We start from the raw sequence: 57,104 nt of genomic DNA on the forward strand, positions 1-57,104 counted from the left end.
CGGGGCACTGGTGATGGTGGACAGGACCGATCGAACGGGTAGCGGGCCGCCTACGTGAGCCTCACCCCTGTCCCGCCGTGTCAGGATGAATTGGCGCGTCACTTCATCCTGGCTGAGCAGCGGCTCGATGACCTCACCGTCTGCCGAGATCGCCGACACGGACTCGCCCCTGAGCACCAACGAACGCCCGCCGCTATGGCTGTCCACGATTCCAACGACCAGTTCGTACCGCAGGCGGGTCCGCAGCACGGGGGCATCGGCATCCAGCTCGTCCTTGACGGTCTCCGGAACGGAGAGTTCAACGGCGAAGCTGGCCGTATCCATGGTCGTGCCGTCGGCGTAACGGTGGAAGAACTGGTCCAGACCGCCGCGCACCTGCTTCGCCGCGTCGGACAAATTCCCCTCCGAGGCCCCCCGCAGGAATTGGAGGGCCTCGAAGAGGTTCGACTTACCGCTTGCATTACGGCCGAGCAGGACCAAGAACGGCGGCACGTCCAGCGAAAAATCCCGGAACGTCTTGAACCCGTCGATCTCAATCCGCGTCAGCACAGCGACAACCTACAGCGCGGGCGGCGTCAGGACCCCGATGACGGACTCGACCGCTGCGGCGATCCGGTACATCCGGTCGTCGGCGAGCGTCGGTGCCATCACCTGGAATCCGACCGGCAGCCCGTCCGAGAGTCCACAGGGGACCGAGATCGCCGGACCGCCGTAGAGGTTGGTCGGGATCGTGTAGAGGTCCGCCAGGTACATCTGGTAGGGATCGGCCGTCCGCGCACCCAGCTCGAACGCCGTGAACGGCGTCGTCGGCGACACCAGCACGTCCACCTGCTCGAACGCCGAGGTGAAGTCCCGCGTGATCAGCGTGCGGACCTTCTGCGCCTGGCCGTAGTAGGCGTCGTAGTAGCCCGACGACAGCGCGAACGTGCCGAGGATGATGCGGCGCTTCACCTCGGGGCCGAAACCGGCCTCGCGGGTCAGAGACATGACCTCCTCCAGCGAGCGGTTGCCGTCGTCACCCACACGCAGGCCGAACCGGACGCCGTCGAAGCGGGCCAGGTTGGACGAGCACTCGCTCGGCGCGATCAGGTAATAGGCGGGCAGCGCGTACTGGAAGTGCGGGCAGGAGACCTCGACGACCTCGGCACCGAGCTTCGTCAGCGCCTCCACCGTCTCGGTGAACGCCGACATGACGCCGGACTCGGCGCCTTCGCCGGAGAACTCGCGGACCAGGCCGATCTTCACACCGGTCAGGTCGCCGGAGGCGCCGAGACGAGCGGCGGCGACCACGTCCGGCACCGGGGCCGGGATCGAGGTCGAGTCGCGCGGGTCGTGCCCGGCGATCGCCGCGTGCAGCAGCGCCGCGTCGAGCACGTTGCGCGCGCACGGGCCCGGCGTGTCGAGCGAGGAGGAGAAGGCGACCAGCCCGTAGCGGGACGTGCCGCCATAGGTCGGCTTCGCACCGACGGTCCCCGTGACGGCGCCCGGCTGCCGGATCGAGCCGCCGGTGTCCGTACCGATGGAGATGGGCGCTTCATAGGCGGCGAGAGCCGCAGCGGACCCACCGCCGGAACCACCGGGGATCCGGGTGAGGTCCCACGGGTTGAAGGTGGGGCCGTAAGCCGAATACTCCGTGGAGGAGCCCATCGCGAACTCGTCCATGTTGGTCTTGCCGAGCATCACGGTCCCGGCCGCGCGCAAGCGCTCGACCAGCGTCGCGTTGTAGGGCGGGCGCCACCCCTCCAGGATCTTGGACCCGGCCGTCGTCGGCACGCCCTTGGTCGCGATCACATCTTTGACCGCGATGGGTACGCCCGCCAGCGGGCCCAGCTCAGCACCGGCCGCCCGGCGCGAGTCGACCTCGCGGGCCGCTGCGAGTGCGCCATCCGTGTCGACGTGCAGGAACGCGTGCACCCGGCCGTCGACCTCGGCGATCCGGTCGAGGTGGGCCTGGGTGACCTCCACCGCCGACGCCTCGCCGGACGCGATCAGTGCCGCCAGCTCGACGGCCGTCTTCGTGGTGAGCGACATCTCAGGCCTCCTCGGTCAGGATCTGCGGGACGCGGAAGCGGTTCTCAGCCTGGTCGGGTGCTCCGGAGAGCGCCTCCTCGCGGGTGAGCCCCGGCACGACGACGTCCTCGCGGAGCACGTTGGTCAGCGGCACCGAGTGCGACGTGGGCGGGATGTCCCCGGCTGCGACGTCACCGATGCGAGCCACCGACTGGAGGATGACATCGAGCTGACCGGCGAAAACGTCCAGCTCCTGCTCGGTGACGGCGAGCCGCGATAGGCGCGCGAGGTGCGCTACCTCTTCGCGGGAGATGGCGGCCATGATGCCCCCTTGAGACAGGTGCGGATGGAAGACCTGCCGAGTCTATTTGTCTGACTCGACAGGCTCACCAGCGGCCCGGGCCAACTGCGGCCCGGGTGACACGTCGGTGTCGGCGGGCCACTCGGGTTCGGGCTCGGGCCGGCGCGGTGCGGTGGGCGTCGCGGGGCGGGTGAGCTGCCGCGCGCCGGGGACGGTGGTCCGGGACATCCAGTCGACCAGCTGGGCCGCGGCCATCGGCCGGGCGTAGAACCAGCCCTGGGCGACCTCGCAACCGGCCTCGTGCAGCAGCCGCCAGATCTTCTCGTCCTCGACGCCCTCGGCGACGACCCGCAGTCCGAGCGCACCGGCGAGCTCGATGATCGAGCGGACGATCGCGGCGTCGTCGGGATCGTCGGTCATGCCCAGCACGAAGGACCTGTCGATCTTCACTTCGGCGAGCGGCAGGCGGCGAAGGTGCTGCAGCGAGGAGTAGCCGGTGCCGAAGTCGTCGAGCGCGATCGCGACGCCGAGCCGGTCGAGGCGCCCCAGCGTGATGAGTACGCGATGCGGATCGGCCATCAGGGCCTCTTCGGTGATCTCCAGCTGGATCTGGTCGGCGGTGACCCCGCGGGTGCGCAGCAGCTCGGTGATGTGCTCGACGATGTCGTCGCTGTGCAGGTCACGGACGCTGACGTTGACCGCGCAGCGCAGCTTGAGCGCCATCGGCCGCCACGTCGCGAGCTGGGTGATCGTCTGGTCCAGCACCCAGCGGGTGAGCTGCCGCATCACCGCGCTCGGCTCTGCTGCCTTGATCAGCTCCTCCGGGTCGACCTGGCCGAAGACCGGGTGCTGCCAGCGCAGCAGGGCCTCCACGCCGACGATCTCGCCGGAGTCGATCGCGATCTGGGGCTGGTAGTGGATGCAGAGGCCGCCGCCGTCGGGCGACTCCAGGGCTCGGCGCAGGTCGCCGACGAGCGCGAGCCGCCGGGGCGTGTTGTGGTCGGACTCGGGGGCGTAGACGGCGACTCCGTCGCCCCGGTGCTTCGCGTCGTACATCGCGACATCGGCGTGGCGCATCAGCGTGGCGAAATCCCGCCCGTGCTCGGGGTAGAGCGCGATGCCGACGGACCCGCTGACATCGAGCGGCAGCCCGTCGAGGGTGACCGGGGTGGCGAGCGCCCTGGTCACGTTGGCCGCGACCGCGCGGGCCTGCTCCGCGCCCGACAGCCGGGGAGCCACGATCGCGAACTCGTCGCCGCCGAGGCGGGCCACCAGGTCGCCGGGGCGGGCCGCCCGGGCCAGCCGATCGGCGACGGCGACGAGCAGCCGGTCGCCGACGGCGTGCCCGAGGGCGTCGTTGACGTTCTTGAAGCGGTCCAGATCGAGCAGGAGCAGGGCGAAGACCCGGCTCTCACCGTCGGCGGACCGGGCGTGGTCGATCGCGGCGGCGGCCACCTCGGCGAGCAGGACCTTGCGGTTGACCAGGCCGGTCAGGGAATCGACGCGGGCGAGCCGGCTCTGCTCGCTGGAGAGCACGGAGAGCCGCTGCACCGCGACGAGCGGCACGATCGCGAGTGGCACCAGCAGCGGGTTCATCTCCGACGCAGCGGCCAGGATCGTGCCGAGCAGCAGCAGCGCACCGGTGGTGAGCGCCTCGGGGACGAGCGGTCCCGCGAAGATCTGCCAGAACCGGCCGCCGAAGCGCAGCCAGACGGCGGCGGCGGTGGAGGCGTACGCGGTGAGGAACCACAGCGCCGCACCCACGAGGGCGCCGATCATCCCGTCGTTGAAGCGCAGCACCACAGCGGCGAGGGAGAGGGCCATCGAGTATTGCGCGATGTTGAAGATGGCCCGCCAGGCCTTGTGCCGCATCCGCCAGGACGAGACGACCACGGCCGCCGCCTGCACCGCCACCGCCGGGCCCAGCCCGACGGTGAGCAGGATGGCGAAGGCGAAGCAGGTCGACGGGAAGACCGCCGAGCTCATCCGGCGCATCGTCGGCGGGCTGAAGGGCCAGGCGTCGCCGGCGAGGGCGAGCCCGGCCATCAGCCAGAAGGCGAGCGTCACCTCGCGCGTGTCGGGGGTGATCCGGACCCATGGGATGGCGAGCAGCGTGGCGGCGAGAACCACCACGATCACGACATAACCAATGAACCGTCCAGAACCCCTGGTCGGGGCGCTGTTCCGGAGTGCCTCCCCAGCACCCGGGCGCAGCGTCGTGGTCCCCATTGCCCACCTCCTGCGCGCCGGTGTCATCGGCACCTCGGTAGCGTGACTCCACCCTATGACCGACCAACCATTGTTGCCCGACCCAGGACACGCCGTGACCTATTCGCAATAGATCATCGTGACCGTAATTCTTCTGGTGTGGATCAAATCAGCCACGACACGCCAGAACAAATTCCGGCTTTGTGGACTCTTCCACTCAGCCTTGCGCAATTTCGTCGGAATCTTGCGTAGAAGCGGCCTCTAGCTGCGGAATCTCCGGCCCCTCGATCAGCAGCCGCTCGAATCCGGCCTCGTCCAGAATCGTCAATCCCAGCGATTGCGCCTTCTCGAACTTGCTGCCCGGGGAATCACCCACGACGACGTAGCTGGTCTTCTTGGAGACGGATCCGGTGACCTTGCCACCCCGCGACGTCACGGCCTCGCCGGCGGCATCACGAGTGAAGCGATCCAGCGTGCCGGTGATCACAAAGGTCAATCCGGTGAAGGGCTTGGGCGAGTCGTCATGGATCCGCTCCTCCTCCAGCTGCACCCCGGCCGCGCGCCACTTCTCCACGATCTCGCGGTGCCAGTCGACCGTGAACCACTCGATCACGGACTCGGCCATGATGCCGCCGACCCCCTCGGCCGCCGACAGCTCCTCCACGCTCGCCGACGCGATCGCGTCGATCGAACCGAACTGCGCCGCGAGCGCCTGTGCCCCGGTCGGGCCGACGTGCCGGATCGAGAGCGCCACGAGCACCCGCCACAGTGGACGCCGCTTCGCCTCCTCCAGGTTGAGCAGGAGCTTGTTGGCGTTGGTCGAGAGTGAACCGTTCTGGTTGACGAAGAAGGGGCAGGCCGCGAGGTCGTCGATGGTGAGCCCGAAGAGGTCGCCCTCATCGGTGATCACCTTGCTCTCCAGCAGCGCCACCCCGGACTTCATGCCCAGCACCTCGATGTCGAGACCGCTGCGCCCGGCCAGGTGGAAGATCCGCTCCCGCAGCTGCGCCGGGCAGAGCCGGGTGTTGGGGCAGCGGATGTCGATGTCGGACTCTTTGCTGGGCGCGAGCGCCGAACCGCACTCGGGGCAGACCGTCGGCATGACGAAGGGCCGCTCGGTGCCGTCGCGCAGGTCGACGACCGGGCCGAGCACCTCGGGGATCACGTCACCCGCGCGGCGGATCGTCACCGTGTCGCCGATGAGCACGCCCTTGCGCGCCACCTCGCTCTGGTTGTGCAGCGTCGCGCTGGTGACCGTGACGCCACCGACGTGCACCGCCTCCAGCACGGCGTAAGGCGTGACGCGGCCCGTGCGGCCGACGTTGACCGCCACGTCGAGCAGCTTGGTCGTCGCCTCCTCGGGCGGGTATTTGAAGGCGATCGCCCACCGGGGCGCCCGGCTCGTCGAACCCAGCCGGCCCTGGATCGGCACCTCGTCGACCTTGACGACCACGCCGTCGATGTCGTGGGTCAGGTCGTGCCGGTGCTCGCCGTAGTAGGCGATGAACTCGCGGACCTCGTCGAGGCTGTCGAGCACCCGCCACTGCTCGCTCGTGGGCAGGCCCCACTCTTTGAGCTGCTCATAGGCCTGCGACTGGCGCTCGGGGGCGAAACCCTCGCGGGCACCGATGCCGTGCACGGTCAGGTGCAGCGGGCGCGAACCCGTGATCGAGGCGTCTTTCTGCCGGAGGGAGCCGGCCGCAGCGTTGCGCGGGTTGGCAAAGGGGCGCTCCCCCGCCGCGACGAGGCTCGCGTTGAGATCGGCGAACCCGGCGGTCGGGAAGAAGATCTCCCCCCGCACCTCCACGAGGTCGGGGATGTCGTCGCCCTTGAGCGTCTTGGGCACGTCGGCGAGGGTGCGCACGTTGGCGGTGACATCCTCGCCGACCCGGCCGTCACCACGGGTCGCCGCGAGCACCAGCCGCCCCTTGCGGTAGGTCAGGTTGATCGCCAACCCGTCGATCTTGAGCTCGCACAGGTAGGTCACCTTGCTCACGGCATCGCGCTCGACCCGCTCGAACCAGCCCGCCAGCTCCTCATCGGAGAAGGCGTTGTCGAGGCTCAGCATCCGCTCGGCGTGCTGCACCGACGCGAAGGTGGTCGAGGCGGCGCCGCCGACCTGCTGCGTCGGCGAGTCGAGCGAGACGAGCTCGGGGTGGTCGGCCTCCAGCTGCTGCAACTCGCGCATGAGCAGGTCGTAATCCGCGTCGGAGACGACGGGCGCGTCCAGCTCGAAATAGCGCCGCCGGTGCTCCTCGATCTGCAAGGTCAGCTCAAGGACGCGCCGCCGGGCCCGATCGAACTCGTCCCCGGACGCCGTATCCACAATCACCGTCTCAGCCCCAGTCACCCGAGAAATCTAACCCGCCGGTACGACATTTCTCCGCCCGCCTGGCCAGCCCATAATTCGCGTTGATCAAGGGAAGACTCACCATCTCGGGTGTCCGATATGCGGCGAGTCTTCCCTTGATCAACGCGAATTATGGGGCGGGGTCGTTAGTCGTCGGAGAGGCGTTGGGCCGCCTCGCGGCAGGAGATCGTTATCGCCTTCGCCGCCGACGGGGTGGCACCGGCCAGGCCGCAGGTGGGGGCGACCGCCACCCGTTCGGGGAGCATCGCCTTGGGGAAGCCCAGGTGGCGCCAGACCTGCTCCACCTCCTCGGCCAGCTTCGCGGCGGGCTTCGGCGGACCCGTCGTGGGAGCCACTCCGGCTATCACGTCCAGGCCGGCCTCGATCGCCTCGCCGAGGGGGTCCAGGTCCTTGACGAGGGACAGGTCGACCGCGATGGCGGCGGCACCGGAGCGGACGGCGATCTCGATCGGCGGGTCGGCGGCGCAGCAGTGCAGGATCACCGGGGCACCGACCGCCTCGATCAGGGTCCGCAGCGTCTCGCTGGCCCGGTCGGCGGTGACGACGCGCAGCGTACCCAGACCGCTCTCGGTTTTGATCTGGCCCGCCATCGCCGCGGGCAGTGACGGTTCGTCGACCTGGAGCAGGATCTCCGCGCCCGGAACGCGGCGGCGGACATCGGCGACGTGCAGCCGCATGCCCTCGGCGAGCGAGACGGCGAGGTCGCGCACCGCACCGTGGTCGCGCAGGAGCGCGCCACCGATCGGCAGCTGGAGCGAGGCGGCCAGGGTCCACGGACCGGCGATCTGGAGCTTCAGCGGGCCGGCATAGCCCGCGAACTGCTCGGTCAGCGCGTCGAGGTCGCGGTCCCAGAGGTCCAGCGCCCGGCGCAGGTCCTTGCCGGGGCGGGAGGCGATCTGCCAGCGCGAGACGTAGAGCTCGACCGGCATGTCGATGAGAACCGCGGCGCTCCGGCCGATCATGTCGGCGCCGATGCCCCGATTAGGCAGCTCCGGCAGGTAGGGCAGATCGGGCAGCTCGTCGGCGACGAGCTTGACCGCGTCGACGATGTCGAGGCCGGGCAGCGAGCCGATGCCGGTGGCGGAGGCGCGCGGCCAGCGGGCCATCAGCGGGCGCCGGTGATCGTCGCGGAACCGAGAACGACGTCGCCGTCAGACTCGGGCCGATAGACGACCACGGACTGACCTGCGGAGATGCCGCGCACCGGACGGTGCAACGTGGCGGTGAGCGTGGCGCCGTCGGCATGGACGGTGGCGGGCACCGGCTCGCCGTGCGCGCGCAACTGCACCTGCGCCTCGATCGTCTCGGCGACCGGGACGGTCCACACCGGACGGTCGGCCGTGACCGTGCCGACGTCCAGCGCCTCCACCGGGCCCACGGTGACGGTCCTGGTCACCGGCGTGATCGAGAGCACGTAGCGCGGGCGCCCATCCGCCGCCGGACGGGTGAGGGCGAGGCCCTTGCGCTGGCCGACGGTGAAGCCGTAGGCGCCGTCGTGGCCACCGAGCACATTGCCGTCGGTGTCGACGATCTCGCCCGGCTCGTCGCCGAGGTGCTTGCGCAGGAAGCCCTGGGTGTCGCCGTCGGCGATGAAGCAGATGTCGTGGCTGTCGGGCTTGGCGGCGACGGCCAGGCCTCGGCGAGCCGCCTCGGCCCGCACCTCGGTCTTGGTGGAGTCGCCGAGCGGGAAGATCGAGTGGTCGAGCTGCTGCCTGGTCAAGACACCTAGCACGTAGGACTGGTCCTTATCGGGGTCGACTGCCCGGCGCAGCAGCCCGTCGGGGCCGAGCCGGGCATAGTGGCCGGTCGCCACGGCGTCGAAGCCGAGCGCCATGGCGCGGTCCAGGACCGCGGCAAACTTGATCTTCTCGTTGCAGCGGAGGCAGGGATTGGGGGTACGCCCCGCCTTGTACTCCGCGATGAAGTCGTCGACCACGTCCTCCTGGAACTCCGCCGACATGTCCCAGACGTAGAACGGGATCCCGAGGACATCCGCCGCGCGCCGGGCGTCGTGGGAGTCCTCCAGGGAGCAGCAGCCGCGAGCGCCGGTGCGGTAGGACTGCGGATTACGCGAGAGCGCCAGGTGCACTCCCGTCACGTCATGCCCGGCGTCGACCGCCCGGGCAGCCGCCACCGCCGAGTCCACTCCCCCAGACATGGCCGCCAGCACTCGCACCGCCCCAGCCTACCCGCCCACCCTCGCCCGCCTCCGCACGGCCGATATTCGCGTTGATCAAGGGAAGACTCACCATCTCAGGTGTCCGATATGCGGCGAGTCTTCCCTTGATCAACGCGAATTATGGGGTGGGTCAGCGGTGGCGGAGAGCGTTGGCCCGGCGGGCCCGTTCCACCGCGGGCGGGAGCGCGGCCAGGAGGGCGTCTATCTCCTCGGCGGTGGAGGTGTGGCCGAGGGTGAAGCGCAGGGACGAGCGGGCCAGCGCGGGGTCGTCGCCCATCGCCAGAAGGACGTGGGAGGGCTGCGCCACACCCGCTGAGCAGGCCGAACCCGTCGAGCAGGCGATGCCCTGCGCGTCCAGGAGCATCAGCAGGGCGTCGCCCTCGCAGCCGGGGAAGGCGAAGTGCGCGTTGCCGGGCAGGCGGTCGACGGCGTCACCGTTGAGGATCGCCTCCGGTACGGCGGCCCGCACCCGGGCGATCAGCTCGTCGCGGAGCCCGGCGAGTCGGGTGGCGTGCTCGGCCTGCGCCTTCACGGCGGACTCGACGGCGACGGAGAATGCGACGACACCGGCCACGTCGAGGGTGCCGGAGCGCACGTCGCGCTCCTGGCCGCCGCCGTGCTGCAGCGGGGTGCAGGCGATGTCGCGGCCGAGCAGCAGGGCACCGACACCGGTGGGGCCACCGAGCTTGTGCCCGGTGACGGTGAGCGCTGCGACACCGCTGGCGGCGAAGTCGACGGGGATCTGGCCGACCGCCTGGATCGCGTCGGTGTGCATCGGGATGCCCGCGTGCGCGGCGACCCGGGCCAGCTCGGCGATGGGCTGGACCGTGCCGACCTCGTTGTTGGCCCACATGGCGGTGATCACGGCGATCTCGTCACCATGCTCCTCGATCGCCTCGGCGAGCGCCTCAGGCGCGATCCGGCCGGTCGGCGTCACGGGGAGCCAGGTCACCGAGGCGCCCTCGTGCTTCTCCAGCCAGCAGATGGCGTCGAGGACGGCGTGGTGCTCGATCGAGCTCGCCACGACTCGCTGGTGGGCGCCGGACTCGGCGCGCCGGGCCCAGAAGATGCCCTTCACGGCGAGGTTGTCACTCTCCGTGCCACCACCAGTGAAGATCACTTCGGACGGGCGGGCACCGAGGTGTGCCGCGACCCGCTCCCTCGCCTCCTCGACCATGCGCCGGGCACAGCGGCCCGGACCGTGCAGCGAGGAGGCGTTGCCGGTGTGTCGAGCTGCTTCGACGTACGCATCCAACGCCTCGGGAAGCATGGGCGTTGTCGCGGCGTGATCCAAGTAGGCCATCGCAATCCAGCGTAACGGGTGCTGGAGATCGCGCAGGGCCGCCCGGCACTCCGGACGGCCCTGTGACACACGCGCGAGGTTATTTGCGCTTGCGGATCTCCTCGGCTGCCTGCGGCGCCACCGCGAAAAGGTCGCCGACGACGCCGAAGTCGGCGAGCTCGAAGATCGGCGCCTCCGTGTCCTTGTTGACGGCGACGATCGTCTTGCTGGTCTGCATACCGGCCCGGTGCTGGATGGCACCGGAGATGCCGAGCGCGATGTAGAGCTGCGGCGAGACCGTCTTACCGGTCTGGCCGACCTGGAACGAGTGCGGGTAGAAGCCCGAGTCGACGGCGGCCCGCGAGGCACCGACGGCCGCACCGAGCAGGTCGGCGAGCTCCTCGACGACCTTAAAATTCTCCGCGGAGCCGACACCGCGACCGCCGGAGACGACGATCGAGGCCTCGGAGAGCTCCGGCCGGGCACCCTTCGTCTCGGCGACCCGCTGCACGACCGTGGCGAGCTTCGCCTCGGCGGGCACCGTCACCTCGACGGTCTCGACCGCGCCTGCGGCCGGGGCCGGGCTCGGCGTGAGCGAGTTGCCCCGCAGGGTCACCAGCGGGATGCCCCGGGTCACCTTCGAGTGCACGATCGTCGAACCGGCGAAGGCGACCTGGGTCCCCACGCCGTCGGCGGAGAGCTCGACGACATCGGTGAGGATGCCGTTGTCGAGCTTGACCGCGAGGCGACCCGCGATCTCCTTGCCCTCCTGGGTGCTGCCGAGCAGCACGGCGGCGGGCGACGTCGCGCGGACGATGTCGGCGAGCACGGCGGCCTTGGGCGCGACGAGGAAGCCGGCCAGGTCTTCGTGCTCGGCGACGAGCACCTTCGCCGCGCCGTATTCGGCGAGCTTCTCGGTCAGCGGCGCGGCGGTGCCGGGGGCACCGAGCACGACGGCGACCGGGGTGCCCAGGTCGCGAGCGAGGGTGAGCAGTTCCAGCGTCACCTTCTTGAGCACGCCGTTGGCGGACTCGACCACCACAAGAACGTCAGACATGGTTACCTCACACGAACTTCTCGGTGGCGAGGAACGCGACGAGCTGAGTGCCGCCGTCCCCGGAGTCGGTCACCTTCACGCCGCCGGAGCGCGGCGGGCGCTTGCTGTGGTCGACGACGGCGCTGGTGGCACCGGCGACGCCCACGGTCGAGGCGTCGATCGACAGGTCCGCGAGCGCGAGCGTGGAGACCGGCTTCTTCTTCGCCGCCATGATCCCCTTGAAGGAGGGGTAGCGCGGGTCGTTGATCGTGTCCCAGACGCTGACCACGGCGGGCGTGGCGGCCGTGACGACCTCGTAGCCCTCCTCGGTCTGCCGCTCGATGGTGAGCTGCGAACCCTCGATGGTCAGCTTGCGCGCACCGGTCAGCGCCGCGACGCCGAGGCGCTCGGCGAGCATGTGCGGCAGCACCTGGCCGCGCGCGTCGGTCGACTCCGCACCGCAGATCACCAGGTCGGGCTCCAGCGTGCGGAGCGCGGCGGCGATCACGGCCGAGGTGGCGACGGCACACGATCCGCGCAGCGCCTCATCGCTGACGTGGACGGCGTTGTCCGGTCCCATGGACAGAGCCTTGCGAATCGATTCGGTGGCGCGTTCGGGACCCATGGTCAGGAGGGTGACCTCGCCGCCATGCGCTTCCTGGATCCGCAGTGCCTCCTCGATGGCGTACTCGTCCATCTCGTTGATCACGTTATTTGCCGACCCGCGGTCGACGGTGTTGTCGTCATTGCGCAGGTTGCGCTCCGCGCCGGAGTCCGGCACCTGCTTGACGAGTACGACGATCTTCATCGTGCTTCGACGACCCTCCTGTGGATGGTGCAACCGCTGGCGAGCCTACCGCCGCGAGGACGGAAGCTAAACGCTCGTTCATGTGTTCTTACCCAATGGGATGTGCCCGTATGCCCAGAGCCTGAGCCTTGAGTTACCCAGGCCACCTAGATTACCAGCCGGTAACATAGGTGATTCACCCGATGTGTTGTGACACAACTCACGACGTCATTCCTGACGGGCAGTAGAGTCCAATATGCAGGAGGTGGCATGAAATGTCCGCTCAGTTGACATCCGCCCTGCCGACCGATGCGCCCACCGGCACCGATGACGATGCCGCAGCGGCCCCGGACGGGCAACATCACCCACTGGCCGAGCCCGACGAGCACCAGTGCTCGTGCGGTCGGCTCCGCGAGGAGTGCGTCCGCGACACGGTCCGCTCGCTATGGAGCAGCTGACGACCCGGACGCCAGGGTCAGCGGCACGCAGAGATAGTCCTCGTCGGCGAAGTCGACGGCCGCCACCAGCGAGCCGGTGGCCGTCGGCGCAGCACCCACGAGATAGGTCACGCCCAGGCAGAAGCTCCAGCCCGCCGCGGGCGACGATCGGGGTCGCTCGAACATCGGCGGCCGATCCACCGGCGGATCCGCCACTGCGACGGTGACCTCGACCACCGCGCCGGGAGCCAGCACCCGCATCGACGTCGGCGGCTCGGGCACGGTGGGGTGGCCGTCCGGCGGGAGCGGGACCCGGCCCACGAAGATCTCCACCGCGTCGCCGGGTCCGGTCACGACATAGGGCTCGCGCTGCTCGTGAAACACGACGGGGCGGGTGTCGTCGTTGCGCAGGCGATAGGTCACCCACACTCGACCGGTCTCCGACCGGGTCCCCGCCCTCAGCTCCACGAGAGGGCGGGGGTCCGCCGGAGCGGGCCGGGGAGCCCCGCACCCCGCCAGCAGCACCGCGACCAGCCACGACAGGCGTCTCATACCGCGTACTTCCGGCGCTGGTTCAGGCCCATCTCGGCGCGCAGACCGTTTTCCGTCAGGTCGAACGGGTGGTCGGGGTCGAGCCGCATCGGAGTCCGCGGGTCGTTGTCGTCGTCGATCGGCAGGCCGACGGCGACCCGCTCCAGGTTGGTCGTCTCGTGCCACTGCCCGTCAGGCCCCACGAACCGGTCGGGATCGGCCGGGTTGTGGTAAGTGCCCAGATCTGCCGTGCCGTGGGTGAAGTCCCACTGGTGGGCCAGCTCGTGATAGAGCACCCCGACCGGCGGGGTGCCGCCGAGCAGCGTGTTGAAGGCGGGGTTGTAGGCCACGACGCCGTCGCTCGTCGCCCTGCCGTTGTCGGTGGCGAACTCGATGATGGTGAGGTGGTCGACCGGCCCGTTGGCGACCCCCGCGTCGAGTCCCGCGAGCATCTGCTGCCCGACCGGAGAGGTGCGCAGGAGGTCGAGGTCGGCCTGCACCCGCTCGACGAACTCCGGCGAGCCCTCGACCCGCACCTCGGTGCCGACGTTGCGCAGCTCGACCGTGACCTGCTGCTCCACACCCGTGACCGGACCGGCCGAGGTCAGGTGGGCGATGTCGCGACCGGCACCGCCGTCCACGGTGTCGCTCCCCGCACCGGAGTAGAGCACGTCGGCGCCGCCCCGCCCGGTGATCCGGTCGTCATCGGTGCCGCCGGAGACGATGTCGTTGCCCGCACCGCCGTCGACGGCGTCGCGACCGGTGCCGCCCTCCACGAAGTCCCGGCCGTCGCCACCGGCGAGATGATCACCGCCCGCGAGCCCGTAGAGCGTGTCGTCGCCCCAGCCGCCGTCGACGATGTCGTCGGCGGCGCCCGCGTCCACATAGTCGTTGCCCGCGCCGCCGCTGACCACGTCGGCGCCGCCACCGGCGAGGATCCGGTCGTCGCCGCCGAGGCCGAGCAGCCGCTCGGTGCCGTCGCCGCCGACGAGCAGGTCGCGCCCGTCGCCGCCGAGGACGGTCAGCCGGACAGCACTGCCAGGGGCGACGACGACGGAATCGTCGCCGTCGCCCGTGCGGATGGTCACCTCGGCATCGGCGGCGAGGAGCCACCGGCCCCCGTTGACGTCGACCACCCGTTGACCCGCCTCGTCGATGAAGACTCGGACGTCGTCGTTGCCCGCGCCGGTGGCGATCACCACCCGGTGACCGTCGCGCAGCACGAGCGTCTGCGAGCTCTCCCCGGGCAGCAGGAACGGATCGCCGCCCTCGGCCACCCCCCGCCACGCGTCGCCGATCTGCTGCCAGCGCGGCAGCGTGCGGCGGACGGTCTCGGCATGGCCGGTGAGGCGCTCGCTCAGCTCCTTGCGGGTGCGCCCGGCCGCCGCGACGGCGGCTCGGACCAGCGCGGCCTGCGCCGCGTCGGCGGGGAGGAAGACCACCCGGCCCGGCTCCCGCCGCTCGTCGAGGGCGACGGTGACGCAGAGTTTGCGCAGCTGGCCGGCGAGCTCGGTGTCGGCGGCCCGCATCGACTCGGCGGTGGCCCGCACAGCGGCACCGACGTGATCGGCGAGCTGCTGCGCGGCGGCGAGATCGGCGGCGACCCGCTTGCGGTGAGCCGCGTAGGCCGAGGCCGCCGAGCCGCTCCAGGAGCCCGGCACGGTCGCCCTGGCCTGCGCGTCCCAGGAGCGCAGGCGCTCGTCGGCGCGGCGGAGGATCGTCTGCCACAGCGTGCCGGCCCGGCCGAGCTCGGACCAGTCGTGCTCCAGCCGCCACACGTCGGCCACGATCAGCTCGCGGGTCATATCTCCCGCCCCCGAGCCCGCTGCAGCAGCTGTCCGGCGCGCCGGTCGGCCTCCGCGTAGGCGAAGGCGACGCGCCAGACCCGCTCCGCGTCACCCTCCACGACGGCGAGCAGCCGCCGGACGGCGATGTCCGCCGCATCGATCACGTTTTCCTGCGCCCGGCGCAGGGCGTCGACGCCCGGCACCGCCGGATAGGCGCCGGAGGCCGGGGTCAGCATGCCCATCTCGGGCCGCCAGGCTGCGCCGATCTGCTCGGCGACCTCCAGCGTGCTCTGCGCGAGCCTGTCGAGCTCGTCTGCCTGTGTCCGCATGCGACGGACGTTAGCGACGATCGGCAGCGCGCAGGACCGGCTGTGGACAACTACTCGATGATCGAAGTCCCATCGAAGATGTACGGCGTCGTCGTGGTGACCGGGATCAGTCCGAGACGTTGCAGGATCGGCCGGCTGTCGGGCGACGCGTCGACCTGGAGGTAGGAGTAGCCGCGCTCGGCGGCGAGCCGGGCCCGCCACTCCGCCACCGCCTTGTAGATCCCCTTGCCCCGCCACTCCGCCAGCGTCGACCCGCCCCACAGGCCGGCGAAGCCGGTGCCGGGGACATATCGGATCCAGCCGGCCGAGACGACCACGTCATCGGCCTCGGCGACGACGACGGTCAGCGCCGTCGGGTCGGCGGCGAGTTCGCGCTCCAGGGCGTCGGCGAGCCACCCGCGGGAGCCGTCGCCCCAGACCGCCTCCTCCATTCCGGCGATGCGGTCCAGGTCGGCGCGGCTGGTGACCTCACGCAGGCGTACCCCCGGGATGTCGCGAAGCGGCGCGGCCGCGAGCGGGGCGACCGGGCCGATCACGACGGTCTCCTCCTCCTCGGGCACGAAACCCGCGGCGAGCAGGCGGGCCGGGAGGTCGGCGGGCAGGTCGTGGGAGTGGTATTTCCACTCGACGGACTCGCGGCGCTCAGTGAAGATCCGGACCTGCCGGGCGATCAGCTCGTCGATCCCGGCGCCGTCGAGCCCGCGCAGGTCGCGATAGGTGACGAACCCGCCCCGGCCGATGCCCGTGACCCGCACCAGCGGACCGTCGCGCTCGACGACCGTCCCGGCCGGAGCGGGGTCGGGAAAGTCGGGGCGCAACTGCTCGTCATAGAGTGCTAGCAGGGCATTTGGGTCTGTCAGTGTGGTCACCAAGGGATACTAGGCAGGTGCTGGCAGCGCTCCGCAAATGGTTTGATCCCCGCGAGATACGCGAAACCGGGACCACTCCCGACTATCGATTCTCCCTCGCCAACGAGCGGACCTTCCTCGCCTGGATCCGGACCGGCCTGTCGCTCGTCGCGGGCGGACTCGCGATCGCCCAGTTCGTGCCGCCGCTCGCCATCCCCCACCTGCGCGAAGTGCTCGCCGTCGGCCTGCTCTTCCTCGGTGGGGCGTGCGCACTGCGGGCGGTGGACCACTGGATCCGCTGCGAGATCGCGATGCGCGAGGGGCGTCCGCTGCCCGCGTCGCGCTTCCCGGCGGTCCTCGCGCTCATGGTCGGGGTCGGCGTGCTGCTGCTCTTCCTCTCCGTGCTGATCCAGACCGGCAGGTCGTGACCACCGGCGCGGCGGTGGAGCGGACCCGGCTCGCGTGGCGCCGGACGATGCTGGTGACCTCGGTGGTCGCGATCGTCATGGTGGTCGCGGCCGTGCACGGCGGGATCAGCCCGACCGAGGCCGGTGCGCTCACCCTGGGCATGCTGGTCTGGCTGGGCTTTCTCATTCTCAGCCAGCGCCGGATCCGAGCGTTGAACGCCTCGACGGCCGGTGACCCGCCGGAGATCGCCCGCACGGTCACCTTGGCCGGACTCGCCATCGCTCTGCTCGCCACCCTGGGCCTGGTTCTCCTCTAACGCCGCGCCGCGCCGCGCCACGCCGTGCCGCGCTACAAGCTCGCGCTCACCCTGGTCACGTTTTGCAGCAAAGCGTGGCTTCGCGAAGCGAAATGGCCACGCTTTGCTGCAAAACGTGACCGAGGCGCGGCAGTCACGGCCCGGCGGCACGCGGTGGCGCGCGCACAGGGGTGAATGTCTGGCGTAAACGCGAAGAATTCTCTAGGCTCCGCGGCCATGGGCATGACGAGGATCACATCGGCGCTCGGCCTCGCGGCCCTGAGCGCCGCGCTGATGGTGGGCCTGACCCCGGCCGCCGCATCGGCGCACGACGAGCGCACCACCCGTACGCTCGACGGCACCGGCAGCGTGCCGACCTATCGGACCGAGGGACCCACCCTGCTCGTCTGCAAGGCGGACCGCGCCGACTTCGAGAGCCGGATCGCCGCCTTCCCCGCCGAGCTCAAGGCGGCGAACCTCGCCCTGTGGACCGCGTGCCAGGCCGGCGGGTTCCGGCACCTCCAGGCCGCGGTCGACGCGATCACGCTCCCCGGCACGATCGTCAAGGTCCTGCCCGGCCTCTACCTGGAAGAGCCCAGCCTGGTTGCGCCCACCGCCGACTGCGCCGACGAGAGGTTCGCCGGGCGCAAGTCGGTCATGTACGGGTACGCCATCCTCGAGTACGCCGACCAGGAACGTTGCCCGCACCTGCAGAACCTCGTCGCGATCATGGGCAAGAAGGGCGTCCAGATCGAGGGCACCGGGGCCGACCCGAAGGACGTCGTCTTCGACGCGCAGTTCAAGAAGCTGAACACGATCCGGGCCGACCGCGCCGACGGTGTCTATTTCCGCAATCTGACGGCGCAGAAGAGCCAGTTCAACGCGATCTACATCATCGAGACCGACGGTTTCGTCATCGACAAGTCGGTCGGCCGGTGGAACGACGAGTACGGCTTCCTCACCTTCGCCACCGACCACGGCCTCTACACCGACTGCGAGGGCTACGGCAACGGCGACAGCGGGGTCTACCCCGGCGCCGCCTCCGACATCAACAAGCAGCGCGGCTATGTCGTCCCGCGTTACGCCATCGAGATCCGCAACTGCTACAGCCACCACAACGCGCTCGGCTACTCCGGTACGGCAGGCGATTCGGTCTGGGTGCACGACAACCGGTTCGAGGAGAACTCGACGGGAATCTCCACCGACAGCGCATTCCCCGATCACCCGGGCATGCCGCAGAACCACTCGAAGTTCGAGCACAACATCATCGCCGACAACAACGTCGACTACTACGGATACACCCGCGACGGGACCTGTAAGAAGCCGTTCGAGCAGCGCGGATACGAGAGCGGCGTGGTCTGCAACACGGTCGGCGTACCGGTCGGCGGCGGCGTGATCAACCCGGGCGGCAATTACAACATCTGGCGCGACAATTACGTCTACGGCAACAATTACGCGGGCTTCATCACAAGCTGGGTGCCGGGCTTCGTGCGCAACGACACCGGCTTCGCCCAGCAATTCGACACGTCGCACCACAACCGCTACTACGGCAACTCGATGGGTGTGACGCCCGAGGGCAGGGCCGCCCCCAACGGCCTGGACTTCTGGTGGGACGGGCAGGGCGTCCACAACTGCTGGCGCAACCCGACCTCGACATCCGGCTCCTACCCCGAGGCGCTACCGGTCTGCGGCGACGACGACCTCGCCGGGATCGGCACGACGCGCTGGATCGGCGAGCCCGCCGGGACGCTGAAGATGTACACCTGCGCCAACTACTCCATCAGCGAGCAGCGCATCCCGGTCGACTGCGACTGGTTCGGGGCGAGCGGGCTGCAGCGCATCGAGGTCAAGTGGGCGCTCGGCGAGGCGATCGTGCTGGTGCTGCTCCTGATCGGCCTGGTGCTGCGCCGCCTGCGCGGCTCCCTGCTCGCCACGGCCGGCCTCGCGGTCACGGCCGTCGGCCTCGGCCTCGGCGTCGTGGGCGCGCAGGAGATGGGTTCGCCGCTCAACGCCGTCGGCCTCGCGCTCGTCGGCGCCGGCTTCGTCGGGGTCGCGCTGGGGCTCCGCCATCGGGGTACGCGAGCCCTCGGCTCCTTGACGCTGCTCATCGCACTCTTCGCGCTGCTGGGCGCCGTCGACCGAGGGCTCGTCATGATCCCCTACATTCCGGTGTCGCCCGCACTCGTCCGGGTGCTGCTGGAGGCCGTGTGGATCCCATGGGCCATGATCGCAGTCCTGGTCGTACGGCGGCCGACCGTCGGCGTACCCGCCGAAGGAGAGCCGGACCCGCTGCCGGCGTGAGCAACGCCAGATCTCGTGTGGTTCCGTCGTTCTGGCGACGGAAACCACACGAGATCTGAAGATTCTGACGGGGAGAGAAATGGCAAGCACGTTATTGCGGTGGTGCGGGGTCGTCGCCCTGCTGGTCGTCATCGGCGCAGGTGTCGACGTCATCCAGCACAACGAGCGCGTCCCGCCCGCAGTGCACTGCGACACCGGGAGAGCCTGCCCCGACGCGATCACCATGCCCCGGCAGGAGAGCTTCGCGGCCAACACGCTCGCTCCGCTCGGCATTGCGACCGGGCTGATCACCATCGGATTCCTCGCCGGCATGGCGGTTCAGCGCCGCCGCAGCCGGCCCGCCGCCTGACGATCGCCGGATCTAGCGGCCGATGTCACGGCCCGGCCGGTCGACGGTCGGGCCGTTGGCGAGCTCCTCGGCGGTCTTCATCGTGCAAGCCGATCCGCGCTCGAACGCCGCCGCGTAACGGTCGTCGCCGATCGCGGCCCTGGCCTGCGCCTCGATCCTGGCCCAGTCCATGCTGGAGAGGTCGATCATGCCCATGACCCCGGTGGACGCGCCCAGCATCACCGCCGCCTGCTCGGGATCGCCGCAGCGCACGGCGAGGTCGGCGTAACCGATCAGGACCAGCCCCACGATCGGTGCGTCGCCGGACTCGATCGCCAGCTCCAGTGCCCGCTCGTGGTGGCGCCGCGATTCGCCGAACTCACCCGCCGCACCGGCGACCATGGCGAGTCCATCGGCGAGCATCGCGAAATACTGCGGCGCCGCCGTCACCCCGTGCACCAGCTCGGCCGCGCGCTCCAGGTGCCGCTTCGACGCCGCGAGGTCGCCCTGGAGCCGGCAGAGCGTCGCCTTCGCGTGCTCGACACTCGATGTCGCCACCGGCATGCCGAGCCGATCGGCGACCCGGGACGCGGTCTCGATCTCCGCCGCCGCCTGGTCGTATGCGCCCTCCTGCCAGCGGGCCCAGGCCAGCCGCAGCCGCAGCTGCACCTGGTCCTCCTTGGTGCCGAGCGGCTCGATCAGCGCGATCGCCTCCCGGGCGTGCCGGGCCGCACCGGCCGCGTCGCCGCGTTGGGCGTCGAGGGTCGCCAGCGCGTCCAGGACCAGGCCCATCCCCCAGCGGTCGCCGAGCTCCCGGAACCCGGCGAGGGCGATCTCGAAGTCGATCACGGCACCCGCCGCGTCCAGGCCGAGGTTGAGCATCGCGTGCCCGTGAAACGCCCTGGTCACCGAGGCGACCCAGCGGTCCTCGTCGTCGAAGAACGGCTCGAACTCCGCCAGCGCCTCCGGCATACCCTCCACACCGGCGGTCATCAGCGCCCGCATCGGCGTGATCAGGCGCAGCATCGGGTGCACCACCGTGACGCCGCGGATCAGCTCCGATGCCTCGGTCAGCCACAGCTTCGCCTGATCGAAGTCGCCGAATGCGTCGACGGAGGCGACCGAGCCGTAGAGCGCGGTCTGCGCCCGCAGCCTCGGGTCCACCTCACCCGGCAGCGCCAGCACCGACCGCACCAGCTCGGCGGCCTCGCCGCGATAGCCGCGCAGCCACCAGTACCAGCCGATGTTGGCGATGAGCCGCATCGCGATGACGGTCTCCTCATGCGCGATCGCCCAGCGCAGCACCGCGTGCATGTTGTCGTGCTCGGTCTCGAAGACGGCGAGCCAGTCCAGCTGCTGCGGCGAGCGGAGCATCGGCTCGGCCCGCTCGGCCAGCTCCACGAAGTACGTCGCCCAGGCCAGCCGGGCCAGCCGCTCCGCGTCGTCAGGTGCCTCGGCGAGGCGCTCCAGGCCGTACTCCCGGATCGTCTCCAGCATCAGGTAGCGGTCGCCCTCCGAGCGGCACAGGCTCTTGTCCGCGAGCGCCGTGAGCAGGTCCAGGACATCGCGCCCGCAGACCGCCTCGGCCGCCTCGGCCGTGGCGCCGCCGGCGAAGAGCGCGAGCCGCTGCCAGACCGCGCGCTCGTCCACGCTGAGCAGGTCCCAGCTCCAGTCGATGACGGCGCGCAGGGTCTGGTGCCTCGGCAGCGCCGTCCGCACGCCGCCGCGCAGCAGCCGGAACCGGTCGTCGATGCGGGCCGCGAGCTGCGCCGGGGTCATCGTCCGCAGCCGGGCGGCGGCGAGTTCGATCGCGAGCGGCATGCCGTCGAGGGCCCGGCAGATCGCCACCACCTGCGGCCGGTTCGCGTCATCCACGACGAATCCCGGCAGCACCGCGCGGGCCCGCTCCGCCAGCAGGCGGACCGCCTCGGCGAGGTGCAGCGGCTCCACCGGCCACAGCATCTCGCCGTCGATGCCGAGCGGCTCCCGGCTGGTGGCGAGGATGCGCAGCTCCGGGCAGTCGCCGAGGAGCTGGTCGGCGAGGACCGCCACCGCCGCGATGAGGTGCTCGCAGTTGTCGAGCACGAGCAGCACGCGCTTGTGCCGCAGCGTCGCGACGAGGCGGTCCATCGGTTCGCGCAGCTCGTTGAGGAGCGGATCGGAACGCAGCTTCTGCTCGCGGGCGCCCATCACGCCGAGCACTGCCTGGGCCAGCTCCGCGCCCTCGGTCACGGGTGCCAGCTCGACCATCCAGACCCCGTCCGGGAACAGGTCCAGCGCCGCCCCCGCCGATTCGATCGCGAGCCGCGTCTTGCCCGAGCCTCCCGGGCCGATCAGCGTGGTGAGGCGCGCTCCGCCGATCAGCTCCCCCACCTTGAGCAGGTCGTCCTCGCGGCCGAGGAAGCTGGTGCGGGTCGCACGGAGGTTGGTGCGGACCGGTCCGGGTGCCGGGGCGAGCTCCTGCCGCAGGATCGCCAGGTGCAGCTCGGCGAGGCCCGGCGACGGATCGCCGCCGAGCTGATCGGCGACGAGCTCGCGGTAGCGGTCGAACGCGGCGAGTGCCTCCGCGTGCCGCCCCTGCCCGGCGAGCGCCCGCATCAGCAGGTGCACGGGCCGCTCCCGCAGCGGCTGCGCGACGACGAGTTCGTCGATCTCCGCCACGTCCACCCGACCGGCGGTGATCCGCTCGTCGAGCCGGTCCTCCACCGCGCCGAGGTGCAGCTCCGTCAGGCGCGCGACGGGCGCCCGGGCGAACTCGGCCTCCGCGACATCCGCGAGCGCCGGGCCGCGCCACAGCGCGAGCGCCCGGTCCAGGTCGCCTGCGGCGATCAGCCGCTCGAAGCGGTGGGCATCGACCGCGTCGGCCGGCACGGCGAGTCGATAGCCGGCCGACAACCCCTCGATGGGTACGCCACCCCGCCGCAACCGCGACACCAGCGCCTGCAACGCGTTGACCGCGTTGGCCGGTGGATCGTCCGCCCACACGGCGTCGACGAGGGCCGACTGCGTGACGACCCGTCCCGCGTCGAGGGCGAGCCGGATCAGCAGTGCCCGCAGCCGCGCCCCGCCGACGTCCACGACGCTGCCGTCATCGAGTCGGACCTGCAACGGCCCCAGCAGCGAGATCTCCACCCGCCCATTCTGCCCCGCCCCACCTAACCCATTCCCGCCCCGCCGCCGTCCCAGGCCGACAAGCCCCACGCTCAGCGTCACGTTGTGCAGCAAAGCGTGGCTATTTCGTTCCGCGAAGCCACGCTTTGCTGCACAACGTGACCGGGGTCAGGCGAGGTTGGCGGAGCGGGGGTACGCGTCAGCCGGGTCCGTCACCACGTTGACCAGGTAGGGAACGCCGGAGTCGAACGCCCGCTTCAGGGCGCCGCCGAGCTGGTCGGCCTGGCGTACCGTCTCGCCGGCACCGCCCATCGCGATCACGACATCGTCGTAGCGCAGTTCGGGCTGGAGGTCGGCGGCGACGTCGTAGCCGTACATCGCCTGCATCGGGTGCTTCTCCAGACCCCAGATGCCGTTGTTGCCGACGACGATGACGACGGGCAGCTGCTGGCGTACCAGTGACTCGACATCCATCAGCGAGAAACCGGCCGCGCCGTCGCCCATGAGTACGCAGATCTGCCGGTCGGGATAGGTCACCCTGGCCCCCATCGCGTAGCCCATGCCGGTGCCGAGGCAGCCGTAGGGGCCCGGGTCCAGCCACGTGCCGGGCTGCGCCGGCTCCAGATAGCGCCCGGCGTAGGAGACGAAGTCGCCGCCGTCGCCGATCGTCACCGCGTCGGGTGCGAGCACCTTGCGCAGCTCGCCGTAGACCCGGGCCGGCTTGATCAGGTCGGACTCGACGGTCATCTCGGCAGCGTGCTTCACGGCCGCAGCGTTCTCGGCATCGCGCAGGGTGGCCACCCAGTCGGTGTGGTCGACTCGATCTCCCGCGTGCTCGGCGAGCCCGGTCAGGATGAGCCGCAGGTCACCGGCGCAGCCGACCGCATCCTCCACGTGGGCGGCGAGCTGGCTCGGCGCGTCGACGAGGTGCACGACCTTGGCGGAGCCGAAGTCGCCGAAGCCGAGGCGGAAGTCGAGCGGGGTGCCGATGACGACGACGACATCGGCACCGTTGAGGGCGATCCGCCGCGATTTGCTGAAGGCGAGCGGATGGGTCGGCGGCAGGGCGCCCCGGCCCATGCCGTTGGTGAAGACGGGGCAGGTCAGCGCCTCGGCGGCAGCACGGAGTTCGGTGACGGCGCCGCCCGCGTACACATCCGATCCGGCGATGATGACCGGGTGCTGGGCGCCGGCGATGAGCGCGGCCACCCGCGCGACCTGGTCGGGGTCTGGTGTGAGGACCGGAACGTCGGGGGCGATGATCTCCGCCTCGCCGAAGCCGAAGATGACCTCCAGCGGCAGGTCCACGAAGGACGGGCCCCGGTGGGTGGCGAGCGACGCGGCCAGCGCGGCACGGATGACCTGCGGGATCTCGTCAGTGGCGGTGACGGTGGCGGCGTGCTTGGTGATGGACCGCACGATCGGCAGGTGGTCGATCTCCTGCAGGCTGCCGGAGCCCCAGCGGAACTGCGGCGCCCGGCCGCCGAGGACGAGCACGGGCGCGGCGTTGAAGAACGCGCTGGTCAGGCCGGAGATGCCGTTGGTGACGCCGGGTCCGGCGGTGAGGGCGGCGACGCCCGGTCGGCGCTGGAGCTTGGCGACGGCCTCGGCGGCGAAGACCGCGGTCTGCTCGTGCCGCACGTCGTAGAGCGGGAATCCGGCCTCGTGCGCCGCGTCATAGAGCGGGAAGATATGGCCTCCGGAGAGGGTGAACAGCTCCTCGACACCGGCCGCTCGCAGCGCGGCCAGCGCCAAGGCGCCTCCGTGACCTTCGATCTTCTGACTCATGCGTCACTCCCATATCGCCCACAGTGTTGATGGGACATTACCGCGCCCCCCAGAAAACATGAAGAGCTTTCGCCTTGTGTCGACCGTGATGAGCCCACAGAAAAGCCGCAACTCTTCAAGAGTTGGTCTTAAGGCCTGGCGGCCTGAAGCACCAACTCTTGAAGAGTTGCGGCTTTGACGGTCAGCGGCCGGTGAACTTGGCGGGGCGCTTCTCGACGAAGGCGGCCATGCCCTCGGCCCTGTCGTCAGTGGCGAAGAGCGCTGCGAAGAGCTGGGACTCCCAGGCGAGCCCGCCCGCGAGGTCCCGGTCGAGCCCGCCGTCGATCGCCTGCTTGGCGAGCGCGATCGCGTGGGCCGGACCGTCGACGAAGCCAGCGACGAGCTCGACGGCGGTGGCGTAGACATCGGCGGCCGGGACCACCCGGTCCGCGAGCCCGATCCGCAGCGCCTCGGCCGCGTCGACCATGCGACCGGTCAGGATGATGTCCTTCGCCCGCGCCGGGCCGACCAGGCGGGCGAGCCGCTGGGTGCCGCCCGCGCCGGGGATGACGCCGAGCTTGATCTCCGGCTGGCCGAGCTTGGCGTCGTCGGCGACGACCCGCCAGTCGCAGGCGAGGGCGAGCTCGCAGCCGCCGCCGAGCGCATAGCCGGTGATCGCCGCGACCACGGGCTTCGGAATTCGGGCGATCGCGTCGAACGCGCTGCTCAGCGCACCGGCCCGGCGAGCCATGTCGACATAGGACATGCCGGCCATCTCCTTGATGTCCGCACCCGCCGCGAAGACCTTCTCGCCACCGAAGACGACGACGGCGCGGACGGAGTCGTCGGCGCAGATCTCGGCGGCCGCTGCGCGCAGGCCCTCCTGGATCTCGATGTTGAGCGCGTTCATCGGCGGCCGCTCCAGCCTGATCGTGCCGATGCCACCATCCACCGTGAGCTTGACCAGGTCAGTCATCGCGTCTCCGTCTCCTATCGACTTAATCATCGTTCAGGTGTCAGACTAGCGCCGCATGGGCGGATCCCCTACCGTGGGCCTCATGGAGGCCGGCCATGATCGTCTATTATCGCGATAGGCATGTGGAGATCACCTCCGAGACGCTGCGCCTCGGAGACGCCGCCTTCCGCCTGCCGGACCTCGACTACGTCTGGCACGCCGAGGGCGAGCGCGACAAGGCGATCCGTCGGCGTCCGCTCCGGCGCGTCGCCGTCGCCATCGCCCTCGCGATGGGCGGCCTGCTGATCGCGATCGGGCTCATCTACCTGCTCGCCCTGGTGATCGGCGAGGGCGCGACGGTCGGGCGGGTGCTGCTCCCCCTCGCCGTGGTCGTCGTCCTGATCGGCTTCGCCGGTCCGCTCGTCGACAAAGGCATGAACGTCATCGACGAGAGTCACGACCGGGGCAGCCGGGTGCACGAGATCTGGGCGACGATCGGCGGCGCCGAGCAACTGCTGCTGCGGGTCACCGACGCGCAACGGTTCGGCCAGATCTACCGGGCGCTGCAGCGCGCCATCGAAAACCACAGTAGTCGCACCCGGTAGCGCATCCGCCGATCGGCGGCCGGCAAGCGCACGGCGCCGCCGTGCGCGCTCTTTGCACACACGGTGACGGGCAACGCCGCCAGCGGCCGATCGGTGGACGCTCTTAGGTAGGATCACCCTCCCGACCGACCGACAGTGGAGTGACCCAGGTGGCCGAGAACCGCGACTTCGCGGAGTTCTACGCGGCCACCTTCCATCGACTCACCAGCCAGCTCTTCGTCCACACCGGCGATCTCGCCGAGGCGCAGGACGTCGTGCAGGAGGCGATGGTGCGGGCGCTGTCGCGGTGGTCCGCGGTGAGCACCTTCGAGGATCCCGCCGCCTGGTGCCGCCGGGTCGCCTGGAACCTCGCCACGAGCCGGTGGCGGCGCCTGCGCCGGGGAGTGGAGCTCGCCACGACCGGGCGGCACGAGGAGACGACCCCCGGCCCGGAGCCCGACCGCCTCGCCGTCGTCGGGCTGCTCGCCCACCTGCCGACCCGCCAGCGCCAGGCGATCATCCTGCACTACCTGGAGGATCTGCCGGTCACGGAGATCGCCGAGCTGACGGGCGCCGCCGAGGGCACGGTCAAGTCCTGGCTGCACCGCGGCCGAGCTACGCTCGCGGCACGCCTTGCAGATCAGGACAGGCGACGGGAGGTGGATCATGTCTGAGCCGGACCCGATCCGCTCCGCCCTCGACGAAGCCCGGGCGGCGGTCGCCCCGCTGATCCAGGCCCCCGGGGTCGCCGCGGCGAGATCGACCCTCCGCCGCCGCCACGCTCGCCGCGCCGCCGTGCTCGCCACCTTCGTCGTGGTCGGGCTGGGGCTCGCCGCCTTCGCCTTCTCGGCGCCACCGTCGCCCACGGTGCCGGGCACCGAGTGGAGCGCCGGGCCGACCCCGACCCCGACCGCGTCGCTCGTCGTGGATGCCACGCCCACGCCCACACCACCGGCGACCAGTGCTGCGCCGCCGGGTGCGCCGGACGGCGGCGGCGCCTCGCCGACCTGCTACAACAAGATCATGCCGAAGGTCGAGAACGCCTCCCTCGCCAACGGCAACCGGGTGCGCTTCTATCTCACCAAACCGGCGGGGATGTCGTTCTGTCCCGGCCTGCGCATCGTCGTCTCCTGGGCCAGCTTCCGCTATGTCAACGACGGCGAGCAGTTCCACGACGGCGGATCGGGGATGGAGCTGACCTCGGCGAGGCCGAGCATCACCTCCACGGTGAGCTGGTTCGCCCCCGCCTGCCACGGCGACGTCTATTACTGGGGCGGCCAGAGCGGCGTCAAGTTCACCATCCCGGCCGGTCAGCACCTGTCCATGTCGGCGTGGAACGCGAGCAGGCGCTCCGGCCTGCTCGCGAAGAAGCTCACGACCAACGTCTGCCCGACTCCGATCGGCTGAGACCTAGTCGATGTCGACGATCTCCTGGCCCAGCGGCCAGAGCGAGACCGGCACCAGCTTGAAGTTGGCGATGCCGAACGGGATGCCGATGATCGTGATGCACTGCGCGACCCCGGTGACGATGTGCCCGAGGGCGAGCCACCAGCCGGCCACGATCACCCAGATCACGTTGCCGACGGTCGACCCCGCGCCGGAGCTCGGCTTGCGGACGATCTGCCGCCCGAACGGCCACAGCGAGTAGGCGGCGATCCGGAACGACGCGATCCCGAACGGGATGGTGACGATCAGGATGCAGCAGATGATCCCGGCGATGCCATAGCCGATGGCGAGCAGGAAACCGCTGCCGAAGATGAACCACAGGATGTTGAGGATCGTTCGCATACCTCGATCATCCCCTATCGAGGCAAGCCAGGGACTGAGTGGCGATCTCCAGCTCCTCCTCGGTCGGGATCACGCAGACCGCGACCTCGGCTCCCGGCGGCGAGATGATCCGCTCGCCGCGCTCGGCCGCGTCGTTGGCGGCGGGGTCGACGGTGATGCCGAGCCGGCCGAGACCGGCGAGCGCCGCCGCCCGCACCGGTGCCGAATTCTCCCCCACCCCGGCGGTGAAGGTGATCGCGTCGACCCGGCCGAGCTGGGCGTAGTAGGCGCCCACGGTCGACTTGATCCGCTGGCAGTAGACCTCGAAGGCGAGCATCGCCGCCGGGTCACCCGCCTCGCATCGGGCGATCACCTCGCGCATGTCGTTGGCGCCGCTGAGCCCGAGCAGGCCGCTGCGCTTGTTGAGCAGGTCGTCGACCTCGTCCAGCGTCATCCCGGCCACCCGGACCAGGTGGAACACGATCGAGGGGTCGATGTCGCCGCTGCGGGTGCCCATCACGAGCCCGGGAAGCGGCGAGAGCCCCATCGAGGTGGCGACGCTGCGACCGCCGGTCACGGCACAGGCCGAGGCGCCGTTGCCGAGATGCAGGGTGATCACGTTCAGGTCCGCGGCCGGTCGCCCCACCACCTCGCCGGTACGCCGGGCGACGTAAGCATGCGATGTCCCGTGAAACCCGTAGCGGTGGATGCCGAACTCCTCGGCGACCGCCGCATCGATGGCGTAGGTGGCGGCGAAGTCCGGCAGGGTCCGGTGGAAGGCCGTGTCGAAGATCGCCACCTGCGGCACCCCCGGCAGCAGCTCCCGGGCGACCTCGATGCCGGCGAGGTTGGCCGGATTGTGCAGCGGTGCCAGCGGGGTCAGCGCGCGCACCGCCGCGATCACGTCGTCGTCGATCAACGTGGGCTCGCTGAACCGCTTCCCCCCGTGGACCACCCGGTGACCGACTGCCGTGAGCTGCCCGAGGTCGAGGGTGGACATCACGTGGCGAAGGGCCGCGGCATGGTCGGTGACCTCGGACCCGGCCTCGCCGATCTTCTCCACCAGCCCCGACGCGACCGTCCGCTCGCCGCTGAAGAGGCGGTACTTCACGGAGGAGGAGCCGCAGTTGAGGACGAGTACGCGGGCGGTCACGACGCGGCCGCCTGGATCGCGGTGATCGCGACGGTGGAGACGATGTCGCGCACGGTGGCTCCCCGGGAGAGGTCGTTGACGGGTTTGCGCAGGCCCTGCATGACGGGGCCGATCGCGACCGCCCCCGCCGACCGCTGCACCGCCTTGTAGGTGTTGTTGCCCGTGTTGAGATCCGGGAAGATCAGCACCGTCGCGTGCCCGGCGACCACGCTGCCCGGCAGCTTCGTCGCGGCGACATCGGGGTCGACCGCCGCGTCGTACTGGATCGGTCCCTCGACCGGCAGGTCAGGCCGCCGCTCCCGGACCAGCTTCGTCGCGGCGGCGACCTTGTCGACATCGGCTCCGGCCCCGGACCCGCCGGTGGAGTAGGAGAGCATCGCGACCCGCGGCTCCACGCCGAAGCGGGCCGCCGTCTCGGCCGACGAGATGGCGATGTCGGCGAGCTGCTCCGGGTCGGGGTCCGGGTTGATCGCGCAGTCGCCGTAGACGAGCACCCGGTCGGCGAGGCACATGAAGAAGACGCTGGAGGCGATCGAGACGCCCGGCGCGGTCTTGATGATCTCGAAGGCGGGCCGGATCGTGTCGGCGGTCGGGTGCACGCAGCCGGAGACCATCGCGTCGGCCCGGCCACTGTGGACCATCAGCGTGCCGAAGTAGTTGACGTCGCCGACCGTGTCGAAGGCCGCGTCGAGCGTGACGCCCCGGTGCGAGCGCAGCTTGGCATAGGTCGCCGCGAACTCGCGCCGCCACGACGACGAGGTCGGGTCGACGAGCTTCGCGTCGGCGAGGTCGAGTCCCAGGTCACGGATGCGTTCGGCGATCACCTCGACCGGGCCGAGCAGGGTCAGCTCGCAGACGCCGCGCCGCAGGAGCTGGTCGGCGGCGCGCAGCACCCGCTCCTCGGTCCCCTCCGGCAGCACGATGTGGCGCAGCTCGCCCCGGGCCCGCTCGATCAGTTCGTATTCGAACATCAGCGGCGTGATCCGGTCCGAGCGCGTCACGTCGAGGCGTGCGGTCAGCTCAGGAACGTCCACGTTGGACTCGAAGGCGTTGAGGGCCGCGTCGACCTTGCGCGGGCTGTCGGCCGTCAGCTGGCCCTCCAGGCCGGTCAGCGCGGCCACCGTGTCATAGCTGTCGGTCTCCACCGAGAGCACGGTCAGCTCCGCCCGGAAGCGGCCCAGCAGCTCGACGACGCGCGGATCGGGCTCGATCCCCAGCGTCAGCACGAGACCGGCGATCGAGGCGAGCCCCGACGAGTGCGCGGCCATCGACGCGACGATGAGGTCGGCCCGGTCCCCCGGCGTGACCACCAGGCAACCGTCGGAGATGTGGTCCAGGAAGTTGGGCACCATCGCCGCACCGACCACCGCGTTGAGCACGTCGCGGTCCAGCGCCTTCGGCGAGGAGCCGAGCAGCGGGCGGGCCCCCAGCGCCGCGGCCACCTCACCCACCGTCGGGGCCGAAACCGAGAGCACGAGGGGTACGCCGTACACCGGCGTCGACTCGACGAACGCGGGGACGGAGGCCCGCTGCTCGTCCGAGACCCGGTTCGCGATGATCGCGACGATCGGGTGGTCCCCCACGCTCTGGTAGGCCGAGCGGATCGCCGACTCCAGATCGGTCGAGCCCTGCCCGTCGACGATCGGCAGCACCGGTGCGCCGAGGTCGCCCGCGAGCCGCAGGTTGAAGGCGAGCTCGTCGGCGAAGGAGGTCTCGTGCCGCTCGCCCATCCGCCCGCCGTCGGCCTCGCCGAAGTCGGTCCCGATCACCACGACCGCGTCGCAGTGCCGCTCGATCTCGTGGAACCGCTCGACCACGGACTGCACGAGCTGCTCGGTGCGGCCCCGGGCGACGAGCTCCCACGCCTCGGCGTAGCGCAGTGCCGTCCCGGCCGCCTCCGGTGCGATGCCATAACGCTGCCGCAGCAGCTCGACGATGGGATCGACGGGTCCCCGGCTGAACGGGCGGAAGACCCCGACCCGGCGAACCCGCCGGGAGAAGAGCTCCGCCACGCCCAGCGCGATGGTCGACTTGCCGCCGCCTGCCTCCAGGCCGGTGAGGTAAACGCTGCGTGCCACGCACTCAGCCTAGTGGGCGGCGAGCCCGTCGATCTCCGCAAACGTCGCCAGCGAGCCGCCCGCACCCGCCCGGGTCACGCAGATGGCACCGGCGGCGCAGGCCCAGCTCAGCGCCGGGCCGATCTGCTTGCCCATGCTCAGCGCCACGGCGAGCGCGCCGACGAAGGCGTCACCGGCGGCCGTGGTGTCGACCGCCTCCACCCGGGGCGTCGGCACGTGCAGCCAGCCGCCCTTCTGATCGGTGTAGTAGGCACCGTCGGCACCGGCGGTGAGGACGACCTTCGGCACGAGCCGGCGCATCTCCTCCAGCAGGCCGTAGGCGAGCATCCCCCGGGCACTCGCGCTGGGGCTGCGGCGAGAGCTGCTGTCCGCGTACCCCAGGAGGATCTCGGCTTCGAGCGTGTTGACGATGAGCATGTCGGTGACGGCGAGCAGTTCGGCCGGGAGCGACTGGGCCGGTGCTGCGTTGAGCAGCACCTGGACCCCGGCGGCACGGGCGACGGTCGCGGCCTCGATCACCGTCGCGAGCGGGATCTCCAGCTGGAGCAGGAGCACTCCGGCGCTCGCGATCGCCGAGCGGTCCTCCTCGGTCAGCTCGGTGAAGTGCGCGTTGGCGCCGGGCGCGACGACGATCGAGTTCTCGCCGTCGTCGTCGACCGCGATCAGCGCGACCCCGCTGGGGCCGGGCACGATCCGCAGCAGCGACAGGTCGACACCCGCCTCGGCGAGGTTGGCCCGGAGCTGGTCGGCGAAGGGGTCGTCGCCGACCGCGCCGAGGAAGAGCGCATCCGCACCGGCCCGGGCGGCGGCGATCGCCTGGTTGGCGCCCTTGCCGCCCGGCACGGTGCTGAAGCGGTGCCCGAGCACGGTCTCGCCGGGGCGGGGCAGCGCCGGGGTGGTGGCAACGAGGTCGAGGTTGGTGCTCCCGACTACGACGATCTTCATAGGTCTCCGTTGGGCACCGTGGTGTCGCGCACGGCGAGGAAGGGCACGATCGACTCGTGCCGGGGCGGCAGGTCCGGCGTCTCCAACCGGTCCAGCAGCATCCTCGCAGCCATCCGCCCCCGCTCGCCACCGCCGAGGTCGACGCTGGTCAGCCGGGGGAAGGTCAGCTCGGCGAGCGCCGTGTTGTCCATCCCGATGATCGCCACCTCGGTCGGCACCCTGATGCCCGAGGCGAGCAGCGCGTGCAGGGTCCCGGCGGCGATGAGGTCGTTGCCGCAGAGGATCGCGTCGGGGCGCACCCGGTCGAGCAGCCGACGCGTACCGTCGAGCCCGGCGGCGAAGGTGAAGTCGCCGTTCTCGATGAGGTCGTCGTCGACCGCGAGCCCGGCCGCCGCGACCGACGAGCGGTAGGCGACATCGCGCACCGAACCCGGAATCGTGTCGAGCGGCCCGTTGACGAAGGCGATCCGCCGCCGCCCCGACTGGACGAAGTGCTCGATCGCGAGCTGCACACCGGCGGTGTTGTCCGCCCACACGTTGTCCACCGGCACATCGCCGAGCAGCTGCCCGGTGACGACGACGGGTACCGCCACCTGCGACAGAATCGCGTGGTGCGCCTCGGTCACCTTGATCGTGGAGAGGATGAGCCCGTCCACGTATCGGCGGGCGAGCCCGCGCAGCAGCTCCACCTCACCGGCGGCGTCGCCCTTGGTGGCGTGCAGCAGCAGCTGGCGGCCGGAGTCGGAGATGACCCGCTCGGCCTGGCGGACCATCTGGATGAAGATCGGGTTGCCGATGTCGGGCACGGCGATGCCGATCAGCCCGGTCCGCTGCGCCTGCAGCGATCGGGCGATGGCGTTGGGCACATAGCCCACCCGCTCGGCCGCCGAACGGACGCGAGCGGAGAGCTCCGGTGAGCCCCCGAGTCCATTGAGGACGCGTGAGGCAGACGCGATCGAGACGCCGGCGATGTCGGCGACTGTGCGAACGGTGACGCGACCGCCATGGTCGTGTCCGAGTCGGAAACGTTTACGCCCCATCAGGGAATCCTCCGTGTCCGCGTGAACGTTCCCGTGACTATTCATTCCCGACCCGGCACCCGCACACCGGCCGAACGGTCAATCTTCGCCAGTCATCCATACTTGTCACATTCCACGCCGCGGCGCCCGACGCCAAGATCGCCGCAACTCTTCAAGAGTTGGTCCTATCGGACCGTCACGTTGTGCAGCAGAGCGTGGCCTCGCTTCGCGAGAAGGCCACGCTCTGCTGCACGACGTCACCGGTCAGCGGGTGGTCCAGGGGATGTCGGCCCAGGCGGCGGGGAGGGTCGGGACGGACCAGGCAGGGTCGGGCCGCCAGTCCTTCCAGCCCTCGTCCCACCAGCGCTCGCCCGCGTCGAGCAGCCCGGCGATGCGGTCGCCCTCGGCCTGGATCTCCGCCATCCGGCCCGGGTAGCGATCGGGGCCGGTCGCGGCGAACTTGTCGACGTCCTTCCACTCCCAGGTCGGCTCGCCCGCGGCCCACCACAGGTCCAGCTCGTGGTCGAGGGTGTCGAAACCCAGCTCGGTACGCCGGGGCGCGTCCTGCAGGTTGAAATACCATCCCGCCCATTCCCGCTGGTCACCGTGCCAGAAGATGAAGATCGCGTGATCGACACCGGGGAAGTGCAGGTGCAGCGCTCCGTGACCGGACCACCGGGTGTGCCCGGCCCCCTCCCACGGGTGGCGGCCGACCGGGAAGGAACCGTGCTGCGGGAAACCGAACTCGGCCCCGCCGGGCAGGTAGGTCACGATCAGGTCGTCCGTGTCCTGCACGCAGATGTGCGGTGCGGCGAACCACACCTCGCCGCGCATGATCTCCCGCCGGATCACCGTCTCGCCGCGCTCGAACCGCCGCATTCGCCGACCTCCTGTGCCTTCTCACCGATGTGCTCACGTCCGCGGTGAACCTATCCGGACAGCGGAACCGCCGGGGTCCCGTCCGGTCCAGCATCCAAGATCCCGATCGAGTTCTCCTGGAGCGACGTCGGCTCAGGCAGCGCGGCCCACTCCGGCGGCGCGGACCGGATCAGGCAGCGCAGACAGGATCAGGCGGCGCGGGCGGCGAAGCGGCCGCTGTCGTAGGTGACCCGCAGCGGCAGGCCGAAGGTCGCGGTGAGGTGCTCGCTCGTGATCGTGTCGCCGAGCAGCCCGGCCGCGACCACGCCGCCGTCGCGGAGCAGCAGCGCGTGGCTGAAGCCCGGCGGGATCTCCTCCACGTGGTGGGTGACGAGCACGAGGGCCGGTGCGTCGGGGTCCTCGGCGAGCGCGCTGAGCCGCTGCACCAGGTCCTCCCGGCCGCCCAGGTCCAGCCCGGCGGCCGGCTCGTCGAGCAGCAGCAACTCGGGGTCGGTCATCAGCGCGCGGGCGATCTGGACGCGCTTGCGCTCGCCCTCCGACAACGTGCCGTAGGTGCGCTCGGCGAGCCCGGCGACACCGAACTGCTCCAGCAGCGCGTCGGCCCGGGCGAGGTCGTGCACGTCGTACTCCTCGCGGAAGCGCCCGACCACCGACCAGGCCGCGGTGACGACGACATCGCGGACCGACTCCTCGCCGGGGATCCGGTCGTGCAGCGCGACGGTGGACAGGCCCACCCGGGTCCGCAGCTCGTGCATGTCGGTGCGGCCGAGGCGCTCGCCGAGCACGTGCATGGTGCCGGAGGTCGGGTGCGTCCGTGCGGCCGCGATATTGAGCAGCGTGGTCTTCCCCGCGCCGTTCGGACCGAGTACCACCCACCGTTCGTCTAGTTCTACCCGCCACGAGACGTCCCGGAGCAGCGTCTTTCCGCTGCGCAGGACGCTGATCGCATCGGCATCGATCACCAGGTCAGCACGGTCATCCAGGTCGGCCACCCGCCAATGAAATCATGAAGTGCTTCACCTACCGGGCGCCCCCCACGTGAGGGTCGTGTCGCTTACCTTCGCGATGTGACAGTCGTCATTGAGATTTCCGGGCTGCGCAAGACCTTCAGCAGCCTGCGCCGTGGCCGGCAGACCGCCCTCGACGGCTTCGACATGGCCGTCGAGGCCGGGCAGGTGCACGGCTTCCTCGGGCCCAACGGCTCCGGCAAGACCACCACCCTGCGTACGCTGTTGGGGCTGGTCAGCGCCGACGAAGGCGAGATGCGCATCCTCGGCAAACCCTCCGACGAGTACGCCGAGGTGGCCCACCGGGTCGGCGCGATCGTCGAGAGCCCCGCCTTCTTCGGCAACTTCACCGGTCGGCGGACCCTGCGACTGCTCGCGACCGCGGGCGGGGTGCCACCGAAGATGGTCGACTCGGCACTGGAACAGGTAGGCCTGCGCGATCGGGCCGACGACCGGGTCAAGACCTACTCGCTGGGCATGAAGCAGCGGCTCGCCGTGGCATCCGCCCTGCTCAAGTCGCCCGAGCTGCTGATCCTGGACGAGCCGGCCAACGGGCTCGACCCGGCCGGGATCCACGAGATGCGCACGCTCGTGAGCGGTCTCGCCGCGAGCGGTGTGACGGTGCTCATATCCAGCCACATCCTCGCCGAGATCGAACTGATCTGCGACACCGTGACGATCGTCTCGCGCGGGCGCAGGGTGGTCGCCGGTCCGGTGGCGGAGGTGCTGGCGAGCCACGCCAAGGGCGAGTTCCGGGTCGGCGCGGCCGACCTGCCCCGCACGATCGACCTGCTCACGGCGGTCGGCGGCAGCATCGTGGCGGGCGAGGGACACATCGTCGTCGGCGGCATCGCCGACCCGGCCCGGATCAGCGAGGTGCTCGGCAAGGCCGGGATCTGGGTCACCGAGCTCACGCCGATCACCCCCGACCTGGAGAGCGTCTTCCTCGACCTCACCGGCACCCGCCCGACGCCCGGCGTCACCCGCCAGGTCAACGACCCGCCCGGCACCGGGCAGGTCATCGACATCAGCGACGAGACCACCACCGGGGAGTCCGCGTGAACCTCATCAAGGCCGAGCTGAGCCGCCTCGCCTCGCGGCGGTTCGTGCAGATCCTCACCGCGCTGCTCTTCGTCGTCTTCGCGATCACCACCGCCGTGACCGTCGCCAGCACCCACCAGCCCACCGCCTATGAGTGGCAGCAGGCTCAGGAGGGTGCGCGCCAGCAGCGCGAATACCTCACGACCTGGCAGAGCCAGTGCCTCGCGGCGCAGAAGCCCGAGACGCCGAACGAGATCCGCGAGCAGTTCCCGCAGGATCCCAACCGCTGCTACGTCGATGTCGACAAGATCAAGGTCGAGGACTTCCTCTACGACGCGCTCGTCTTCCGCCGGGTCATCTTCGTCCTGATCGGGTTCCTCGCCGCTTACCTGGCGCTGTTCGGCTTCCTCATCGGCGCCACCTTCATCGGCGCGGAGATGTCCAGCGGCGGGCTCACCAACCTGCTGCTGTGGCGACCGCAGCGATTGCGCGTCCTCGGCGCGAAGCTGGCGGTCCTGCTCGGCGCCGTCGGGGTCTTCTCGGTGCTGTTCACCCTGCTCTACGTGGGGACGTTCTGGACGCTCGGGCAGACCAACGGCTTCCCGGGCGTCATCGAGGACGGGTTCTGGGGCCGGCTGAGTCTGATGTGCCTGCGCGGGATCGCACTGGCGCTGATCGCCACCGCGATCTCCTTCTCCATCGCGGTGATCGGCCGGCACACCGCCGCGTCGCTGGGGGTGCTCACGGCGTACGCGGTGGTCTGGGAGGGGGGCGCCCGCATCGTCATGGAGGTGCTGAACACCCGCTCGCAGGACCCGTGGTTCCTCAGCAGCTACGTGATCGCCTGGATGGCCGAGAAGTACACCTACTACCGGGGATTCTGCGCCGACGACGGCTTCGGCGGCGGCAGCAGCTGCGACGGCGTGATCACCTGGCCAACCTCGCTGGCTGTCTTCGGGGTGATCCTGGCCGTCCTGGCGGGTGGGGCTTTCCTCCACTTCCGCCGCCGCGACATCGCCTGAATTTTAATGCTGGACACGCCGCGATAACTGCAACAAAGGTCAGGGTCGAGTTGACCCTGACCTTTGTTGCACGCCGGGCGGCGTGTCCAGCATTAAAATTCAGGGAGGTTACTCCACTGTGGAGCCGAAGACCTGGTCGCGGACCGCGTCGAGGCCCGTCAGCAGCGCTCCCCGCAGGACCGGCTCCGCCGCAGCGGCCGAGACGACCACCTTCGGCGAGACCGGGGTGATCGCCGCGACCTCGTGCTGGACGCGCTCGGCGAGCGGCGTGCCACCGGCCCAGCCGACCTCGCCGGCGAGCACGATCAGCGGCGGGTCGAGCACGACACCGACCGCGGCCACACCGAGCGCGAGCCGCCGGGCCAGCTCGTCCAGGACGGGACCGCCCTTGGTGCCCGCAGCGATGGCGGCCCGCACCGCGTCACCGGCGGTCGCGCCCTTGAACCCGTGCTCGCGGGCGACCTGGCGGACCGCGTCGGCACCGGCGATCTGCTGGAAGGCGCCCTTGCCGCGCTTGCTGACATCGCGGGGCAGCTCGGCACCGGGCACCGGCAGGTAGCCGATCTCACCCGCCGCTCCGGCCGAGCCCCGGTGCAGACGGCCGTTGAGCACGATGGCGAGGCCGACACCGCGGTCGACCCAGACGAGCACGAAGTCCTTGACGTCCTTGGCCGCGCCGTCGTGCGACTCGGCGAGCGCGGCGAGGTTGACGTCGTTCTCGAAGAAGACATCCGGGATGAGGTCCTCGCGCAGGGCGGCGAGCAGTCCCCGGTGCCAGCGGGGCAGGTCCCAGGCGAAGGCGATGTCACCGGTCGCGGGGTCGACGAGGCCCGGCGTACCGAGCACGATCCGCCGCAGATCGGCGAGGCTGGCACCGCCCTGGGCTGCGGCTTCGAGGACGGCGTTGTGCACCACGCCGACCGGGTCGTCGGTGTCGTGGGTGGAGTGTTCGGCGCGGCCGACGATCGCACCCGTGATGTCGGCGCAGACGGCGATAACATGGTCTGGCCCGACGTCAACGCCGACGACGAAGGCGCTCGATGGAGTCACGGCATAGAGCTGGGCGTTGGGCCCACGCCCACCGGCTTGCTCACCGACGCGCTGGACCAGCCCACGCTCCTCCAGCCGCTCGACGAGCTGCGATGCGGTGACCTTCGAGAGCCCGGTGCGCTCCCCCAGCTGCGAGCGGGTGAGCGGGCCGAACTCCAGCAGCAGTTCCAGGGCGGCACGGTCATTGAGCGCGCGCAGCAAACGCGGCGTTCCGGGCAGGCGAGCGGAAGACATTCATGTCCCCTAATATGTGTGTGGCACTGGTTTTTAGTAAAGTTTCTTATTAGATTGGTAATGCTTAACCACTGGCGGTAGCGTACGACCCCCGGGCATTTCGGGTAGTCCCCCTAACGCCGGACACGCGCTGACTTAAAGTGCAGGAACCCTTCTTGGGAGGATGCTCATGACGATCGACCCGGGCCTCCGCAGGCTGGCCCTCAGGACGCTGCTGGGCGCTTTCGGCGGCCGCACCGCGGACGGGGTCGCCATCGGCGCAGGCGTGGCCAACAGAGCCGCCCACACGGCGCCGGAATGGGCCGTCAATCTCGTCACCGACGGGCTCGCCGGTTACTGCCTCTTCGGTTACAACATCGACTCCCCCGATCAGGTGGCTCGATTGACCTCGCAGCTGCGGGCGGCGCGCCCCGACCTGCTGATCGCCACCGACGAGGAGGGCGGCGACGTCACCCGGCTCAGCCACGCGACGGGCAGCCCCTACCCGGGCAACGCCGCACTCGGCGCGATCGGCGACCTCGGCCTCACCCGCCGGGTCTACCAGGCGATCGGCCACGATCTGGTCCGCGTCGGCATCAACGTCAACCTCGCGCCGACGGTCGACGTCAACGTCGCGATAGACAACCCCATCATCGGTACGCGGTCCTTCGGCGACGACCCCGTCAAGGTCGCCGGTCATGCGGCCGCCGCCGTGGTGGGCCTGCAGTCGGCCGGTGTCGCGGCGTGCGCCAAGCACTTCCCCGGCCACGGCGCGACGATCGACGACTCGCATCACGGGTTGCCGACGGTCGACATCACCGAGGAGCTGCTCCGCTCCCGGGAGCTGCCGCCCTTCGCCGCCGTCGTCGCCGCCGACGCCAAGTCGATCATGACGGCGCACATCCGCGTACCGGCGCTGACGGGCGACGATCCCGCGACCTTCAGCCGCCGGATGCTTCTCGACGTGCTGCGCGACGAGTTCGGCTTCACCGGCGTGATCATGACCGATGCGCTGGAGATGGCGGGCGCGGCGGCCGCCGCGGGCGGCATCGCACCGGCCGCCGTGCGGGCGCTGCAGGCGGGCTCCGACCTGCTCTGCATCGGCTCGGACGTGGACGGCGCGCTGATCGAGCTGATCGCGGCCGAGATCGTTTCCGCGATCACCGACGGGCGGCTCGACCTGGCCCGGGTGGAGGACGCCGCCGCCCGCAACGCCGACCTGGCCGCGTGGACCAACGGCACGGTCGGCAAGGCGGTCGAGGAGGACCTCGGCTACGCCGCCGCAGCTCGCGCCATCCGGATCGAGGGGTCCGTCAAGGGCTTCGACTCGCCCCTGGTCGTGCAGCTCTCGGCGGGCCACAGCGTCGCCGAGGGACCGGTGCCGTGGGGCCTCAAGCCGCACACCAACGGCACCGCCTACGTGCACATCGCCTCCGACGAGACGAGTGCCGGCGCCCTCGTCGCCGAGGCGGCCGGCCGCCCGATCGTCATCGTCGGCCGACACACGCACCGCAGCACGGCCTCCCGCGAGCTCGTGGAGGAGCTGGCGGCGACGCACCCCACCGCGGTGGTCGAGATGGGCTGGCCGGCCTCCTGGCGGCCGGAGGGGGCGAAGGCGTTCGTCACGACATACGGCGCCAGCCACGCCAACGGTCACGCGGCCGCCAGCGCCCTGGGACTGACGCACTAGCCCGGACCAGCCGGCGGCAACGGGCGGGTCGCCACCGGCAGACACCGCAACTCTTCAAGAGGTGGTCCCGAACCACCTCTTGAAGAGTTGCGGCGATCGGGAAGCTTTACCCGCACCACAGAATCGGCCTCACCGGGAGCGCTCCCGGTGAGGCCGATTCGCGCTGTCGGTGATCGTTCAGGCGAAACGGTTGTGCGCGGTGAGCCGCCAGCCCGTCCGCGGATAGAACCGCAGCTCGGACCAGTGGCAGTTGCCCAGGACACCGATGCCCGCGATGACCTCCTCGGGCCAGCCGAGCATCGCGGCGATCGCCCACCGGGCCGTGCCACCGTGGGTGGCGACCACGACGGTGCCGCCGGGTGCCCGCTCGGCAGCGGCGACCAGGCCCTCGTGCGCCCGCTTCAGCAGGTCCTCGGCGCGCTCGATGCCGTCGGCGACGAGCGGCTGGCCGAGGCGCCAGGCTTCGAAGCCGGCCGGTGACCGCTCCTGGATCTCCTCGCGGGTCAGCCCCTCCCACGCGCCGAAGTGGCGCTCGCGCAGGCGGGCGTCCCGGTGTGCGGTCAGCCCGGTGCGCTCGGCGAGCGCCGCCGCCGTATGGGCGGCCCGCTGCAGGTCACTGGTGACGATGGCGTCCGGATGGAGCTCGGCGAGGACGGCGGCAGCCGACTGTGCCTGGGCCCGACCCAGCTCGTTGAGCGGGATGTCGAGCTGGCCCTGAAAGCGGTTGCCCGCGTTCCAATCCGTGTTGCCGTGCCGCCAGATGATCAGGCGGGTCCCGGCGAGGTCGACGGCGCCCGAGGTCACGCCGCGTCCGCGAGGTCGCGGTCGACGAATTCGATCTGGGGGCAGTCCTTCCACAGCCGGTCGAGCGCGTAGAACTCGCGCTCCTCGGTGTGCTGCACGTGGACCACGATGTCGATGTAGTCCAGCAGCACCCATCGGCCGGACCGCTCGCCCTCGCGCCGCACCGGCTTGGCCTTCTCCGGCAACTGCAGGAGGGCGTCCTCGATGGCGTCGACGATCGACAGGACCTGGCGTTCGTTGGGCGCCGACGCGAGCACGAACGCATCGGTGATCACCAACTGGTCGGCCACGTCTAGCAGGACGATGTCTTCGGCCTTCTTGTCGGCTGCGGCCTGAGCTGCGGCCAACGCCAGCTCAACGGCGCGCTCGGTTGCTGGCACCTGGTTACTCTCCTCGTTCGGCAGGAGTCCAGCGTCTCACAAATCCGGCACAGGTGCCGCAGAGTAACGCGCCACCGTGCGGCATGACACTGTCGAGACCTAGCGGTACAGGTGTCGTTTTGCTATGTATTGGACCACTCCGTCCGGAACGAGGTACCAGACCGGCTGCCCGCCCGCCACCCGCGCCCGGCAGTCGCTCGACGAGATCGCCAGGGCCGGGACCTGCACCAGGCTCACCGCGTCGGCGGGCAGGTGGGAATCCGAGAGCGTGAATCCCGGCCGGGTCACGCCGACGAAGTGCGCGAGCTCGAAGAGGTGCTCGGCATCCTTCCACGAAAGGATCTTGGAGAGCGCGTCGGCACCCGTGATGAAGAAGAGCTTCGCTCCGGCGCCGTAGACATCGCGCAGATCGCGCAGCGTGTCGACGGTGTAGGTCGGCCCGTCGCGGTCGATGTCGACCCGGCTCACCGCGAAACGCGGGTTGCTCGCCGTGGCGATGACGGTCATCAGGTAGCGGTCCTCGGCGGGCGTCACCCGGCTGCCCGCCTTCTGCCATGGATCGCCGGTCGGGACGAAGACGACCTCGTCGAGCTCGAACCGGCCGGCGACCTCGCTGGCGGCGACGAGGTGGCCGTGGTGGACGGGGTCGAAGGTGCCGCCCATGATGCCGATCCGGCGGCCCGCTCCGGCCGCCCCGGAGCCCGGCACGGCGGTCGCCTTGCCGGGCCGGGACGGTCGTTTCGCCATGATCAATAGCCTACTCTGCGCCGCCCGGCCGCTATGCCCATCTGGCCTGCGCCACAACGGCCCGGCGCATGTCATCGGTCTCGTCGACGATGACCCGCTCCAGCATCGGGTGCAGCCCGCCGGCGGCGATCATCCGATCGGCCGCCTCCACAGTGGATGGCGCCACGGCATAGGTCGGGTAGGCGGCCTCGCCGATCAGGTTGAGCAGCTGGCCCGCACGCCACTGCGCGGTGGCGCCGATCTCGGCGAAGAAGCGGCCGACGTAGGGGTCGGTGAGCTCCGCGTGCTCCGGGCGCCAGAAGCCGGCCGCGGTCGCGGCGAGCTGGCGGTTGGAGAGCGTGCGGTCCGAGACGATGATCTCGAACGCCGCGGCCTTCGCCGCCGCGTCGGGGCGGGCCGCCCGGATCTTCGTCGCGGACTCGACTCCCCGCGCGCTCTGGTCGGCCGCGAGCGCCGCGTCGAGTTCGGCGTCGGAGACATCGCCGAGTACGCCGAGGCGCAGCAGCAGCGACCAGCGCAGCTCGGAGTCGACGACGAGCCCGTCGGGCAGCCCGACACCGGCGAGCCAGGCCCGTGCCTCGCTGATCGAGTCGAGGCACGAGATGAAGCTCCGGGCTGCGGCGAGCTGGCGGGAGCTGCCCGGCTCGGCGACGGTCATGGCGGCCCGGCAGGCCTCACCGAGCTGGCGCACGGCGGCATCCTGCCGGTCGGCGGCGACGAACTGCGTCGCCACGTGGCTGCGCAGGAGCTGGAAGACGGACTCGAAGACGGCGACCTCGGTCTCGTGCGGCAGCGCGACCGCCGCCGCCCGGATCATCTCGTCGCCCGGCCACTCGCCGTCGCGGACGGCGTCGAAGGCGCTGTTCCACATCAGCGCGCGGGCGAGCGAGTCGGGCTGGTCCACGAGGAGGCTGGGCAGGTCGGCACGGCTGCGCTCGTCCAGGCGGATCTTGGCGAACGTGAGGTCACCGTCGTTGAGCAGGAGCCCGCGGCCGAAGACGCCGGTGAGCTGCGGGACCGGGGTGAGACCGCCGTCGGCGGCCGGGTCGATGTCCACCTCGGTCCGCTGCCAGACGCCCGTCTCGTCGAACCAGCCGATGCCGATGCGGTGCGGGCGCAGCGTCGGGAACTCGGCCGAGGCGGTCTGCCGGACGGCGACCGAGGCGAAGCGGCCCGCGTCATCCCAGGTCACGACAGGGGTGAGGGTGTTGACCTGCGGGGTGCGCAGCCAGACCCGGGCCCACTCGGACAGGTCGCGGCCGCTCGACGCGGAGAGCGATTCGAGCAGGTCGTCGAGGGTCGCGTTGCCCCAGGCGTGCTTCTCGAAGTGGGCCTTCAGGCCGGTGAAGAATGCCTCATCGCCCAGCCAGGCGACGAGCTGCCGCAGCGACGAGCAGCCCTTGGCGTAAGAGATGCTGTCGAAGTTGGCGAAGGCGGCGTCGACATCGGTGACGAGTTTCGGCGCGATCGGGTGGGTGGACGGGCGCTGGTCGGCGGCGTAGCCGAAGGTCTTGCGGTTGACGCCGAAGCGGGTCCAGGACTGCGGCCACGCGGTGACCTCGGCGACCATCCGGTAGCCCATGTAGGTGGCGAAGGACTCGTTCAGCCAGAGGTCGTCCCACCAGCGCATCGTCACCAGGTCGCCGAACCACATGTGCGCCATCTCGTGGGCGATGATCGCGGCCCGGTCGAGGCGCTCGGTGTCGGTGACGGCGGCGTGGAAGATCAGCTCGTCGCGGAAGACGACGAGGCCGGGGAACTCCATCGCACCCCACGAGAACTCCGGGACGAAGGCCTGGTCGTACTTGCCGAACGGCATCCGGACGCCGAAGAGCTCGTGATAGCGGTCGAGGCAGGCGCGGGTGATCTCGAAGATCTCCTCGGCGTCGTTCTCCAGGTGCGCGGCGAACGCGGCGCGGGCGAAAAGGCCCATCGGGATGCCGTCGTGCTCCGTGCGGACCTCGTGATAGGGCCCGGCGATCAGGGTGATCAGGTAGGTCGCGAGCGGCTTGGTCTGCTCGAACTCCCAGCGGCCGGGTGCCGTGGCGGTCCCCTCGCCGTTGGCCCGCACGATCCACTTCGGATCGCAGGTGACCCGCAGTGTGACCGGCGCCTTCAGATCGGGCTGGTCGAAGCAGGCCATGAAGCGGGGCGCCTCGGCGATCGAGGGCTGCGCGTAGACGTAGACGTTGCCGTCGGCCGGATCGACGAACCGGTGCAGACCCTCGCCGGTGTTGGAGTAGTCGTACTCCGCGACGACGACGACCTCGTTGGTCTCGGCGAGATCTCGCAGCACGAGCCGGCCGTCGTCGAAGCCCTCCAGCAGCTCACCGTTGAGGGTGGCGCTGATCACGCGGGTCGGCAGGAGTTCGACGAAGGTCTCGGCACCCGGGGTCGCCGCGCGGAATCGAAGCACCGTCGTCGCACGGAACGTGCGGCTACCGGTCAGGTCGAAATCGAGCTCGTAGTCCAGATCGTGGATGAGCTCGGCGCGGGTGATCGCCTCGGCATGGGTCAGGCTCGGCATGGCCACCATCATGCCCGGTCGGGTGATCCACCGCTAACTCGCCTGATGACGTGTCACATGGGGTGTGACCGCCGGTCAGCGAGCCGCGGTGGACCACCGAACCTGGTCTTTCACGGGTCGGACAACCGCTGGTTGGAAGGGCGTCGGTGGGCCGGGACCGGCTGGGTGCCGGTGACGACCCGTCGCAGCGCCTGCGGGCTGAGCGCACCCGTCAGCCGGTAGCCGGTGGCGTTGCTCGCCGTCTCGCGCGGGGAACGCCCGCGACGGCGGTGAACGCCGTGCCGGTCACCGGTCGCCGGAGCGCCCTATGCGTTGACGAGTTGGGTGATCGCGGTCCGGTCGGACCGCGTCAGTGCCAAGGCACGCAGCTCGAGTGCGAGGCACGCGGCGGTGGCGACCACCGGGCGTGCCTCATCGTCCTGCGCGACGCCGACCGGGCGCAGGCCGATCGTCTCGACATCGCGGATCGCTTCGGTGATCGCCTCGCCCAGGCTGGACGATTTCCGCTCCACCGAAATGAGCCCGATGCCGGCCTCGTGGTAATACCGCATGCCCGTGTCGCCGAACTGCTCGGCGACCGCATCACATTGCGGCCTATCGGGCAGATCCTCCAGTAGAAGACTGAATCGCTGCATAATCACCACATCTGACTCCTCTCGTCCCCGGGGCCGTCTATATGTAACTACATCCGAGCCGGAGTGGGAGGGGCCAGCAGCATCTATTCTTCGGACGCTCGTCCGATCATGCGACCGACCGTCTCCGTCGATCGTGTTACGTTTGGCGTCATGCGAAGCGTGTGCTCCCAGAGCTGGCAGGCCCCCTGACGGGCGGCCCCTCGTTTCGCGTCTTCATATTCGCGGCCGTCCCTGACCGGGCGGCCTTTTTCGTGTGCGCTCGGACAATGGCGGCCACTTCCGTCAAGGAGCGCTCAAATGTCAGAAATCCGACGCCTTACCGGCTTCAAGCCGACGGGCCACCTCCAACTCGGCAACTACCTCGGCGCGATCAGGCCGATCGCCTCCGCACGGCCCGGCACCGAATCGATCGCCATGATCGCCGACCTGCACGCGCTCACCGTCGAGCACGATCCTGCGACGCTGCGGTCGCTGACGATGGAGGTCGCCTCGACTCTGCTCGCCTGCGGTGTCACCGCGCCGATCTACCTGCAGTCGGCGCTGAGCGCCCACACCGAGCTGCACTACCTCCTGGAGGCGACCACCGGCTTCGGCGAGGCGCAACGCATGATCCAGTTCAAGGAGAAGTCATCCGGGCAGCAGCAGGTGCGGTTGAGCCTGCTGACCTACCCGGTGCTGATGGCCGCCGACATCCTGCTGCACGACACGCATGAGGTACCCGTCGGCGACGACCAGTCGCAGCACCTGGAGCTCACCCGGACCATCGCCCGCCGCTTCAACGACCGCTACGGGCCGACCTTCACCATGCCGGTGGGCGTCACGCCGACGCTCGCCGCCCGGCTGATGGATCTGCAGGAGCCCGAACGCAAGATGGGCAAGAGCTCGTCGTCGCCGAACGGCACGCTCTACCTGCTCGATCCGCCGGAGGTCACCCGGCACAAGATCCGGCGCGCGGTCACCACGCCACCGGGGGTGGCGAACCTGCGGGAGATCCTGGCCGCGGTCACCGGCGGGCCGGCACCAGAGTTCGACGGGTACGCCAACCTCAAGGCCGCGGTCGCCGAGGCGGTGATCGAGCTGCTCGCACCGATCCGCAAGGCCCACGACGAGCTGGCGGCCGAAGCGGTCACCGACGCCCTCAGCAGCGGGCTGTCGCACGCCTCCGCGCGGGCACACGCCACTGTGTCCCGGGCGAAGAACGCCATAGGCCTGTGCCTATGAAGGGAGTTTCTTGGTGAAGCACCGGCTGTCGGGATTGTCGACGTACTCCCCGTAGGGCTCCATCGGCAGGTAGCCGAAGGAGTCGTAGAGGCTGATCGCCTCGGGCTGGAGCACGCCGGTCTCCAGGATGACGGTCGTGAAGCCCGCCGCGTCGATGCGCCGCTCCAGGGCGGTCAGGATGCGGCGGGCGACCCCGGTCCTGCGGTTCGCAGGGCGTACCCACATGCGTTTGATCTCTGCCGTGGGGGTGGCTGCGGCCGCAGGGTCGACGGCGACGTATGCGCCGCAGCCCACCGGCTCGCCGAGGACATAGGCGACGACGAACCTGGCGGCGGGGTCCAAGGGTGACAGTTGCTCGTCCGGGTAGCGGCTGAGCAACTCCTCTTCGGCGGCCCACACCAATGTTGTGACATCGGGGTGGGTTATTTCCCGGTTCTGGATCAACACCCGCGCGACGCTAGCCAGCGGATATTTCGACCCTGTTTCCGAGTACGCACACTCACTCGATCACGCCGTTCACTCGTCCGACTCGTCCACGACATCTGCCTTCGCGGCCATCTCGGCTTCGTACTCGCGGTGAACCCGACGCTCCTTCCGGGCGGCGAGCCGGTCGGCCGTCGCGGCGCGGCTGGACTGGGTCAGACTGTCGAGCCGGATGTCGGTGCCGCGGTTGCCCGGCACGTACTCCTTGCCTGCATAGATCGTCGGCTGCCAGTCGAACTCGCGGATGCCGATGCGCACCGGCGCGCCGGGGACCGCGCCCGCCTTCTCCAGCGCGGCCTCGACGCCGAGACGGGCGAGCCGGTCGGCGAGGTAGCCGACGGCCTCGTCGTTGTCGAAGTTGGTCTGCTGGACCCAGCGCTCGGCCTGAACGCCGCGCACGACGAAGACCTCCTCCTCGTCCTGCTCGATCGTGAAGCCCGCGTCGTCGACGGCCTTGGGCCGGATGACGATGCGCTTGGGCTCGAGGATCGGGGTGGCGAGGCGGTGCTCGTTGACGAGCTTCGCCATCCCGAAGATCAGCTCGCGCAGGCCCTCGCGGGTCGCCGCGCTCACCCGGAAGACCGGCCAGCCGAACTTCTCCAGGTCGGGCTCGACGATGTCGGCGAGGTCGCGGCCGTCCGGCACGTCGATCTTGTTGAGCACGATGATGCGGGGGCGGTCGCCGAGGCCGCCGTATTCGGCGAGTTCGGCCTCCAGCGCCTCGATGTCGGCGACCGGGTCGCGATCGGGCTCCAGCGTCGCGGTGTCGACGACGTGCACCAGCACCGCGGTGCGCTCGATGTGCCGCAGGAACTGCAGGCCCAGGCCCTTGCCCGTCGCCGCACCCGGGATGAGGCCGGGCACGTCGGCGACGGTGAAGGTGTCGCCGCCCGCCTGCACGACACCCAGGTTGGGCACGAGGGTGGTGAACGGGTAGTCCGCGATCTTCGGCTTCGCCGCGGAGATCACCGAGATGAGCGAGGACTTGCCGGCGCTCGGGAAGCCCACGAGGCCGACGTCGGCGACGCTCTTGAGCTCCAGCACGACGTCCATCCGCTCGCCCGGCTCACCGAACTCCGCGAAGCCCGGCGCCTTGCGGCGGCTGCTCGCGAGCGCGGCGTTGCCGCGGCCCCCACGACCGCCACGGGCGACCTCCAGGGTCGTGCCGACACCGACGAGGTCGGCGAGGACCTGACCGTCCATCGTCTGCACGACGGTGCCGTTGGGCACCTTCAGCACCATGTCGCCGCCGTTGGCGCCGTCCCGGTTGCCACCGGCGCCACCGGTGCCGTTGGTCGCCTTGATGTGCGGGCGGAAGTGGAAGTCCAGCAGGGTGTGCGCGGCCGGGTCGACGACGACGAGGATGTTGCCGCCGTGGCCGCCGTTGCCCCCGTCCGGACCGCCGAAGGGCTTGAACTTCTCCCGGAGGATCGAGACACAGCCGTGCCCGCCGTCCCCCGCCTGCAGGTGCAGGACCACCCGGTCGACAAACGTAGCCACGATCTCATCCTCTCAACATCGGAGTGCAGCGCACCCCGCTACAACCAAAACAACGGCGGGCCGGGACTCACGTCCCGGCCCGCCGTCGGTGTTAGCTAGTTATCAGGCCTGCACGATCGAGACGGTCTTGCGACCGCGCTTGGTGCCGAACTGAACCGCACCCGCAGCGAGCGCGAAGAGCGTGTCGTCGCCACCACGACCGACGAGGTCACCCGGGTGGAACTTGGTGCCGCGCTGGCGGATGAGGATCTCGCCTGCGCTGACGACCTGACCGCCGAAGCGCTTCACGCCGAGCCGCTGAGCCGCAGAGTCACGACCGTTGCGCGAGCTGGACGCACCCTTTTTATGTGCCATTGGTCGCTGACCTACTTCCCGGTGGAGATGCCGGTGACCTTGACCTGGGTCAGCGGCTGACGGTGACCCTGGCGCTTGTGGTAGCCGGTCTTGTTCTTGAACTTGTGGATCCGGATCTTCGGGCCCTTGGTGTGGGCGACAACCTCACCCGACACCGCTACCTTGGCAAGCTTCGCCGCGTCGGTCACCAGGTCGTCGCCGTTGACGAGGAGCACCGCTGCCAGCGCCACCGCGTCGCCGGGCTTACCGACGAGCTTCTCGACCTCGATAACGTCGCCCTCGGCGACCTTGTACTGCTTGCCGCCGGTCTTGACGATCGCGTACATGGGACGCGGCTCCCTGTCAAAGCTCACGCAGGCCTCGTGTAACGGCGCTGCTTGGTGGCGGATGGTTCCTATGTTCGCGGCGTCTGGCCACCTCGCTGAGGCGGCGCGCACGCCAACATCCAGCGCCCGGAAGGGCACCGCAGGCAAGATTACGCCATCATCCGCCCGGACCCCAAACCGGGCCGGGCCTCGGCACCCTCAGGGTGTGCCGGGTCACCCACAGCGATGTCAGGAGCAGTACTTGTCGAGCTCCCCCGCGGCCGCCTCGAACTCGGCCCCCTCGTAGGGGTTCTTCGCGCCCTTGGCGATCGCTTCCGCGGTGAAGGTCTTGCTGCCGGTCTCCAGGAACGCCACCAGCCCGTTCAGAGCCGATTGGAAGGCCTTGTCGGACGCCTCGGCGCTCGCCGCCAGCAGCGACTCGATCAGCCGCCGCGTGGCGGCGTTGAAGCCGGTGAAGAAGGCCTCCTTCTCGGCAGCGGTGCTCTCCTTCGTCACCTCCTTGAGACCGGAGATGTCGGTGGCCCACGCGGTGACCTTGGGCCCGAGGCTCGCGCAGACCTCCTTGTTGGTCTTGCCGCCCGCGGCGGCGGTCGCGGAGGGTGAGGCGGCCGGGTCGGGCTCGGCGCTGCAGGCGGACGCCGTGAAGAGGGCGCCGACCAGTGCCATGAGGGCGATGACGCGTCGCATGGTGTTCCGTTCCAGGAGGGATGAGGGGTGGATCAGGAGCAGGCGGCGATGATCGGCGTATACCAGTTCAGGTAGGCGGTGGTCAGCGCCTTCTCCATGTCGGCGATGGTCTTCGGGCCGGTGAAGAAGGCGGTGTCGGCCGCACTCGCCGAGATCTTCGTCGAGACCTCGGTGATGCTCTTCTTGATCTCGGCATCGGCGGTGTCGTCGGCGACCGCCCGAACACCGTCGGCCAGCTTCCGCAGCGCGGTGACGGCACTCGCCTGAGCAGCCGTGGTCGCCGCCTTGTCGCCCAGGACCCGGGCGGCGATCATCTTGCCGTACTCATCGGTGAAGGCCTTGTGGTTGGGGTCCTTCTCCGGGTCGATGGCGTCGCAGGCGTCCTTCGCCGAACGGCCGACGGGCGCGGAGGCGGCAGCCGTCGCCGAAGCGGACGGCGTGGCGTTGTTATCGGTCGAGGTTCCGCATGCGGCAGCCGTGAGGAGGGCGCCGCCGAGGACCACGACGACGAGAGCACGTCGCACGAGAGGTTCCTTTTCTGCCGAGGAGTGTCACCGGCCCGGTCTCCCGGGCCGGTGCACAGCCTCGCACGTCACTCTCATCGGCACACCTCGAACGGTCCGCCGATCCCGGTCGCTGACCGATCGAAGCAGGTCAGGGCCGCGTACGCCGACGAGCCCCACCGCGACGTCCGCGACGGCGACCGGCGCGCTCGCCGTCCTCGTCGCCCTCGGCGGTCTCGTCCTCGGGGCCGTCGGGACCGTCCTCGTCGTCCTCGCCGGCCGGGTCGTCGTCGTGGCGCGGGCCGGTCGCGACGATCTCCTTGACCTTCTCGACGACGGGGCCGTTGGACTTCTTCTCCGCCACCGGCTCGGTGTGGATGATGACGCCGCGTCCCTTGCAGTGCTCGCAGGTCTCGCTGAAGGCCTCCAGCAGCCCGGCACCGATGCGCTTGCGCGTCATCTGCACGAGGCCGAGCGAGGTGATCTCGGTGACCTGGTGCTTGGTCCGGTCGCGGCCCAGGCACTCGGTCAACCGGCGGAGCACGAGCTCCCGGTTGCTCTCCAGCACCATGTCGATGAAGTCGATGACCACGATGCCGCCGAGGTCGCGCAACCGCAGCTGGCGCACGATCTCCTCGGCCGCCTCCAGGTTGTTGCGGGTGACCGTCTCCTCCAGGTTGCCGCCCGCACCGGTGTACTTACCGGTGTTGACGTCGACGACGGTCATCGCCTCGGTGCGGTCGATCACGAGGTGACCGCCGGAGGGCAGGTAGACCTTGCGGTCCAGGCCCTTGAGGATCTGCTCGTCCACCCGGTAGGTGGCGAAGATGTCCGCGACACCCGTGTAGCGCTTGACCCGCTCGACCAGGTCCGGCGAGACGTGGCGGAGGTAGCCCTCGACCGTCTCGTAGGCGTCGGTGCCCTGGATGACGAGCTCTTTGAAGTCCTCGTTGAAGAGGTCGCGGACGACCCGGACGATGAGGTCGGGCTCGCCGTAGAGCAGCGCCGGAGCACCGCCCTGGGTCGACTTGGTCTGGATCTCGTCCCACTGCGCCTGCAGGCGCAGCACGTCGCGCTCGAGCTCGTCCTCGCTCGCGCCCTCGGCGGCGGTGCGCACGATGACGCCCGCGCCCTCGGGGACCATCTTCTTCAGGATGTCGCGCAGGCGCTTGCGCTCGACGTCGGAGAGCTTGCGGCTGATGCCCGACGCGGTGCCGTTGGGCACGTAGACGAGGTGGCGGCCGGAGAGCGCGATGTGGCTGCTCAGCCGCGCGCCCTTGTGGCCGATCGGGTCCTTGGTGACCTGCACGAGGACCGAGTCGCCGCCCTTGAGGGCCTGCTCGATGGAGCGCGAGCGCCCCTCCAGGCCGGCCGCGTCCCAGTTGACCTCGCCGGCGTAGAGCACGGCGTTGCGGCCCCGGCCGAGGTCGACGAAGGCGGCCTCCATGCTCGGCAGGACGTTCTGCACCTTGCCCAGGTAGACGTTGCCGACCATCGTGGTCGCGCTCGACCGCGTCACGTAGTGCTCGACGAGGACGCCGTCCTCCAGCACGCCGATCTGCGTCCGGTCACCCTTCTGCCGGACGACCATGACCCGGTCGACAGCCTCGCGGCGGGCGAGGAACTCCGACTCGGTCAGGATCGGCGGCCGGGTCCGGCGCTGCTCACGGCCGTCGCGGCGGCGCTGACGCTTCGCCTCGAGCCGGGTCGAGCCGGTGACGCCCTGCACCTCGTCGGAGGCCTTGCGGCCTTCACGGATCTTGACAACGGTGTGTACGCCGTCGTCCTCCGCTGCCTCGGCGCCACCCTCGGCGCTGCCCTTGCGGCGGCGACGGCGGCGACGGCGGGTCAACGGCTCGTCGCCGTCCTCGTCTTCGCCATCCCCCTCGGCCGGCTCCTCGCCGTCCTCCCCGGGCTCGGCGGACTCGACGGCGTCGATGTCGTCCTCGCCACCACGGCCACGGCCACGCCCACGGCGGCCGCGACGGCGACGGCGACGGCCGTGCTCGTCGAGCTCGTCGTCGTCGGAGTCGCTCGCCTCGGGCTGCTCGGACTCGGCCTCGGTCGCCTCTGCCTCGACGGGCTCGGCCGCGGCCCTGCCGCGACGGCGGCGGCGGCTGGTGCGCTCCGGCGCCTCCTCGGCGGTCTCGTCGGCCTCAGCCTCGGGCGCCTCCTCGACGGCGGGCGCGACGGGTTCGATCTGGGTGGTGCCACGACGGCGGCGACGGCTCAGCGGCTCCTCGGCCGCGGTCTGCTCGGCCGACGGCAGCTCGGGGGCCATGAAGAGGACCACCGGCGGGACGGCGCGGCGGCGGCCGCGCGGCTCCTCGACGGGTTCCTCGACGACCGGCTCCTCGGCGGTGACCGCCTCGGCCTCGTCTTCCTCCTCGGCATCCAGCTCAGGCTGCTGGTCGTCGGTGTCGACGGCTGCCTCGGGGTGCACCGGGTCGACGGGTGCGACGTCATCGGCGTCGACCACATCCGTCTTGGTCCGACGACGGCGGCGGGGCGCGGCGGGCTCCCCCTCCTCGGTCTCCACCACCCGGCGACGGGTGGTGCGACGGCGGGTGACCGGTGCCTCGGCCTCGTCTGGCGACTCGGCGGGAGGTGCGGTGCTGTCAGCCGTGACCGCGTTCTCCGCGGCCTCGGCGGGCTCGTTTTCGAGCATCCGGACGTTCTCCAGTTCTGGCAGGCCCCGGGCGCGTCGAACGCTGCCACGCAGGGCTGCTCATAGGTAAAAACTCGGCATATATATCCGGTATTGGACAACACGCCTAAGTCAGCGGTCGACCGCTCGCCTTTCCGGGGCTAACGCTCGCTCGACAACGCCGTCCCGTGGTCCGCGACGAGCGGATCCAGGATCTCTCCCTGCGGTGTCAACGTGCCCTGCGCTAGTCGCGTCGCCCTCGGGGGCAACGGCAACTGCAGGTCCGCGACGACGCGCAGCCCGGAGAGGACGTCATCGGGTCTTACGGCCGGAGTGACCTGCCGTACGACAAGGTCGAGTATCGCACACTCACCCACCCCGACCCCGTCAGGTGCCGAAACGGCCTCGATCAGCAGCACCGCCGAACGGGAGTCGAAGGTCCGACGACCCTGCTTCGTGAGCCGCTCGACCAGCACCTCGTCGGCCGCGACGAAGGCCTTCACCGCCCCGGCCAGGGCGTCGTCCGACACGCCCGGGAGCTCCAGCCGCCACCGCGACGCCTCGATCCGGTCAGCGAGGCTGAGACCGCCCACGGGGGCCTCGACCGCCTCGATCACGTCGAGCCCCGGCGAGAGCGCGGCGTTGAGCGCCGACATCAGCTCCACCGGGTCGACCGTCGCGTTCAACCCGATCTCGAGGTACTCCGCCTCGCTGGCGACACCGGTCGGCGCGGCCGAGGCATAGGAGATCTTCGGGTGCGGCGAGAAGCCCTGCGAGTAGGCGATCGGCACGTTGGCCCGCTGGATGGCCCGTTCGAAGGCACGCGCGAAATCCCGGTGGCTCGTGAAGCGCAGCGGGCCGCGCTTCGTGTACCGCAGGCGGATGCGCTGGACGATCGGGGCCTGGCCGCCCTCGGGCTGCTTCCTGGCGATGGCTGTGCTCCTGATCAGTGAGAGTGTGAGTGGGCCGCGGCGGGCTGGCGCAGGCCGCCCACGGGCGACAGCGGCAGCAGCTTCTTGCCGGTCGGCCCGATCTGGATCTCGGTGTCCATCGACGGGCACACGCCGCAGTCGAAGCACGGCGTCCACCGGCAGTCGTCCTGCTCGAACTCGCTCACCGAGTCCTGCCAGTCCTGCCAGAGCCACGCCTTGTCGAGCCCGGAGTCCAGGTGGTCCCAGGGCAGGACCTCGGCCTCCTCGCGCTCACGCGTGGTGAACCAGTCGAGGTCGACACCGAACCCCGGCAGCACCGCGGCTGCGGCGTCGACCCAGCGGCGGTAGCTGAAGTGCTCGCTCCAGCCGTCGAAGCGCTGGCCCTGCTTCCACACCTCGTGGATGACGGCGCCGACGCGGCGGTCGCCCCGCGCGAGCAGGCCCTCGATCAGCGACGGCTCGCCGTCGTGATAGCGGAACCCGATCGCCTTGCCGAGCGAGCGCTCCGAGTTGATCGCGGACTTGAGCAGGCGCAGCCGGTTGTCGATCACCTCCGGCGTCTCCATCTTGGCCCACTGGAACGGGGTGTGCGGCTTGGGCACGAACCCGCCGATGCTCACCGTGCAGCGGATGTCGGAGGAGCCCGTCGCCTTGCGGCCGGCCCGGATCACCTCGTGGGCGAGGCGGGCGATCTGCAGCACGTCCTCGTCGGTCTCCGAGGGGAGCCCGCACATGAAGTAGAGCTTCACCTGGCGCCAGCCGTGCGTGTAAGCAGTGACGACGGTCCGGATCAGGTCCTCCTCGGTCACCATCTTGTTGATGACCTTGCGGATGCGCTCCGAACCGCCCTCGGGGGCGAAGGTCAACCCCGTACGCCGGCCGTTGCGGGACAGCTCCTCGGCGAGCTTGATGTTGAACGCGTCCACCCGGGTCGACGGCAGCGACAGCGACACGTTGGTGCCCGAATACTGCTCGGCGAGGCCGGAGCACATGTCGCCGATCTCGCTGTGGTCGGCGCTGGACAGGGACAGCAGCCCCACCTCGCGGAAGCCGGAGAACTCCAGCCCCTCCTTCACCATCTGTCCCACGGTGGTGATGGAGCGCTCGCGTACCGGCCGGGTGATCATGCCGGCCTGGCAGAACCGGCAGCCGCGCGTGCAGCCCCGGAAGATCTCGACCGCGAAGCGCTCGTGCACGGTCTCCGCGAGCGGGACCAGCGGCTTCTTCGGGTAGGGCCAGGCGTCGAGGTCCATCGTCGTGCGCTTGTGCACCCGGAACGGCACGTCGGCCCGGTTGGGCACGACGCGCTGGATGCGGCCGTCGGGCAGGTAGTCGACGTCGTAGAAGCGCGGCACGTAGACCGACTCGGTCTTCGCCAGGCGCAGCAGCAGCTCGTCGCGGCCCCCGGGGCAGCCCTCGCCCTTCCACTGCCGGACGATCTCGGTGATCTCCAGCACGGCCTCCTCGCCGTCGCCGAGCACGGCGGCGTCGATGAAGTCGGCGATCGGCTCCGGGTTGAAGGCGGCGTGGCCGCCGGCGACGACGATCGGGTGGCTGTCGTCGCGGTCGCGGGCGAACATCGGGATCTTCGCCAGGTCGAGCGCGGTGAGCAGGTTGGTGTAGCCGAGCTCGGTGGAGAAGGAGAGGCCGAAGAGGTCGAAGGCGCCGACCGGGCGGTGCGCGTCGACCGTGAACTGGGAGACGCCGTGCTCGCGCATCAGCTTCTCCAGGTCGGGCCAGACCGCGTAGGTCCGCTCCGCCAGCACGTCCGGCTGCTCGTTGAGCACCTCGTAGAGGATCTGCACGCCCTGGTTGGGCAGGCCGACCTCGTAGGCGTCGGGGTACATCAGCACCCAGCGCACGGTGGCGGACTCCCACGGCTTGACGACCGCGCCCAGCTCGCCACCGACATACTGGATCGGCTTGCTGACGAGCGGGAGCAGCAGTTCGAGCTGAGGCCACACACTTGCGCCCGCGTCTGCACGCGGATCGGTCACACTGACGACACCCATAACGAACTAGGTTACGCGGGCCGCCGCCACCGGTTGGCGTCAGCCTTCACGCTTGGGTGCGTAACGTCCGACATACTCCTGACCGGTGAGCTGCTGGATGGCCTGCATCACGGTGTCGGTCAGCTCACGGGCGGCGGTGCTCGCCACGGCGGCGTCCTTCCACTGGCCGATCTCGATCGGCTTGCCGAACCGGATCGTCACCTCGCCGTTGCCGGTCAGCGGCTTGGGCATGACCTGCCCGATGGGCTGGACCTTCTGCGTGCCGATGACGCCGACCGGGATGATCGGCACGTCGGCGGCGAGCGCGAGCCGGGCCACGCCGGTGCGGCCCCGGTAGAGCTTGCCGTCGGGAGAGCGGGTGCCCTCGGGGTAGAGCGCGACGAGGCCGCCGTTCTGGAGCACGGGGATCGCCGAGTCGAACGCGTGCAGCGCCTGCCTGCCCCCCTCGCGGTTGACCGGGATGGCGCCGAGGCCGTCCATCAGCGTCTTGAAGAGGAAACCGCTGACACCGGTGCCGGTGAAGTAGTCCGACTTCGCCCAGAACGAGACGTGGCGGGGAATGATCGAACCCAGGAAATACTCGTCCGCGACCGAGAGGTGATTGCCCGCGATGATCGCACCACCGGTCGTGGGGATGTGCTCGAGCCCTTCGACCTTGGGGCGCCAGGTCAATTTGATCGCGGGGGCCGCGATCCACTGACCGATCGTGTAGAGCAACGGCACTGCATGCCTCCTGATGAGGGTCGGTTCGACCGCTGAACTTACCGTAACCAGGTTGCCGCGCCCACGCCTCCCAATCGCCGTCTCAACGGGCGGTCCGCTCACCTCGGAGCTTGGCGAGGGAGGGCGACATATCCCACACTTGCGCGTCCCCGTCGCTCCACCGGGAACGCAGGAACTCGGTGGTGCTCTCCCGGAACGACAGGACGAGCACGGCGGCGGCGAGGACGAGCAGCACAACCTCGGCCGCGTAGTGCACGGCCAGGTAGCCCGGCACGGCGAGCAGGGACGCCGCCACGTCCTCGTTGGCGGCCGATCCCATCGGATCGCGGTAGGGCTTGATCCCGGTCGTCGAGTCGGGCGCCAGCAGCAGAATCACGCCGCCGAGCAGGACGAAGTGCAGCGTGAGCACCGCCCTGCGGGCCCACCGGACCGCGGAGCGCAGCAGTGCCCAGGTCACCGGCGCCAGCAACGCGGCGACCGCGCCGACGATCAGCGCACCGATCGCGGCGATCCGGAGGCCCTGGGCCGCGGCGACCACTCCGGAGAACTCCGGCCGCACGGCGAGCTTCGCCAGGGCCTCCTCATTGGCATCGAGCCGGCGCAGCTCCAGCACCGAGGCGACGACATGGATCAGCCCGGTCAGCGCGATGCCGAGCATGAACCAACAGGCCAGCCGGATCGAGCGGGGCCGCACGGTGTCGGAGCGCGGTGCAGCAGCGGTCATGGCAGGTGACTCTAACCGCCGCCGACAGCTCCCGCTGTCCCTGCCGAGCACGGATGGCCGCTCCCGATCATCGATCAGGGGCGGCCATCCGGACCGGACGATCAGACGCGGGCCACCGCGACGCGGACCTGCTCGCCCTCGCCCACCTCACCGGCGAAGCCGGACTCGGCGGAGCCGAAG

General features: G+C 70.3%; 54 protein-coding genes (2 of these 54 running past the window's edge). 12 read left to right on the plus strand and 42 right to left on the minus strand.

The genetic code is table 11. From position 1 onward, the window contains the following. The 10 genes from F4553_RS15425 to F4553_RS15470 all read right to left on the minus strand — a co-directional run. On the minus strand, window positions 1-549 hold the 5' end (the start) of the coding sequence (locus F4553_RS15425) for an AAA family ATPase (protein ID WP_184836602.1). 735 nt of this gene lie to the left of the window's left edge; only the first 549 of its 1,284 coding nucleotides appear in the window; it begins with the start codon at window positions 547-549; the stop codon falls past the left edge of the window. Window positions 550-558: 9 nt separating this feature from the next. After that, window positions 559-2,031, minus strand: a complete 1,473-nt coding sequence (gene gatA, locus F4553_RS15430) for an Asp-tRNA(Asn)/Glu-tRNA(Gln) amidotransferase subunit GatA (RefSeq protein WP_184836604.1) — start codon at window positions 2,029-2,031, stop codon at window positions 559-561. A 1-nt stretch (window position 2,032) separates the two neighbouring features. Next, a complete protein-coding gene (gene gatC, locus F4553_RS15435; RefSeq protein WP_184836606.1) occupies window positions 2,033-2,332 on the minus strand; it encodes an Asp-tRNA(Asn)/Glu-tRNA(Gln) amidotransferase subunit GatC in 300 nt (99 codons plus the stop codon). Between the two features lie 42 nt (window positions 2,333-2,374). Then, complete coding sequence (locus F4553_RS15440; protein ID WP_221469904.1) at window positions 2,375-4,540, minus strand: putative bifunctional diguanylate cyclase/phosphodiesterase; 2,166 nt, start codon at window positions 4,538-4,540, stop codon at window positions 2,375-2,377. A 196-nt stretch (window positions 4,541-4,736) separates the two neighbouring features. Next, window positions 4,737-6,869: an NAD-dependent DNA ligase LigA gene (gene ligA / locus F4553_RS15445; RefSeq protein ID WP_376776219.1), complete on the minus strand. Its 2,133-nt coding sequence runs from the start codon at window positions 6,867-6,869 to the stop codon at window positions 4,737-4,739. Between the two features lie 146 nt (window positions 6,870-7,015). Next, window positions 7,016-7,996, minus strand: a complete 981-nt coding sequence (locus tag F4553_RS15450) for a methionine synthase (protein WP_184836608.1) — start codon at window positions 7,994-7,996, stop codon at window positions 7,016-7,018. Further along, complete coding sequence (gene mnmA / locus F4553_RS15455) at window positions 7,996-9,066, minus strand: tRNA 2-thiouridine(34) synthase MnmA (RefSeq protein ID WP_184836610.1); 1,071 nt, start codon at window positions 9,064-9,066, stop codon at window positions 7,996-7,998. The genes F4553_RS15450 and mnmA overlap by 1 nt, the downstream gene beginning before the upstream one ends. A gap of 133 nt (window positions 9,067-9,199) precedes the next feature. Beyond that, window positions 9,200-10,372: a cysteine desulfurase family protein gene (locus F4553_RS15460; protein ID WP_184836612.1), complete on the minus strand. Its 1,173-nt coding sequence runs from the start codon at window positions 10,370-10,372 to the stop codon at window positions 9,200-9,202. A gap of 79 nt (window positions 10,373-10,451) precedes the next feature. Further along, window positions 10,452-11,408, minus strand: a complete 957-nt coding sequence (locus tag F4553_RS15465; RefSeq protein WP_184836614.1) for an electron transfer flavoprotein subunit alpha/FixB family protein — start codon at window positions 11,406-11,408, stop codon at window positions 10,452-10,454. Between the two features lie 7 nt (window positions 11,409-11,415). Then, window positions 11,416-12,195 (minus strand): electron transfer flavoprotein subunit beta/FixA family protein, encoded by a 780-nt coding sequence (locus F4553_RS15470; protein ID WP_184836616.1) that lies wholly within the window; start codon window positions 12,193-12,195, stop codon window positions 11,416-11,418. 254 nt (window positions 12,196-12,449) lie between these two features. Here F4553_RS15470 and F4553_RS15475 point away from each other — a divergent pair, with 254 nt between their 5' ends. Continuing rightward, window positions 12,450-12,632: a hypothetical protein gene (locus F4553_RS15475; protein WP_184836618.1), complete on the plus strand. Its 183-nt coding sequence runs from the start codon at window positions 12,450-12,452 to the stop codon at window positions 12,630-12,632. On the opposite strand, the gene F4553_RS15480 is transcribed toward F4553_RS15475, so the two are convergent. From F4553_RS15480 to F4553_RS15495, 4 genes are read right to left on the minus strand one after another with little or no spacing between them, the layout of a single operon-like run. Then, on the minus strand, window positions 12,618-13,163 hold the full coding sequence (locus F4553_RS15480; protein WP_184836619.1) for a hypothetical protein: 546 nt from the start codon (window positions 13,161-13,163) through the stop codon (window positions 12,618-12,620). The genes F4553_RS15475 and F4553_RS15480 overlap by 15 nt on opposite strands. Beyond that, a complete protein-coding gene (locus F4553_RS15485; protein ID WP_184836621.1) occupies window positions 13,160-14,947 on the minus strand; it encodes a M91 family zinc metallopeptidase in 1,788 nt (595 codons plus the stop codon). The genes F4553_RS15480 and F4553_RS15485 overlap by 4 nt, the downstream gene beginning before the upstream one ends. Further along, window positions 14,944-15,258 carry a hypothetical protein gene (locus F4553_RS15490; RefSeq protein ID WP_184836623.1) on the minus strand — a complete coding sequence of 105 codons (315 nt, stop codon included), beginning with the start codon at window positions 15,256-15,258 and terminating at the stop codon, window positions 14,944-14,946. The genes F4553_RS15485 and F4553_RS15490 overlap by 4 nt, the downstream gene beginning before the upstream one ends. A gap of 50 nt (window positions 15,259-15,308) precedes the next feature. Further along, entirely contained in the window at window positions 15,309-16,118 is an 810-nt protein-coding gene (locus F4553_RS15495) for a GNAT family N-acetyltransferase (protein WP_184840780.1), read from the minus strand. 26 nt (window positions 16,119-16,144) lie between these two features. Between F4553_RS15495 and F4553_RS15500 the strand changes: the two genes are divergently transcribed. The 4 genes from F4553_RS15500 (at window position 16,145) to F4553_RS15515 (ending at window position 19,459) form a co-directional block, all read left to right on the plus strand. Next, a complete protein-coding gene (locus tag F4553_RS15500) occupies window positions 16,145-16,534 on the plus strand; it encodes a YidH family protein (protein ID WP_184836625.1) in 390 nt (129 codons plus the stop codon). After that, the gene (locus F4553_RS15505; RefSeq protein ID WP_184836627.1) at window positions 16,531-16,830 is read left to right on the plus strand and encodes a DUF202 domain-containing protein; all 300 of its coding nucleotides are present in this window, start codon (window positions 16,531-16,533) and stop codon (window positions 16,828-16,830) included. Before F4553_RS15500 ends, F4553_RS15505 begins: the two co-directional genes overlap by 4 nt. A 216-nt stretch (window positions 16,831-17,046) precedes the next feature. Continuing rightward, window positions 17,047-19,110: a right-handed parallel beta-helix repeat-containing protein gene (locus F4553_RS15510; RefSeq protein ID WP_221469905.1), complete on the plus strand. Its 2,064-nt coding sequence runs from the start codon at window positions 17,047-17,049 to the stop codon at window positions 19,108-19,110. A 79-nt stretch (window positions 19,111-19,189) separates the two neighbouring features. Beyond that, window positions 19,190-19,459: a hypothetical protein gene (locus F4553_RS15515; protein WP_184836629.1), complete on the plus strand. Its 270-nt coding sequence runs from the start codon at window positions 19,190-19,192 to the stop codon at window positions 19,457-19,459. Window positions 19,460-19,471: 12 nt separating this feature from the next. Here F4553_RS15515 and F4553_RS15520 read toward each other — a convergent pair whose 3' ends face one another. The 3 genes from F4553_RS15520 to F4553_RS15530 all read right to left on the minus strand — a co-directional run bounded on the left by F4553_RS15520 (window position 19,472) and on the right by F4553_RS15530 (window position 25,292). Then, complete coding sequence (locus tag F4553_RS15520; RefSeq protein WP_184836631.1) at window positions 19,472-22,570, minus strand: AfsR/SARP family transcriptional regulator; 3,099 nt, start codon at window positions 22,568-22,570, stop codon at window positions 19,472-19,474. Between the two features lie 147 nt (window positions 22,571-22,717). Then, window positions 22,718-24,337: an acetolactate synthase gene (locus F4553_RS15525; protein WP_184836633.1), complete on the minus strand. Its 1,620-nt coding sequence runs from the start codon at window positions 24,335-24,337 to the stop codon at window positions 22,718-22,720. 181 nt (window positions 24,338-24,518) lie between these two features. Continuing rightward, window positions 24,519-25,292 carry an enoyl-CoA hydratase/isomerase family protein gene (locus F4553_RS15530; RefSeq protein WP_184836635.1) on the minus strand — a complete coding sequence of 258 codons (774 nt, stop codon included), beginning with the start codon at window positions 25,290-25,292 and terminating at the stop codon, window positions 24,519-24,521. Between the two features lie 95 nt (window positions 25,293-25,387). Here F4553_RS15530 and F4553_RS15535 point away from each other — a divergent pair, with 95 nt between their 5' ends. The 3 genes from F4553_RS15535 (at window position 25,388) to F4553_RS15545 (ending at window position 27,262) form a co-directional block, all read left to right on the plus strand. Beyond that, the gene (locus tag F4553_RS15535) at window positions 25,388-25,876 is read left to right on the plus strand and encodes a DUF6232 family protein (RefSeq protein ID WP_184836637.1); all 489 of its coding nucleotides are present in this window, start codon (window positions 25,388-25,390) and stop codon (window positions 25,874-25,876) included. Between the two features lie 149 nt (window positions 25,877-26,025). Next, window positions 26,026-26,529, plus strand: coding sequence for a SigE family RNA polymerase sigma factor (locus F4553_RS15540; RefSeq protein WP_312875222.1), 504 nt, complete (start codon window positions 26,026-26,028; stop codon window positions 26,527-26,529). After that, complete coding sequence (locus F4553_RS15545) at window positions 26,522-27,262, plus strand: hypothetical protein (protein WP_184836641.1); 741 nt, start codon at window positions 26,522-26,524, stop codon at window positions 27,260-27,262. The genes F4553_RS15540 and F4553_RS15545 overlap by 8 nt, the downstream gene beginning before the upstream one ends. 3 nt (window positions 27,263-27,265) lie before the next feature. Here F4553_RS15545 and F4553_RS15550 read toward each other — a convergent pair whose 3' ends face one another. The 7 genes from F4553_RS15550 to F4553_RS15580 all read right to left on the minus strand — a co-directional run bounded on the left by F4553_RS15550 (window position 27,266) and on the right by F4553_RS15580 (window position 34,688). Continuing rightward, window positions 27,266-27,643 (minus strand): YccF domain-containing protein, encoded by a 378-nt coding sequence (locus tag F4553_RS15550; RefSeq protein ID WP_184836643.1) that lies wholly within the window; start codon window positions 27,641-27,643, stop codon window positions 27,266-27,268. 7 nt (window positions 27,644-27,650) lie between these two features. After that, entirely contained in the window at window positions 27,651-28,775 is a 1,125-nt protein-coding gene (locus tag F4553_RS15555; protein WP_184836645.1) for an acetate/propionate family kinase, read from the minus strand. Beyond that, window positions 28,772-30,853: a phosphate acetyltransferase gene (gene pta / locus F4553_RS15560; protein ID WP_184836647.1), complete on the minus strand. Its 2,082-nt coding sequence runs from the start codon at window positions 30,851-30,853 to the stop codon at window positions 28,772-28,774. The genes F4553_RS15555 and pta overlap by 4 nt, the downstream gene beginning before the upstream one ends. 9 nt (window positions 30,854-30,862) lie before the next feature. Further along, window positions 30,863-31,798 carry a ribokinase gene (locus F4553_RS15565; protein ID WP_184836650.1) on the minus strand — a complete coding sequence of 312 codons (936 nt, stop codon included), beginning with the start codon at window positions 31,796-31,798 and terminating at the stop codon, window positions 30,863-30,865. Continuing rightward, window positions 31,795-32,838: a LacI family DNA-binding transcriptional regulator gene (locus tag F4553_RS15570; protein WP_184836652.1), complete on the minus strand. Its 1,044-nt coding sequence runs from the start codon at window positions 32,836-32,838 to the stop codon at window positions 31,795-31,797. Before F4553_RS15570 ends, F4553_RS15565 begins: the two co-directional genes overlap by 4 nt. A 243-nt stretch (window positions 32,839-33,081) precedes the next feature. Continuing rightward, on the minus strand, window positions 33,082-33,696 hold the full coding sequence (locus F4553_RS15575; protein WP_184836654.1) for a ribonuclease FAU-1 family protein: 615 nt from the start codon (window positions 33,694-33,696) through the stop codon (window positions 33,082-33,084). Between the two features lie 188 nt (window positions 33,697-33,884). Continuing rightward, window positions 33,885-34,688 carry an ABC transporter ATP-binding protein gene (locus tag F4553_RS15580; protein ID WP_184836656.1) on the minus strand — a complete coding sequence of 268 codons (804 nt, stop codon included), beginning with the start codon at window positions 34,686-34,688 and terminating at the stop codon, window positions 33,885-33,887. A gap of 75 nt (window positions 34,689-34,763) precedes the next feature. Between F4553_RS15580 and F4553_RS15585 the strand changes: the two genes are divergently transcribed. Both F4553_RS15585 and F4553_RS15590 read left to right on the plus strand, forming a co-directional pair. Beyond that, complete coding sequence (locus tag F4553_RS15585; RefSeq protein ID WP_184836658.1) at window positions 34,764-35,765, plus strand: ATP-binding cassette domain-containing protein; 1,002 nt, start codon at window positions 34,764-34,766, stop codon at window positions 35,763-35,765. Then, window positions 35,762-36,766: an ABC transporter permease subunit gene (locus F4553_RS15590; protein ID WP_184836660.1), complete on the plus strand. Its 1,005-nt coding sequence runs from the start codon at window positions 35,762-35,764 to the stop codon at window positions 36,764-36,766. Before F4553_RS15585 ends, F4553_RS15590 begins: the two co-directional genes overlap by 4 nt. Before the next feature lie 108 nt (window positions 36,767-36,874). Here F4553_RS15590 and F4553_RS15595 read toward each other — a convergent pair whose 3' ends face one another. Beyond that, a complete protein-coding gene (locus tag F4553_RS15595) occupies window positions 36,875-38,050 on the minus strand; it encodes an ROK family transcriptional regulator (protein ID WP_184836662.1) in 1,176 nt (391 codons plus the stop codon). A gap of 169 nt (window positions 38,051-38,219) precedes the next feature. Here F4553_RS15595 and F4553_RS15600 point away from each other — a divergent pair, with 169 nt between their 5' ends. Then, complete coding sequence (locus F4553_RS15600) at window positions 38,220-39,719, plus strand: glycoside hydrolase family 3 protein (protein ID WP_184836664.1); 1,500 nt, start codon at window positions 38,220-38,222, stop codon at window positions 39,717-39,719. A gap of 177 nt (window positions 39,720-39,896) precedes the next feature. Here the strand turns inward: F4553_RS15600 and F4553_RS15605 are convergent, their stop codons facing one another. From F4553_RS15605 to F4553_RS15625, 5 genes are all read right to left on the minus strand, one after another. Beyond that, window positions 39,897-40,523, minus strand: a complete 627-nt coding sequence (locus F4553_RS15605) for a histidine phosphatase family protein (RefSeq protein ID WP_184836666.1) — start codon at window positions 40,521-40,523, stop codon at window positions 39,897-39,899. Further along, window positions 40,520-40,903, minus strand: coding sequence for a ribosome silencing factor (gene rsfS / locus F4553_RS15610; RefSeq protein ID WP_184836668.1), 384 nt, complete (start codon window positions 40,901-40,903; stop codon window positions 40,520-40,522). Before rsfS ends, F4553_RS15605 begins: the two co-directional genes overlap by 4 nt. Before the next feature lie 99 nt (window positions 40,904-41,002). After that, on the minus strand, window positions 41,003-41,650 hold the full coding sequence (nadD, locus tag F4553_RS15615; protein ID WP_281395017.1) for a nicotinate-nucleotide adenylyltransferase: 648 nt from the start codon (window positions 41,648-41,650) through the stop codon (window positions 41,003-41,005). A gap of 31 nt (window positions 41,651-41,681) precedes the next feature. Then, on the minus strand, window positions 41,682-44,177 hold the full coding sequence (pepN, locus tag F4553_RS15620) for an aminopeptidase N (protein WP_184836672.1): 2,496 nt from the start codon (window positions 44,175-44,177) through the stop codon (window positions 41,682-41,684). A 305-nt stretch (window positions 44,178-44,482) separates the two neighbouring features. Further along, on the minus strand, window positions 44,483-44,812 hold the full coding sequence (locus tag F4553_RS15625) for a hypothetical protein (RefSeq protein ID WP_184836690.1): 330 nt from the start codon (window positions 44,810-44,812) through the stop codon (window positions 44,483-44,485). Window positions 44,813-45,109: 297 nt separating this feature from the next. Here F4553_RS15625 and trpS point away from each other — a divergent pair, with 297 nt between their 5' ends. After that, a complete protein-coding gene (trpS, locus tag F4553_RS15630) occupies window positions 45,110-46,033 on the plus strand; it encodes a tryptophan--tRNA ligase (protein WP_184836692.1) in 924 nt (307 codons plus the stop codon). Here trpS and F4553_RS15635 read toward each other — a convergent pair. The 12 genes from F4553_RS15635 to ileS all read right to left on the minus strand — a co-directional run. Continuing rightward, complete coding sequence (locus F4553_RS15635; protein ID WP_184836694.1) at window positions 46,028-46,480, minus strand: GNAT family N-acetyltransferase; 453 nt, start codon at window positions 46,478-46,480, stop codon at window positions 46,028-46,030. The genes trpS and F4553_RS15635 overlap by 6 nt on opposite strands. Before the next feature lie 69 nt (window positions 46,481-46,549). Then, window positions 46,550-48,016 (minus strand): GTPase ObgE, encoded by a 1,467-nt coding sequence (obgE, locus tag F4553_RS15640; protein ID WP_184836696.1) that lies wholly within the window; start codon window positions 48,014-48,016, stop codon window positions 46,550-46,552. Window positions 48,017-48,118: 102 nt separating this feature from the next. Further along, entirely contained in the window at window positions 48,119-48,370 is a 252-nt protein-coding gene (gene rpmA / locus F4553_RS15645; protein ID WP_184836698.1) for a 50S ribosomal protein L27, read from the minus strand. Between the two features lie 11 nt (window positions 48,371-48,381). Continuing rightward, window positions 48,382-48,696, minus strand: coding sequence for a 50S ribosomal protein L21 (gene rplU, locus F4553_RS15650; protein ID WP_184836699.1), 315 nt, complete (start codon window positions 48,694-48,696; stop codon window positions 48,382-48,384). 228 nt (window positions 48,697-48,924) lie between these two features. Further along, window positions 48,925-49,383: a hypothetical protein gene (locus F4553_RS15655; protein WP_184836701.1), complete on the minus strand. Its 459-nt coding sequence runs from the start codon at window positions 49,381-49,383 to the stop codon at window positions 48,925-48,927. Between the two features lie 32 nt (window positions 49,384-49,415). After that, window positions 49,416-49,907, minus strand: a complete 492-nt coding sequence (locus F4553_RS15660; protein ID WP_184836704.1) for a hypothetical protein — start codon at window positions 49,905-49,907, stop codon at window positions 49,416-49,418. Between the two features lie 130 nt (window positions 49,908-50,037). Next, window positions 50,038-52,554 carry an Rne/Rng family ribonuclease gene (locus F4553_RS15665; protein ID WP_246466358.1) on the minus strand — a complete coding sequence of 839 codons (2,517 nt, stop codon included), beginning with the start codon at window positions 52,552-52,554 and terminating at the stop codon, window positions 50,038-50,040. A gap of 140 nt (window positions 52,555-52,694) precedes the next feature. Further along, window positions 52,695-53,411 carry a TIGR03936 family radical SAM-associated protein gene (locus F4553_RS15670; protein ID WP_221470216.1) on the minus strand — a complete coding sequence of 239 codons (717 nt, stop codon included), beginning with the start codon at window positions 53,409-53,411 and terminating at the stop codon, window positions 52,695-52,697. A 68-nt stretch (window positions 53,412-53,479) separates the two neighbouring features. Then, complete coding sequence (locus tag F4553_RS15675; RefSeq protein WP_184836706.1) at window positions 53,480-55,477, minus strand: TIGR03960 family B12-binding radical SAM protein; 1,998 nt, start codon at window positions 55,475-55,477, stop codon at window positions 53,480-53,482. 39 nt (window positions 55,478-55,516) lie between these two features. Beyond that, on the minus strand, window positions 55,517-56,200 hold the full coding sequence (locus F4553_RS15680) for a lysophospholipid acyltransferase family protein (protein ID WP_184836708.1): 684 nt from the start codon (window positions 56,198-56,200) through the stop codon (window positions 55,517-55,519). An 82-nt stretch (window positions 56,201-56,282) separates the two neighbouring features. Further along, on the minus strand, window positions 56,283-56,924 hold the full coding sequence (locus F4553_RS15685; protein WP_184836710.1) for a hypothetical protein: 642 nt from the start codon (window positions 56,922-56,924) through the stop codon (window positions 56,283-56,285). A gap of 101 nt (window positions 56,925-57,025) precedes the next feature. Next, window positions 57,026-57,104: the final stretch of an isoleucine--tRNA ligase gene (gene ileS / locus F4553_RS15690; protein ID WP_184836712.1), read on the minus strand. It continues 3,029 nt past the right edge of the window; only the last 79 of its 3,108 coding nucleotides appear in the window; the start codon falls outside the window, past its right edge; the stop codon is at window positions 57,026-57,028.

The organism is Allocatelliglobosispora scoriae, from assembly GCF_014204945.1.
GTDB lineage: Bacteria > Actinomycetota > Actinomycetes > Mycobacteriales > Micromonosporaceae > Allocatelliglobosispora > Allocatelliglobosispora scoriae.

Excerpts from the sequence above, each read along its gene's own strand:
- rplU (WP_184836699.1), bottom strand. The coding sequence starts at position 48,696 with ATGTACGCGATCGTCAAGACCGGCGGCAAGCAGTACAAGGTCGCCGAG.
- F4553_RS15490 (WP_184836623.1), bottom strand. The coding sequence starts at position 15,258 with ATGCGGACACAGGCAGACGAGCTCGACAGGCTCGCGCAGAGCACGCTG.
- F4553_RS15595 (WP_184836662.1), bottom strand. The coding sequence starts at position 38,050 with ATGTCTTCCGCTCGCCTGCCCGGAACGCCGCGTTTGCTGCGCGCGCTC.
- gatC (WP_184836606.1), bottom strand. The coding sequence starts at position 2,332 with ATGGCCGCCATCTCCCGCGAAGAGGTAGCGCACCTCGCGCGCCTATCG.
- F4553_RS15565 (WP_184836650.1), bottom strand. The coding sequence starts at position 31,798 with ATGAAGATCGTCGTAGTCGGGAGCACCAACCTCGACCTCGTTGCCACC.
- F4553_RS15460 (WP_184836612.1), bottom strand. The coding sequence starts at position 10,372 with ATGGCCTACTTGGATCACGCCGCGACAACGCCCATGCTTCCCGAGGCG.
- trpS (WP_184836692.1), top strand. The coding sequence starts at position 45,110 with ATGTCAGAAATCCGACGCCTTACCGGCTTCAAGCCGACGGGCCACCTC.
- F4553_RS15515 (WP_184836629.1), top strand. The coding sequence starts at position 19,190 with ATGGCAAGCACGTTATTGCGGTGGTGCGGGGTCGTCGCCCTGCTGGTC.
- F4553_RS15550 (WP_184836643.1), bottom strand. The coding sequence starts at position 27,643 with ATGCGAACGATCCTCAACATCCTGTGGTTCATCTTCGGCAGCGGTTTC.
- F4553_RS15510 (WP_221469905.1), top strand. The coding sequence starts at position 17,047 with ATGGGCATGACGAGGATCACATCGGCGCTCGGCCTCGCGGCCCTGAGC.
- F4553_RS15575 (WP_184836654.1), bottom strand. The coding sequence starts at position 33,696 with ATGCGGCGGTTCGAGCGCGGCGAGACGGTGATCCGGCGGGAGATCATG.
- F4553_RS15545 (WP_184836641.1), top strand. The coding sequence starts at position 26,522 with ATGTCTGAGCCGGACCCGATCCGCTCCGCCCTCGACGAAGCCCGGGCG.
- F4553_RS15440 (WP_221469904.1), bottom strand. The coding sequence starts at position 4,540 with ATGGGGACCACGACGCTGCGCCCGGGTGCTGGGGAGGCACTCCGGAAC.
- F4553_RS15665 (WP_246466358.1), bottom strand. The coding sequence starts at position 52,554 with ATGCTCGAAAACGAGCCCGCCGAGGCCGCGGAGAACGCGGTCACGGCT.
- F4553_RS15485 (WP_184836621.1), bottom strand. The coding sequence starts at position 14,947 with ATGACCCGCGAGCTGATCGTGGCCGACGTGTGGCGGCTGGAGCACGAC.
- F4553_RS15475 (WP_184836618.1), top strand. The coding sequence starts at position 12,450 with ATGTCCGCTCAGTTGACATCCGCCCTGCCGACCGATGCGCCCACCGGC.
- F4553_RS15625 (WP_184836690.1), bottom strand. The coding sequence starts at position 44,812 with ATGCAGCGATTCAGTCTTCTACTGGAGGATCTGCCCGATAGGCCGCAA.
- F4553_RS15655 (WP_184836701.1), bottom strand. The coding sequence starts at position 49,383 with ATGCGACGCGTCATCGCCCTCATGGCACTGGTCGGCGCCCTCTTCACG.
- F4553_RS15465 (WP_184836614.1), bottom strand. The coding sequence starts at position 11,408 with ATGTCTGACGTTCTTGTGGTGGTCGAGTCCGCCAACGGCGTGCTCAAG.
- nadD (WP_281395017.1), bottom strand. The coding sequence starts at position 41,650 with ATGGCGAAACGACCGTCCCGGCCCGGCAAGGCGACCGCCGTGCCGGGC.
- F4553_RS15530 (WP_184836635.1), bottom strand. The coding sequence starts at position 25,292 with ATGACTGACCTGGTCAAGCTCACGGTGGATGGTGGCATCGGCACGATC.
- F4553_RS15685 (WP_184836710.1), bottom strand. The coding sequence starts at position 56,924 with ATGACCGCTGCTGCACCGCGCTCCGACACCGTGCGGCCCCGCTCGATC.
- rpmA (WP_184836698.1), bottom strand. The coding sequence starts at position 48,370 with ATGGCACATAAAAAGGGTGCGTCCAGCTCGCGCAACGGTCGTGACTCT.
- gatA (WP_184836604.1), bottom strand. The coding sequence starts at position 2,031 with ATGTCGCTCACCACGAAGACGGCCGTCGAGCTGGCGGCACTGATCGCG.
- pepN (WP_184836672.1), bottom strand. The coding sequence starts at position 44,177 with ATGCCGAGCCTGACCCATGCCGAGGCGATCACCCGCGCCGAGCTCATC.
- F4553_RS15470 (WP_184836616.1), bottom strand. The coding sequence starts at position 12,195 with ATGAAGATCGTCGTACTCGTCAAGCAGGTGCCGGACTCCGGCGCGGAG.
- F4553_RS15600 (WP_184836664.1), top strand. The coding sequence starts at position 38,220 with ATGACGATCGACCCGGGCCTCCGCAGGCTGGCCCTCAGGACGCTGCTG.
- F4553_RS15525 (WP_184836633.1), bottom strand. The coding sequence starts at position 24,337 with ATGAGTCAGAAGATCGAAGGTCACGGAGGCGCCTTGGCGCTGGCCGCG.
- F4553_RS15480 (WP_184836619.1), bottom strand. The coding sequence starts at position 13,163 with ATGAGACGCCTGTCGTGGCTGGTCGCGGTGCTGCTGGCGGGGTGCGGG.
- F4553_RS15535 (WP_184836637.1), top strand. The coding sequence starts at position 25,388 with ATGATCGTCTATTATCGCGATAGGCATGTGGAGATCACCTCCGAGACG.
- F4553_RS15675 (WP_184836706.1), bottom strand. The coding sequence starts at position 55,477 with ATGGGTGTCGTCAGTGTGACCGATCCGCGTGCAGACGCGGGCGCAAGT.
- F4553_RS15450 (WP_184836608.1), bottom strand. The coding sequence starts at position 7,996 with ATGGCCCGCTGGCCGCGCGCCTCCGCCACCGGCATCGGCTCGCTGCCC.
- F4553_RS15570 (WP_184836652.1), bottom strand. The coding sequence starts at position 32,838 with ATGGGGCGTAAACGTTTCCGACTCGGACACGACCATGGCGGTCGCGTC.